This is a genomic window from Staphylococcus warneri, assembly GCF_900636385.1.
Taxonomy (GTDB): Bacteria; Bacillota; Bacilli; order Staphylococcales; family Staphylococcaceae; genus Staphylococcus; species Staphylococcus warneri.
This window is the reverse complement of sequence record NZ_LR134269.1, coordinates 1441783-1499453: the sequence shown is the minus strand read 5'-3', so window position 1 is coordinate 1499453 and position 57671 is coordinate 1441783. Positions and strand designations below refer to the sequence as shown.

At 31.6% G+C, this 57671-nt stretch carries 54 protein-coding genes and 3 pseudogenes (2 of these 57 only partly in view); 47 read left to right on the top strand and 10 right to left on the bottom strand.

Annotated elements, in window-relative coordinates:
• A protein-coding gene (rny, locus tag EL082_RS07245) for a ribonuclease Y (protein WP_015365062.1) crosses the window boundary here: on the top strand, positions 1-1143 show its 3' portion. The gene continues 417 nt to the left of window position 1, outside the view; the window shows 1143 of its 1560 coding nt (coding positions 418-1560); its start codon lies off the left edge, out of view; it ends in the stop codon at positions 1141-1143.
• A 121-nt stretch (positions 1144-1264) separates the two neighbouring features.
• Here rny and EL082_RS07240 read toward each other — a convergent pair whose 3' ends face one another.
• Positions 1265-1480 carry a hypothetical protein gene (locus EL082_RS07240; RefSeq protein WP_002467042.1) on the bottom strand — a complete coding sequence of 72 codons (216 nt, stop codon included), beginning with the start codon at positions 1478-1480 and terminating at the stop codon, positions 1265-1267.
• A 162-nt stretch (positions 1481-1642) separates the two neighbouring features.
• Between EL082_RS07240 and EL082_RS07235 the strand changes: the two genes are divergently transcribed.
• From EL082_RS07235 to hfq, 17 genes are all read left to right on the top strand, one after another.
• Positions 1643-2434 (top strand): TIGR00282 family metallophosphoesterase, encoded by a 792-nt coding sequence (locus EL082_RS07235; protein ID WP_103286310.1) that lies wholly within the window; start codon positions 1643-1645, stop codon positions 2432-2434.
• A gap of 143 nt (positions 2435-2577) precedes the next feature.
• Positions 2578-4338, top strand: coding sequence for a 2-oxoacid:acceptor oxidoreductase subunit alpha (locus tag EL082_RS07230; protein ID WP_103286309.1), 1761 nt, complete (start codon positions 2578-2580; stop codon positions 4336-4338).
• Entirely contained in the window at positions 4339-5205 is an 867-nt protein-coding gene (locus tag EL082_RS07225; protein WP_002451251.1) for a 2-oxoacid:ferredoxin oxidoreductase subunit beta, read from the top strand. It abuts the gene before it with no gap.
• Positions 5206-5443: 238 nt separating this feature from the next.
• Positions 5444-6067, top strand: a complete 624-nt coding sequence (locus EL082_RS07220) for a poly-gamma-glutamate hydrolase family protein (protein WP_015365059.1) — start codon at positions 5444-5446, stop codon at positions 6065-6067.
• A gap of 56 nt (positions 6068-6123) precedes the next feature.
• Positions 6124-6420: a thiamine-binding protein gene (locus EL082_RS07215; RefSeq protein ID WP_002465478.1), complete on the top strand. Its 297-nt coding sequence runs from the start codon at positions 6124-6126 to the stop codon at positions 6418-6420.
• Between the two features lie 363 nt (positions 6421-6783).
• Entirely contained in the window at positions 6784-8328 is a 1545-nt protein-coding gene (miaB, locus tag EL082_RS07210) for a tRNA (N6-isopentenyl adenosine(37)-C2)-methylthiotransferase MiaB (protein ID WP_002465480.1), read from the top strand.
• A 2-nt stretch (positions 8329-8330) separates the two neighbouring features.
• The gene (locus EL082_RS07205) at positions 8331-8696 is read left to right on the top strand and encodes a YlbF/YmcA family competence regulator (protein ID WP_015365058.1); all 366 of its coding nucleotides are present in this window, start codon (positions 8331-8333) and stop codon (positions 8694-8696) included.
• Between the two features lie 21 nt (positions 8697-8717).
• Positions 8718-9209, top strand: coding sequence for an energy coupling factor transporter S component ThiW (thiW, locus tag EL082_RS07200; protein ID WP_002465647.1), 492 nt, complete (start codon positions 8718-8720; stop codon positions 9207-9209).
• A 203-nt stretch (positions 9210-9412) separates the two neighbouring features.
• A complete protein-coding gene (gene mutS / locus EL082_RS07195; RefSeq protein WP_002465652.1) occupies positions 9413-12028 on the top strand; it encodes a DNA mismatch repair protein MutS in 2616 nt (871 codons plus the stop codon).
• 11 nt (positions 12029-12039) lie between these two features.
• Positions 12040-13989, top strand: a complete 1950-nt coding sequence (mutL, locus tag EL082_RS07190) for a DNA mismatch repair endonuclease MutL (protein ID WP_002465649.1) — start codon at positions 12040-12042, stop codon at positions 13987-13989.
• Positions 13990-14003: 14 nt separating this feature from the next.
• Positions 14004-14537: a glycerol-3-phosphate responsive antiterminator gene (locus tag EL082_RS07185; protein ID WP_002465650.1), complete on the top strand. Its 534-nt coding sequence runs from the start codon at positions 14004-14006 to the stop codon at positions 14535-14537.
• A 269-nt stretch (positions 14538-14806) separates the two neighbouring features.
• Entirely contained in the window at positions 14807-15625 is an 819-nt protein-coding gene (locus tag EL082_RS07180) for an MIP/aquaporin family protein (RefSeq protein WP_002465653.1), read from the top strand.
• 143 nt (positions 15626-15768) lie between these two features.
• Entirely contained in the window at positions 15769-17268 is a 1500-nt protein-coding gene (gene glpK / locus EL082_RS07175; RefSeq protein ID WP_002465648.1) for a glycerol kinase GlpK, read from the top strand.
• Between the two features lie 172 nt (positions 17269-17440).
• On the top strand, positions 17441-19114 hold the full coding sequence (locus EL082_RS07170; RefSeq protein ID WP_015365055.1) for a glycerol-3-phosphate dehydrogenase/oxidase: 1674 nt from the start codon (positions 17441-17443) through the stop codon (positions 19112-19114).
• 242 nt (positions 19115-19356) lie between these two features.
• Complete coding sequence (locus EL082_RS07165; RefSeq protein WP_015365054.1) at positions 19357-20292, top strand: alpha/beta hydrolase; 936 nt, start codon at positions 19357-19359, stop codon at positions 20290-20292.
• A gap of 1 nt (position 20293) precedes the next feature.
• Complete coding sequence (gene miaA, locus EL082_RS07160; RefSeq protein ID WP_019235885.1) at positions 20294-21292, top strand: tRNA (adenosine(37)-N6)-dimethylallyltransferase MiaA; 999 nt, start codon at positions 20294-20296, stop codon at positions 21290-21292.
• Positions 21246-21482: an RNA chaperone Hfq gene (hfq, locus tag EL082_RS07155; protein WP_002451265.1), complete on the top strand. Its 237-nt coding sequence runs from the start codon at positions 21246-21248 to the stop codon at positions 21480-21482. The genes miaA and hfq overlap by 47 nt, the downstream gene beginning before the upstream one ends.
• A gap of 222 nt (positions 21483-21704) precedes the next feature.
• Here hfq and EL082_RS07150 read toward each other — a convergent pair whose 3' ends face one another.
• Positions 21705-22181 (bottom strand): glutathione peroxidase, encoded by a 477-nt coding sequence (locus EL082_RS07150; RefSeq protein WP_002451266.1) that lies wholly within the window; start codon positions 22179-22181, stop codon positions 21705-21707.
• Positions 22182-22290: 109 nt separating this feature from the next.
• On the opposite strand from EL082_RS07150, the gene hflX reads away from it, so the two are divergent.
• From hflX to EL082_RS07115, 6 genes and pseudogenes are all read left to right on the top strand, one after another.
• Complete coding sequence (hflX, locus tag EL082_RS07145) at positions 22291-23532, top strand: GTPase HflX (protein ID WP_002466639.1); 1242 nt, start codon at positions 22291-22293, stop codon at positions 23530-23532.
• Positions 23533-23548: 16 nt separating this feature from the next.
• Positions 23549-24787, top strand: coding sequence for a methionine gamma-lyase family protein (locus EL082_RS07140; protein ID WP_002466636.1), 1239 nt, complete (start codon positions 23549-23551; stop codon positions 24785-24787).
• A gap of 377 nt (positions 24788-25164) precedes the next feature.
• The gene (locus EL082_RS07135) at positions 25165-25530 is read left to right on the top strand and encodes a MerR family transcriptional regulator (protein WP_015365050.1); all 366 of its coding nucleotides are present in this window, start codon (positions 25165-25167) and stop codon (positions 25528-25530) included.
• A 19-nt stretch (positions 25531-25549) separates the two neighbouring features.
• Positions 25550-26890: a type I glutamate--ammonia ligase gene (glnA, locus tag EL082_RS07130; RefSeq protein WP_049415188.1), complete on the top strand. Its 1341-nt coding sequence runs from the start codon at positions 25550-25552 to the stop codon at positions 26888-26890.
• Between the two features lie 657 nt (positions 26891-27547).
• A pseudogene (locus EL082_RS07125) lies at positions 27548-28531 on the top strand (minor capsid protein); the annotation flags it as partial.
• Between the two features lie 276 nt (positions 28532-28807).
• Complete coding sequence (locus EL082_RS07115; protein WP_002467194.1) at positions 28808-29167, top strand: capsid assembly scaffolding protein Gp46 family protein; 360 nt, start codon at positions 28808-28810, stop codon at positions 29165-29167.
• Positions 29168-29236: 69 nt separating this feature from the next.
• Here the strand turns inward: EL082_RS07115 and EL082_RS07110 are convergent, their stop codons facing one another.
• The gene (locus EL082_RS07110) at positions 29237-30262 is read right to left on the bottom strand and encodes a threonine aldolase family protein (RefSeq protein WP_002467192.1); all 1026 of its coding nucleotides are present in this window, start codon (positions 30260-30262) and stop codon (positions 29237-29239) included.
• Between the two features lie 228 nt (positions 30263-30490).
• Here EL082_RS07110 and EL082_RS07105 point away from each other — a divergent pair, with 228 nt between their 5' ends.
• The 6 genes from EL082_RS07105 (at position 30491) to EL082_RS07080 (ending at position 35670) form a co-directional block, all read left to right on the top strand.
• Positions 30491-30694, top strand: coding sequence for a hypothetical protein (locus EL082_RS07105; RefSeq protein ID WP_015365046.1), 204 nt, complete (start codon positions 30491-30493; stop codon positions 30692-30694).
• A 30-nt stretch (positions 30695-30724) separates the two neighbouring features.
• On the top strand, positions 30725-32206 hold the full coding sequence (gene cls, locus EL082_RS07100; RefSeq protein WP_015365045.1) for a cardiolipin synthase: 1482 nt from the start codon (positions 30725-30727) through the stop codon (positions 32204-32206).
• A 160-nt stretch (positions 32207-32366) separates the two neighbouring features.
• Positions 32367-33239 carry an ABC transporter ATP-binding protein gene (locus tag EL082_RS07095; RefSeq protein WP_049415185.1) on the top strand — a complete coding sequence of 291 codons (873 nt, stop codon included), beginning with the start codon at positions 32367-32369 and terminating at the stop codon, positions 33237-33239.
• Positions 33239-33970, top strand: a complete 732-nt coding sequence (locus EL082_RS07090; RefSeq protein ID WP_015365043.1) for an ABC transporter permease — start codon at positions 33239-33241, stop codon at positions 33968-33970. The genes EL082_RS07095 and EL082_RS07090 overlap by 1 nt, the downstream gene beginning before the upstream one ends.
• A gap of 255 nt (positions 33971-34225) precedes the next feature.
• Positions 34226-35071 (top strand): sensor histidine kinase, encoded by an 846-nt coding sequence (locus EL082_RS07085; RefSeq protein WP_002466739.1) that lies wholly within the window; start codon positions 34226-34228, stop codon positions 35069-35071.
• A gap of 5 nt (positions 35072-35076) precedes the next feature.
• Entirely contained in the window at positions 35077-35670 is a 594-nt protein-coding gene (locus EL082_RS07080; protein ID WP_246849774.1) for a response regulator transcription factor, read from the top strand.
• Here EL082_RS07080 and EL082_RS11915 read toward each other — a convergent pair whose 3' ends face one another.
• Both EL082_RS11915 and EL082_RS07075 read right to left on the bottom strand, forming a co-directional pair.
• Positions 35671-35835 carry a hypothetical protein gene (locus EL082_RS11915; RefSeq protein ID WP_002451285.1) on the bottom strand — a complete coding sequence of 55 codons (165 nt, stop codon included), beginning with the start codon at positions 35833-35835 and terminating at the stop codon, positions 35671-35673.
• A gap of 192 nt (positions 35836-36027) precedes the next feature.
• A complete protein-coding gene (locus tag EL082_RS07075) occupies positions 36028-36210 on the bottom strand; it encodes a hypothetical protein (protein ID WP_002466352.1) in 183 nt (60 codons plus the stop codon).
• A 133-nt stretch (positions 36211-36343) separates the two neighbouring features.
• On the opposite strand from EL082_RS07075, the gene nucI reads away from it, so the two are divergent.
• Positions 36344-36874 carry a thermonuclease NucI gene (nucI, locus tag EL082_RS07070; RefSeq protein ID WP_002466364.1) on the top strand — a complete coding sequence of 177 codons (531 nt, stop codon included), beginning with the start codon at positions 36344-36346 and terminating at the stop codon, positions 36872-36874.
• Between the two features lie 71 nt (positions 36875-36945).
• Here the strand turns inward: nucI and EL082_RS07065 are convergent, their stop codons facing one another.
• Positions 36946-37806, bottom strand: a complete 861-nt coding sequence (locus EL082_RS07065; protein ID WP_015365040.1) for a hypothetical protein — start codon at positions 37804-37806, stop codon at positions 36946-36948.
• 379 nt (positions 37807-38185) lie between these two features.
• On the opposite strand from EL082_RS07065, the gene EL082_RS07060 reads away from it, so the two are divergent.
• The gene (locus tag EL082_RS07060; RefSeq protein ID WP_002466355.1) at positions 38186-38785 is read left to right on the top strand and encodes a hypothetical protein; all 600 of its coding nucleotides are present in this window, start codon (positions 38186-38188) and stop codon (positions 38783-38785) included.
• 56 nt (positions 38786-38841) lie between these two features.
• Here EL082_RS07060 and EL082_RS07055 read toward each other — a convergent pair whose 3' ends face one another.
• On the bottom strand, positions 38842-40209 hold the full coding sequence (locus tag EL082_RS07055; RefSeq protein ID WP_002466363.1) for an aspartate kinase: 1368 nt from the start codon (positions 40207-40209) through the stop codon (positions 38842-38844).
• Positions 40210-40396: 187 nt separating this feature from the next.
• Between EL082_RS07055 and EL082_RS07050 the strand changes: the two are divergent.
• The 4 genes and pseudogenes from EL082_RS07050 to EL082_RS07035 all read left to right on the top strand — a co-directional run bounded on the left by EL082_RS07050 (position 40397) and on the right by EL082_RS07035 (position 44512).
• A pseudogene (locus tag EL082_RS07050) lies at positions 40397-41674 on the top strand (homoserine dehydrogenase).
• A gap of 5 nt (positions 41675-41679) precedes the next feature.
• Positions 41680-42739, top strand: a pseudogene (thrC, locus tag EL082_RS07045) (threonine synthase).
• A gap of 1 nt (position 42740) precedes the next feature.
• Positions 42741-43655 (top strand): homoserine kinase, encoded by a 915-nt coding sequence (gene thrB, locus EL082_RS07040; protein WP_126474886.1) that lies wholly within the window; start codon positions 42741-42743, stop codon positions 43653-43655.
• A gap of 53 nt (positions 43656-43708) precedes the next feature.
• The gene (locus EL082_RS07035; RefSeq protein WP_002466348.1) at positions 43709-44512 is read left to right on the top strand and encodes a Cof-type HAD-IIB family hydrolase; all 804 of its coding nucleotides are present in this window, start codon (positions 43709-43711) and stop codon (positions 44510-44512) included.
• Between the two features lie 98 nt (positions 44513-44610).
• Here the strand turns inward: EL082_RS07035 and EL082_RS07030 are convergent, their stop codons facing one another.
• Both EL082_RS07030 and EL082_RS07025 read right to left on the bottom strand, forming a co-directional pair.
• Positions 44611-44925: a hypothetical protein gene (locus tag EL082_RS07030; protein ID WP_002466361.1), complete on the bottom strand. Its 315-nt coding sequence runs from the start codon at positions 44923-44925 to the stop codon at positions 44611-44613.
• Positions 44926-45115: 190 nt separating this feature from the next.
• Entirely contained in the window at positions 45116-46567 is a 1452-nt protein-coding gene (locus EL082_RS07025; RefSeq protein WP_002466366.1) for an amino acid permease, read from the bottom strand.
• A 206-nt stretch (positions 46568-46773) separates the two neighbouring features.
• On the opposite strand from EL082_RS07025, the gene EL082_RS07020 reads away from it, so the two are divergent.
• From EL082_RS07020 to EL082_RS07000, 5 genes are all read left to right on the top strand, one after another.
• On the top strand, positions 46774-48291 hold the full coding sequence (locus EL082_RS07020; protein ID WP_002466353.1) for a catalase: 1518 nt from the start codon (positions 46774-46776) through the stop codon (positions 48289-48291).
• Positions 48292-48369: 78 nt separating this feature from the next.
• A complete protein-coding gene (rpmG, locus tag EL082_RS07015) occupies positions 48370-48519 on the top strand; it encodes a 50S ribosomal protein L33 (RefSeq protein WP_001831295.1) in 150 nt (49 codons plus the stop codon).
• Positions 48520-48714: 195 nt separating this feature from the next.
• Positions 48715-48984, top strand: a complete 270-nt coding sequence (gene rpsN / locus EL082_RS07010) for a 30S ribosomal protein S14 (protein WP_002451298.1) — start codon at positions 48715-48717, stop codon at positions 48982-48984.
• A 156-nt stretch (positions 48985-49140) separates the two neighbouring features.
• The gene (gene guaC, locus EL082_RS07005; protein WP_015365036.1) at positions 49141-50118 is read left to right on the top strand and encodes a GMP reductase; all 978 of its coding nucleotides are present in this window, start codon (positions 49141-49143) and stop codon (positions 50116-50118) included.
• A 13-nt stretch (positions 50119-50131) separates the two neighbouring features.
• On the top strand, positions 50132-51157 hold the full coding sequence (locus tag EL082_RS07000; protein ID WP_019235890.1) for a CAP domain-containing protein: 1026 nt from the start codon (positions 50132-50134) through the stop codon (positions 51155-51157).
• 192 nt (positions 51158-51349) lie between these two features.
• On the opposite strand, the gene lexA is transcribed toward EL082_RS07000, so the two are convergent.
• Positions 51350-51973, bottom strand: coding sequence for a transcriptional repressor LexA (gene lexA, locus EL082_RS06995; RefSeq protein ID WP_002466354.1), 624 nt, complete (start codon positions 51971-51973; stop codon positions 51350-51352).
• A gap of 142 nt (positions 51974-52115) precedes the next feature.
• Here lexA and sosA point away from each other — a divergent pair, with 142 nt between their 5' ends.
• The 6 genes from sosA to sbcD form a co-directional block, all read left to right on the top strand.
• A complete protein-coding gene (gene sosA / locus EL082_RS06990; RefSeq protein ID WP_002466360.1) occupies positions 52116-52349 on the top strand; it encodes a DNA damage-induced cell division inhibitor SosA in 234 nt (77 codons plus the stop codon).
• A gap of 185 nt (positions 52350-52534) precedes the next feature.
• Positions 52535-52771, top strand: coding sequence for a DUF896 domain-containing protein (locus EL082_RS06985; protein ID WP_015365034.1), 237 nt, complete (start codon positions 52535-52537; stop codon positions 52769-52771).
• Positions 52772-52904: 133 nt separating this feature from the next.
• Complete coding sequence (gene tkt, locus EL082_RS06980) at positions 52905-54893, top strand: transketolase (RefSeq protein ID WP_002466358.1); 1989 nt, start codon at positions 52905-52907, stop codon at positions 54891-54893.
• Positions 54894-55109: 216 nt separating this feature from the next.
• The gene (locus tag EL082_RS06975; RefSeq protein WP_015365032.1) at positions 55110-55352 is read left to right on the top strand and encodes a YneF family protein; all 243 of its coding nucleotides are present in this window, start codon (positions 55110-55112) and stop codon (positions 55350-55352) included.
• A gap of 708 nt (positions 55353-56060) precedes the next feature.
• Positions 56061-56528 carry a CcdC family protein gene (locus tag EL082_RS06965; RefSeq protein ID WP_002465848.1) on the top strand — a complete coding sequence of 156 codons (468 nt, stop codon included), beginning with the start codon at positions 56061-56063 and terminating at the stop codon, positions 56526-56528.
• 107 nt (positions 56529-56635) lie between these two features.
• A protein-coding gene (sbcD, locus tag EL082_RS06960; RefSeq protein WP_002465846.1) for an exonuclease subunit SbcD crosses the window boundary here: on the top strand, positions 56636-57671 show its 5' portion. The gene runs 89 nt beyond the window's last position; only the first 1036 of its 1125 coding nucleotides appear in the window; the start codon lies at positions 56636-56638; the stop codon falls past the right edge of the window.

Below are 57671 nucleotides of genomic sequence, written 5' to 3'. Positions count from 1 at the left end.
GAACAAGAATTAGAACGCATCTCCGGTCTCACTCAAGAAGAAGCTGTAAAAGAGCAACTTCAACGAGTTGAAGAAGAACTGTCACAAGATATTGCAATACTTGTTAAGGAAAAAGAAAGAGAAGCTAAAGAAAAAGTAGATAAAACCGCAAAAGAATTGTTAGCTACTACGGTACAAAGATTAGCAGCAGATCATACAACTGAGTCAACTGTTTCAGTTGTAAACTTGCCAAATGATGAAATGAAAGGTCGAATAATCGGACGTGAAGGAAGAAATATTCGAACACTTGAAACACTTACGGGAATCGATTTAATTATCGATGATACACCAGAAGCTGTCATTTTATCTGGTTTTGATCCTATCAGAAGAGAAATCGCTAGAACAGCTTTAGTTAACCTAGTTTCAGATGGAAGAATCCACCCTGGACGCATTGAAGATATGGTCGAAAAAGCTAGAAAAGAAGTAGACGATATCATTAGAGACGCTGGTGAACAAGCAACATTCGAAATAAATGTTCATAACATGCATCCTGACTTAGTTAAAATACTTGGCCGTTTAAATTATCGTACAAGTTATGGACAGAATGTGCTTAAACATTCAATTGAGGTAGCACATCTATCAGGAATGTTAGCAGCAGAATTAGGTGAAGATGTTACCTTAGCGAAACGTGCTGGCTTACTTCATGACGTAGGTAAAGCAATTGACCATGAAGTTGAAGGCAGTCACGTTGAAATAGGTGTTGAATTGGCGAAAAAATATGGTGAAAATGAAACAATCATTAATGCTATTCATTCTCATCATGGTGATGTTGAACCAACATCTATTATCTCAATTTTAGTTGCAGCAGCTGATGCATTATCAGCAGCTCGTCCTGGCGCTCGTAAAGAAACATTAGAAAATTATATTCGTCGTTTAGAGCGTTTAGAAGCACTTTCTGAAAGTTATGATGGTGTTGAAAAAGCATTCGCAATTCAAGCAGGAAGAGAAATCCGTGTGGTCGTATCTCCTGAAGAAATAGATGATTTAAAATCATACCGATTGGCTAGAGATATTAAAACTCAAATTGAGGATGAATTACAATATCCAGGTCATATCAAAGTGACAGTTGTTCGAGAGACTAGAGCAGTAGAATATGCTAAATAATTTCTTACCCCTAATCATCGTATTGATGATTAGGGGCTTTTAATATAAAGAAAAAAGTGCTTATTGATTTGATGAAAATCAATAAGCACTGATATTTGTATTGTGTTAATATTAAAATTGTTTATTTTAATTGTAAATCTGTTTTTTTCAATTCTTGGATAATTTCAGCTGTGTCATAACAGTTAGTAGCAATGTTAGCGTATCTTTCAGCTAAGCGATATGCGTTGATATATAATTTTAAGCTATCTTTTGCGATATCTTCCACATCTTCTGATTTAGATGGGTTAGAACTTACTACTAATTCTGCAAATTTTTCAGGATCGATATTAATAGACATTTATTATTTACAACTCCTAAACTTTTGATAAACATATATTAACATAATATATGTTGATAAAAAAGCAAAGACAGTTAATACTCAAATAAATAATTTTCAAAGAGTACTTTAAATAAAGTTATCTATCTATTAAACTTATTTGTATGAGAGGATGAACATGGCATGAGAATATTATTTATAGGAGATATCGTTGGTAAGATTGGTAGAAATGCAATCTCAACATATTTACCCAAGTTAAAACAAGAATATCGTCCTACCGTTTCCATCGTAAATGCAGAAAATGCAGCACATGGTAAAGGACTGACTGAAAAAATATATAAGCAATTGCTTCGTGAAGGCGTTGATTTTATGACTATGGGCAATCATACATACGGTCAACGTGAGATTTATGAATTTATCGATGAAGCTAAAAGAATGGTCAGACCAGCTAACTTCCCGAGTGAAGCACCTGGTGTTGGTATGCGAATTATTCAAATCAATGATATTAAATTAGCGATTATTGATTTACAAGGTAGAGCTTTTATGCAAGATATAGATGATCCATTTAAAAAAGCTGATGAACTTGTTAAAGAAGCGCAAAAGGTGACGCCTTATATCTTTGTAGACTTTCATGCTGAAACAACATCGGAAAAAAATGCTATGGGATGGTATTTAGATGGTCGAGTCAGTGCAGTAGTAGGTACACATACTCATATCCAAACATCAGATAATCGTATTTTACCTAGTGGCACTGGATATATTACTGATGTAGGTATGACTGGATTTTACGATGGCATATTAGGTATTAATAGAGATGAAGTAATTGAACGATTTATTACAAGTTTACCTCAACGTCATGTAGTGCCTGACAATGGTCGAAGTGTGTTATCAGGTGTTATCATTGATATTGATAAAAATGGTAAAACGACAAACATTGAAAGAATACTGATTAATGACGATAATCCTATGAAATGATAGTAAAAGACATGTGACATTACAGTTACAATTAGTTATCGTCCATTAGTATGAATTTAAAAACACGCCACTGTTTACATAGTAATACAGTGGTTCTTTTTGTTATCATTTAATATGAATTAAAACCACAGGAGGCTTATGATATGAAATCACAAATATCATGGAAAGTGGGCGGACAACAAGGTGAAGGTATTGAATCAACTGGTGAAATCTTTGCGACGGCAATGAATAGAAAAGGTTATTTCTTATATGGCTATAGACACTTTTCAAGTCGTATCAAAGGCGGACACACAAACAATAAAATTCGTGTGTCTACATCTCCAGTACATGCGATAAGTGATGATTTAGATATTTTAATAGCATTTGACCAAGAGACTATTGAAGTTAATCATCATGAGATGCGTGAAGATAGTATTATTATCGCCGATTCAAAAGCGAAACCAGTTAAACCTGAAAATTGTCAGGCACAACTTATAGATTTACCGTTTACAAGTACTGCAAAAGAATTAGGTACTGCATTAATGAAAAATATGGTGGCAATCGGTGCTACATCAGCATTAATGCATTTAGATACATCTACGTTTGAAGATTTAATTACTAATATGTTCACTAAAAAAGGTGACAAAGTAGTTGAAATGAATATTCAAGCATTAAATCAAGGATATCAGCTAATGAAAGAACAATTAACCGATATCAATGGTGACTTTGAATTACAGGAAAGTAATGAAGCACCACATCTTTATATGATTGGTAATGATGCTATTGGATTAGGTGCTATTTCAGCAGGTTCAAGATTTATGGCTGCCTATCCTATTACACCAGCATCTGAGATTATGGAGTACATGATTGCTAATTTACCTAAAGTGGGCGGAACAGTTGTTCAAACAGAAGATGAAATAGCAGCTGCAACGATGTCCATTGGTGCAAATTATGCAGGCGTTAGAGGTTTTACAGCTAGTGCAGGTCCAGGATTATCATTAATGATGGAATCAATAGGCTTATCAGGTATGACTGAAACGCCATTTGTTGTGATTAATACACAACGTGGTGGTCCATCAACTGGTTTACCTACAAAACAAGAACAAGCAGACTTAATGCAAATGATATACGGTACACATGGCGATATTCCTAAAATCGTTGTTGCGCCAACAGATGCAGAAGATGCATTTTATTTAACCATGGAAGCATTTAACTTAGCAGAAGAATACCAATGTACTGTAATTATATTAAGCGATTTACAGTTATCATTAGGTAAACAAACTGTTAAAAATCTAGATTATAATAGAATTCAAATTAAACGCGGAGAACTCATTCAATCTGATATAGAACGAGAAGAAGATGACAAAACATACTTCCGAAGATATGCATTAACAGGAAGCGGTATTTCACCTAGACCTATTCCAGGTACTAAAGGCGGCATTCATCACATTACCGGTGTTGAACATAATGAAGAAGGTAAGACAAGTGAAGCTGCTGCAAATCGTCAACAACAAATGGATAAACGTATGAGAAAAACGAAAAATCTTCTAATAGAAAATCCAGTAGAACTTACTGAAAATCATGAACAAGCAGATATTTTATATATTGGATTTATTTCTAGTAAAGGGGCAATTCAAGAAGGTGCACAACGTTTAAATAATCAAAATGTTGCTGTTAATACGTTACAAATTAGACAACTGCATCCTTTCCCTACAGAAACGATCCAAAATGCAATTGATAAAGCTCAAAAAGTAATTATTGCAGAACATAACTATCAAGGGCAATTAGCAAGTATTATTAAAATGAACGTTAATAGTCAAGATAAATTGGTGAATCAAACGAAATATGATGGCACACCATTCTTACCACATGAAATTGAAGATAAAGGTTTAGAAGTTGCCAAAGAATTAAAGGAGTTGGTCTAATTGGCTACATTTAAAGATTTTAGAAATAATGTTAAGCCAAACTGGTGTCCTGGGTGTGGCGATTTCTCTGTTCAAGCTGCTATACAAAAAGCAGCAGCAAATGTAGGACTAGAACCTGAGGAAGTTGCACTCATTACAGGAATTGGTTGTTCAGGTAGATTATCTGGTTACATTAATGCATATGGGGTCCATGCGATACACGGTCGTGCATTACCACTTGCACAAGGTGTAAAAATGGCTAATAAAGATTTAACTGTCATCGCTTCTGGTGGAGATGGTGATGGATATGCTATTGGCATGGGACATACAATTCATGCTTTACGTAGAAATATGAATATGACCTATATTGTTATGGATAATCAAATTTATGGTTTAACTAAAGGACAAACATCACCTTCATCAGCTGTAGGCTTTGTTACAAAATCAACGCCAAAAGGAAATATTGAGAAAAATGTAGCACCTTTAGAATTAGCGTTATCATCTGGTGCAACGTTTGTAGCTCAAGGTTTTTCAAGTGATATCAAAGCACTAACGAAATTAATTGAAGATGCAATCAACCATGACGGCTTTTCATTTGTGAATGTATTTTCACCTTGTGTGACTTATAATAAAATTAATACGTATGACTGGTTTAAAGAAAACTTAATTAGTATTGACGATATTGAAAATTATGATCCAACTAATAAACAACTAGCCATTCAAACTGTGTTGGAACACGAATCACTAGTTAAAGGTATTGTTTATCAAGATACTGAGACACCTTCATATGAGTCACAAATTGAAGAAATGGAAGGCGAAGCATTAGCTAAAAAAGACATTCACATTTCTGAAGAAACATTTAATGATTTAACTAAACAATTTGTATAACTTTGATTATTTAGCCTGGGGCATAAAAGATGTCTCAGGCTAATTATATTTTTGACTTATACATTTAAAGTTTGAAATCATAAGAAATATTTAACTAACTACATATCCAATTTTATAATTTGAAAAGGGCATTTTCGTTTTTATAAATTTGTTAGTATTATAATGATTTTGTAAATTAGCATTAAATATATAATGTTTGTGGAATAGAATAGTAAAGATCAACTGAGGAGGTTTAGGTATGGATAAATATAGTACGATGAATGAATTACAAAAATATACTAATGAAGATAAAGATTGGCATATCGAATCCATAGATAATCATCATGATGTTACTATTCTAGCTATTCATGGCGGTGGTATCGAACCTGCAACTAGCGAATTAGCATTAGTCACTGCGCAAACCAATGATTATAATTTTTTTACTTTTAAAGGGGATAGAAGTAAAGGTAATAATGAATTACATGTGACATCTATACACTACGATAATGATACGGCTTGTCAATTGACTCAAAAAAGTAAAAGAGCTATTTCAATACATGGATGTACTGGACATGAATCAGTCGCTTACATCGGTGGGAAAGATGAAGCGTTAATTGAACTTATCACATCAGAACTTGATAAAATTGGTGTGAATGTGGAGCATGCGCCTTCTACAATGTCTGGTAAGCAAAAAGAGAATATTGTGAATCAAACTCGTATTAAGGGTGGCGTTCAACTTGAATTAACGAAATCTTTAAGAAAGCAATTTTTTAAAGATGGAAAAATTGGTCGGAAAAGTAGAGAAGAGAAAAGCAATTGGGATGATTTTTTATATGATTTTGCTAATGCACTTGCAACAGCACTTGATAAAGTGGAAAATTAGATAAGAATGTAAATAAGCATATAAAACGATATATAATATAAATTGAGGTGCAAAAAATGATCGATACATTGATGAGTATTCAAATTATACCTAAAACACCAAACAATGAAGATGTTATTCCTTATGTGGATGAAGCAATTAAAATCATTGACCAATCTGGATTACATTACCGTGTTGGTCCTCTCGAGACAACAGTCCAAGGAGACATGAATGAATGTCTAATTTTAATACAAAAATTAAATCAACGAATGGTTGAACTAGAGTGTCCAAGTACAATAAGTCAAGTTAAGTTTTATCATGTCCCTGAAGGTATTGAAATAGAAACATTAACAGGAAAATATGATGCAGAGTAAAATTAAAATGATTTACTGCAATTCCTAACGAATTATAAAATTTATAGAAATAATAGTGGACAAATAAGGCAAAACCAAAAGCTTTACTGTTTTGAGTGGCAAATGATGGTATTCCAATCGGATAATAATTAGTTATATGTACAAAGCATAAATTCATTTCAATTATGTTTATTGTAGCTAACAAATTTTTAATGTAGTCAGAAAGAAAGCTTTTCTTTCATATTATCCGTTTAGACAATGATGCTAGTAGCTTTGGTTTTAGCCTTTTTTTGTTTGAATGAATGGTGACGCTTTTTGCACTTTTGTATTAAATTTAATATAATGTAGAAATGATATATGGGCATATAGAAAGGATTTTTAATAGTGAATGAAGAGCAGAGAAAAGCTGGTACGATAGATATTTTAGCAGAACGTAATCGTAAAGAAGAAAAAGATTATAGCAAATATTTTGAACATGTGTATCAACCACCGAATTTAAAAGAAGCAAAAAAACGTGGAAAACAAGAAGTTGAGTACAATAGAGACTTTCAAATAGATGAAAAATATCGTGGCATGGGTAAAGAACGTACATTTTTAATTAAAACGTACGGTTGTCAAATGAATGCACATGATACTGAAGTGATGGCGGGGATTTTAGAAGCTTTAGGTTATAGTGCAACGACTGATATTAACACTGCTGATGTTATTTTAATCAACACTTGCGCAATTCGTGAGAATGCAGAAAATAAAGTGTTCAGTGAAATCGGTAACTTGAAACATTTAAAAAAGGAAAGACCAGATTGTTTAATTGGGGTATGCGGTTGCATGTCTCAAGAAGAATCAGTTGTAAACAAAATATTAAAATCATATCAAAATGTCGATATGATTTTCGGTACTCACAATATACATCGTCTACCAGAAATTTTAGAGGAAGCCTACTTATCAAAAGCAATGGTTGTAGAAGTATGGTCTAAAGAGGGAGATGTTATTGAAAATCTCCCTAAAGTTCGTGATGGTCATATTAAAGCATGGGTAAATATTATGTATGGTTGCGATAAATTCTGTACATATTGCATCGTACCATTTACGAGAGGTAAAGAACGTAGTCGTAGACCAGAAGACATTATTGATGAAGTAAGAGAATTGGCAAGAGAAGGGTATCAAGAAATTACATTATTAGGCCAAAATGTTAATTCTTATGGTAAAGACATTGAAGGACTTGACTATGGTTTAGGCGATTTACTAGAAGATATTTCTAAAATTGATATTCCAAGAGTAAGATTTACAACTAGTCATCCATGGGACTTTACAGATCGTATGATTGAAGTAATTGCTAATGGAGGTAATATTGTTCCGCATATTCATTTGCCAGTGCAGTCAGGAAATAATGCAGTATTAAAAATTATGGGTAGAAAATATACGAGAGAAAGTTATTTAGATTTAGTATCTCGTATAAAAGAAGCCATTCCCAATATTGCCTTAACGACAGATATTATTGTAGGTTACCCTAATGAAACTGAAGAACAATTTGAGGATACTTTAACATTATATGATGAAGTAGGATTTGAACATGCATATACTTATTTATATTCTCAAAGAGACGGTACACCTGCTGCTAAAATGAAAGACAATGTACCTACCGATGTTAAAAAAGAACGTCTACAACGCTTAAACAAAAAGGTCGGTGAGTACTCTCAAAAAGCTATGAGCCAATATGAAAATGAAATTGTTACAGTTTTATGTGAGGGCTCAAGTAAAAAAGATGATACTGTTTTAGCGGGATATACTTCAAAAAATAAATTAGTTAATTTTAAAGCACCAAAAGAAATGGTTGGTAAGTTAGTAGATGTTAAAATTGATGAAGCTAAACAATATTCTTTAAATGGTACTTTTATAGGAGAACATCAAAGAGAATTGGTGATGCAATAATAATGTATAATAAAAAACAAATACTTTCTAATGCGGATCAATTAGCACAGAAGATTAAAAATTTAGAAATGATTAAAGAATATCAATCAATTGAATCTCAAATTCATAATAATAAAGCGATTGAAAATAAAATGAATCAATTAAAAAAGCAACAAAAACAATCAGTTAACTTACAAAATTATGGTAAAGAAACGGCGTTTCATCAATCAGAGGATCAAATCCATCAATTAGAAAATGAAATCAATGAATTACCAATTGTTGAAGAATTTCGTGCGTCACAATATGAAGCTAATGATCTATTACAAATGATGATTAAAACGATGGAAAATCGCTTAAATGAGCATAATGAGAACTACCACGACAAATAAATTGGATAAGGAGACAATGCATTGAATATTAGAAAATTAACCATAACAGCGCTATTGATAGCGATTAATGTCATCTTAAGCAGTATCATTGTCATTCCGCTTGGTCCAATCAAAGCAGCACCTATGCAACACTTAGTTAATGTACTTTGTGCAGTTTTTGTAGGGCCTTGGTATGGATTAGCACAAGCTTTAATATCATCCATTTTACGCGTAACATTTGGTACAGGGAGTGTGTTTGCATTTCCAGGCAGTATGATTGGTGTATTCTTAGCTAGTTTATTTTATATGTATCGTAAGCATATCTTTATGGCTGCTGTTGGTGAAGTATTAGGAACAGGTATTATAGGAAGTTTGATTTGTATTCCATTAGCATGGGTACTTAACTTACAAAATTTCTTTGTAAAACCGCTTATGACTGCTTTCATTGTATCTAGTATTATAGGTGCAGCAATTAGTTATGTTATATTAATAATATTAAAACGACGAGGTCTCTTAGATCGTTTTCAAAAATGATGATTGAGTACGTATAGTCTAATGTGTAACTGTTATGTTTAAGCACATAGGACTGTGCGTATTTTTTTGGTTCATTTTAGATAATGGGCTAGATATGATTGTATATGTTAAAATAGATGAGTTAAATAGTACGTAAAAAATTACATAAAATGATTAAAATATTTAAAGAAAAAGACTATAAAATAAGGGTTGTGAAGAACTTTATGTCAAATGTGACACCAATGATGCAACAATATTTAAAAATCAAATCAGAATATGATGACTGCTTGTTATTCTTTAGACTTGGAGACTTTTATGAAATGTTCTTCGACGATGCTAAAGAAGCATCAAGAGTATTAGAAATTACTTTAACAAAAAGAGATGCCAAAAAAGATAATCCTATACCTATGTGTGGCGTTCCCTATCACTCAGCAGATAGTTATATAGAGACGCTAATTAATAACGGGTATAAAGTAGCGATTTGCGAACAGATGGAAGACCCAAAACAAACTAAAGGTATGGTTAAAAGAGAAGTTGTTCGAATCGTAACGCCAGGGACAGTTATGGATCAAGGCGGCGTGGATGAAAAGCAAAATAACTATATCTTGAGTTTTATTCAAACGCCACAAGAATATGCATTAAGTTATTGTGATATTTCAACAGGTGAATTAAAAACCACACATTTTGAAGATGAAGCTACATTATTAAATGAAATCACGACTATCAATCCTAATGAAATAGTCATTTGTGAACCTTTATCTGAAAATATGCAACGACAAATTAATATGATTACAGAAACCATTACAGTTCGAGATGAGATTTCAAGTCAATATTTTGAAGTGAATAACATTGAACATCAGCACATGCAACAATCAACGCAATTATTGTTAGATTATATACAACATACACAAAAAAGAGATTTATCACACTTGGAAGATGTACAACAATATGCTGCAATTGATTTTATGAAGATGGATTTCTATGCCAAAAGAAATTTAGAATTAACTGAAAGCATTAGATTAAAATCTAAAAAAGGCACGCTTTTATGGTTGATGGATGAAACGAAGACGCCGATGGGTGCAAGACGACTAAAACAGTGGATAGACCGTCCGTTAATATATAAACAACAAATTGAAGAACGATTAAATATCGTTGATGAGTTTATTAATCATTTTATCGAACGAGATACGTTGAGAAACTATTTAAATCAAGTGTATGACATAGAAAGACTAGTAGGTCGTGTAAGTTATGGAAATGTAAACGCACGTGATTTAATTCAACTTAAACATTCAATTAGTGAAATACCTAATATAAAGCATTTATTAAGTCAATTAGATAGTGATAAGATTACTCAATTTGATGCACTCGAACCGCTTGATGACTTACTCGAAGTTTTAGAAAATAGCTTGGTTGAAGAACCACCTATTTCAGTCAAAGATGGTGGCCTATTTAAATCCGGATTTAATCAACAATTAGATGAATATTTAGAAGCATCACGTAACGGTAAATCTTGGCTCGCTGAATTACAAGCGAAAGAAAGAGAACGTACTGGTATTAAATCTCTGAAAATAAGCTTTAATAAAGTATTTGGTTACTTTATCGAGATTACTCGTGCTAACTTGCAAGGCTTTGAACCAGCACAGTTTGGATATAATCGTAAACAAACATTATCTAATGCTGAGCGCTTTATAACAGATGAGTTAAAAGAAAAAGAAGATATTATATTAGGTGCTGAAGATAAAGCAATAGAGTTAGAATATCAATTATTTGTCAAATTAAGAGAACATATTAAAGAATATACTGAGAGACTTCAAAAACAGGCTAAAATCATATCGGAACTAGATTGTTTACAAAGTTTCGCCGAAATAGCTCAAAAATATAATTATGTTCGACCACATTTTAGTGATGATAAAACATTAAAATTAGAAAATTCTAGACATCCAGTTGTTGAACGTGTCATGGATTATAATGATTACGTACCTAATGATTGTGCGTTAGATAATGATACATTTATTTATCTGATAACGGGCCCTAATATGTCTGGTAAATCGACTTATATGAGACAAATTGCAATTATTAGTATAATGGCTCAAATGGGTGCTTATGTACCTTGTGAATCTGCGACATTACCAATATTTGATCAGATTTTCACTCGTATTGGTGCTGCAGACGATTTAGTTTCAGGTAAAAGTACATTTATGGTAGAAATGCTAGAGGCTCAAAAAGCATTAACCTATGCTACTGAGGATAGTTTGATTATTTTTGATGAGATAGGAAGAGGAACATCAACGTATGATGGTTTAGCGTTGGCACAAGCGATGATAGAGTATGTCGCACAAACATCACATGCTAAAACGCTATTCTCAACACACTATCATGAACTTACGACATTAGATCAACTATTACCATGTTTAAAAAATGTACACGTTGCTGCTAATGAATATAAAGGAGAGCTTATCTTCTTACACAAAGTTAAAGATGGTGCGGTGGATGATAGTTATGGTATTCAAGTAGCAAAACTTGCAGATTTACCTGATGAAGTCATTCAAAGAGCGCAAGTTATTTTGAATGATTTTGAACAAAAATCTGATAGTCCTGAACCTCAGATTGTTCAATCTGAATCATATCAAATTGAAGAAGCTAAGGCACCTAATAAAAAGGCACATCAAAACAAGTATGAAGAGAAAGAAACGCCATTCGAACAAGCGTCATTTAACTTATTTGAATCGGAACCTCAACAAAGTGAGGTTGAAGCACACATTAAGTCATTAAACTTATCAAATATGACACCAATTGAAGCATTGGTAAAATTAAGTGAATTACAAAATCAATTAAAATAGAGGTGTTGTAAATGGGAAAAATTAAAGAACTACAAACCTCCTTAGCTAATAAAATTGCAGCTGGCGAAGTAGTCGAAAGACCTAGTTCGGTTGTTAAAGAATTACTGGAAAATGCCATTGATGCCCAATCAACTGAAATAAATATTGAAGTAGAACAATCTGGTGTTGCATCGATACGCGTAGTAGACAATGGTACAGGAATAGAAGCTGATGATTTAAGTTTGGTATTTCATCGTCACGCGACAAGTAAATTAGATGCAGATGATGATTTATTTCATATTAGAACATTAGGTTTTCGTGGTGAAGCATTAGCCAGTATCTCTTCAGTATCGAAAGTAACGTTACGTACCTGTACAGATAATGAAAATGGACATGAAATATATGCTGAGAATGGTGAAATTATTAACCAAAAACCAGCTAAAGCGAAAAAAGGTACGGATATCCTTGTAGAATCATTATTTTATAACACACCGGCCAGATTAAAATATATTAAAAGTCTGTATACAGAACTAGGGAAAATAACTGATATTGTAAATCGCATGGCAATGAGTCACCCAGATATAAGGATATCTCTTGTTTCTGATGGCAAGACACTACTCAAAACGAATGGTTCTGGGAAAACAAATGAAGTAATGGCAGAAATTTATGGTATGAAAGTGGCAAAAGATCTTGTACATATCACAGGTGATACAAGTGATTACCATTTAGAAGGATATGTAGCTAGACCTGAACATTCTAGAAGTAATAAACATTATATCTCTATATTTATCAATGGTAGATATATTAAAAATTTCGTTTTGAATAAAGCTATTGTAGAAGGTTATCATACGTTACTAACAATTGGTCGATATCCTATTTGTTATATCAATATTCAAATGGATCCTATTTTAGTAGACGTCAACGTGCATCCAACTAAACTAGAAGTGAGATTATCTAAAGAAGAACAACTATATGATTTGATAGTAGAAAAAATACGAGAAGCATTTAAAGATAAAATTCTTATTCCAAAAAATGATTTAGATACTCATCCAAAGAAAAATAAAGTACTCAATAGTTTTGAGCAACAAAAGTTAGACTTTGAACGTAAACAAATTGAAGACCCAAATCGTTCACATTTATCTGAAGATGAAAAACAAGATGAATTAAGTGGATCGGCATTTGAAAAAGATAATAATCAAAATATTTCACAAGTGAATGAAGACAATGAAAGTACTTTGTTTAATGACTCTCAATATATTAAACGTAATCATAATGATCATTACTTCAATAATCAAAAAGATATTTTAAATGAATTAGATAATCAAAATGAGACACTAGAACAAGAAGAAGATCGAAATGAAAATGACATTAAAGGGGCGGTGAGTGCGTCAACACGACGACGTGTACCATATATGGAAGTTGTCGGACAAGTTCATGGCACATATATCATTGCTCAAAATGAAAATGGCATGTTTATGATTGATCAGCACGCTGCTCAAGAACGCATCAAATACGAATATTTTAGAGAAAAAATTGGCGAAGTAACAAATGAAGTTCAAAACTTGTTAATTCCAATGACATTTCATTTCTCAAAAGATGAACAATTCATTATCGATCAGTATCAAGAGGAATTAGACAGAGTTGGCGTACACCTTGAACATTTCGGAGGACATGATTATATTGTTAATAGTTATCCAGTTTGGTTTCCAAAAGCAGAAGCGGAAGAAATCATCAAAGATATGATAGAACTCGTATTAGAAAATAAAAAAATTGATGTGAAAAAAATGCGTGAAGATGCAGCAATAATGATGTCTTGTAAAAAGTCGATTAAAGCTAATCATTATCTTAAAAATAATGAGATGGCAGATTTAATTGATCAATTGCGTGAAATGGAAGATCCATTTACATGCCCGCACGGAAGACCCATTATCATTAACTTTTCGAATTACGAATTAGAAAAATTATTTAAACGTGTAATGTAGAGAGGAGCAATCATTTGAAAGAAAATATACTCCCAGCAATTAGAAATATGAAAGACTTAGATAAGCTAATTAAAACCGAATATAAATCATGTGTACTGTTGGATATGCATATCGGTCATCTTAAAAGTATATTAGATCTGTTAAAAAATAAAGGTATTGAATGTTATATCCATATTGATTTGATCAAAGGTTTAAGTCATGACGAATATTCTTGTGAATATATTATTCAACAGTATAAACCTAAAGGCATTGTTTCAACTAAGACTAAAGTGATTAAAAAAGCAAAGTCACTAAATACTTTAACTATCTTTAGAGTGTTTATTATTGATAGTCAAGCTTTGAGCCGAAGTATTGAATTAATACAAAAGGTACAACCAGATTTCGTTGAAGTTCTACCAGGCATCGCACATAAGGCAGTAAGATGTATTCAAGAAGAGACAAATACATCTGTAATTGCAGGTGGATTGATTAGTGAAGTATCTGAAGTAGAAGAGGCCATTAATAATGGTGCAGAATATATTACAACAAGTAATCAAAAATTATGGTAACAATGAAATAGCAACTTTTATTATGTAAAGGAATCAGTCGAACTTATGAGTCGCTGATTCCTTTTTATATATCAAAAATGAGTTGAGTAATGAGGATTGAAATGAAATAATTTTGACAAATTTATAACAAAAATATTGACAACGCTTACAACATAACTGTAATATATAACCAAGTTATTAAAAGTTAATATTAGAACAGAGAAGGGGAGATTTCTGCAGCTTTATAACGTTGTAGGGGTCTCCCTATCTATTTTGGGAGGAATAGTTATATGAATGCTTATTTAGCAGAGTTTTTAGGTACGGCCATCCTTATACTTTTTGGTGGCGGCGTTTGTGCTAACGTTAATTTAAAACGTAGTGCTGGTAATAACGCTGACTGGATTGTTATCGCTACAGGATGGGGTTTAGCCGTTGCAATGGGTGCATTTGCAGTTGGTAAATTTTCAGGTGCACATTTAAATCCAGCAGTTACTATCGCGTTAGCAATGGATGGTGGATTTAGTTGGGCACAAGTTCCAGGATACATCGTTTGCCAAATGCTTGGAGGTATCGTAGGTGGTGCTCTAGTATGGTTAATGTATTTACCACATTGGAAAGCAACAGAAGATCAAGCAACAAAATTAGGCGTGTTCTCAACAGCCCCTGCAATTAAAAATTATTTCGCAAACTTTTTAAGTGAGATTATTGGTACAACAGCTTTAACATTAGGTATTTTATTCATCGGTGTAAATAAAATCGCCGATGGTTTAAATCCATTAATTGTTGGTGCTTTAATTATTGCAATCGGGTTAAGTTTAGGTGGTACAACAGGTTATGCAATCAACCCTGCTCGTGACTTAGGTCCACGTATCGCACATGCCATTTTACCGATTGCTGGTAAAGGTGGTTCAAACTGGTCATATGCTATTGTACCTGTTTTAGGTCCAATCTCTGGTGGTATGTTAGGTGCAGTCATTTATGAAGTATTTTATAAACAAACATTTAATGTAAGTTGTGTAGTTGGTATTATTTTAGTTATCATTACATTAGTATTAGGTGTGGTTTTAAATAGAACTTCTAAAAGTAACGATATTGAATCAATCTATTAATCAAGATAAGAAATATCTTATTTTTAGCATGTGATATTAAAAAATTGCATATAAATTAACATGATGTGTTGATATATGATATAAGTAATTATCATTAAAATACTTTAAATAATATTGAAGACATCAAAAGGAGTCAAATACCTATGGAAAAATACATTTTATCAATAGACCAAGGAACAACTAGTTCAAGAGCTATTTTATTCAATAAAGATGGCGAAATTAAAGGTGTAGCACAAAGAGAATTTAAACAACACTTCCCACAATCAGGTTGGGTAGAGCATGATGCGAATGAAATTTGGACTTCAGTGTTATCTGTTATGGCAGAAGTAATGAACGAACATAACATTAGAGCAGAACAAATCGAAGGTATTGGTATTACAAACCAACGTGAGACAACAGTTGTTTGGGATAAAAATACTGGTCGACCAATTTACCATGCAATTGTTTGGCAATCTCGTCAAACTCAAAGTATTTGCCAAGAATTGAAAGATCAAGGTCATGAAGCATTATTCCGTGACAAAACCGGTTTATTATTAGACCCATATTTTGCAGGAACAAAAGTCAAATGGATTTTAGATAATGTTGATGGTGCACGTGAAAAAGCTGATAATGGCGATTTACTATTTGGAACAATTGATTCTTGGTTAGTATGGAAATTATCTGGTAAAGAAGCACATATCACAGACTATACAAACGCAAGTCGTACATTAATGTTCAATATCCATGACTTAAAATGGGATAAAGAATTATTAGATATTTTAGAAGTACCTGAAAGTATGCTACCTGAAGTTAAACCTTCAAGTGAAGTTTATGCACATACAGTTGATTATCATTTCTTTGGTCAAAACGTACCAATTGCAGGTATCGCTGGTGACCAACAAGCTGCCTTATTTGGTCAAGCATGTTTCGACAAAGGTGACGTGAAAAATACTTATGGTACTGGTGGATTCATGTTAATGAACACTGGTGAAGAAGCAGTTAAATCTGACAGCGGATTATTAACTACTATCGCATATGGTATTGATGGTAAAGTAAACTACGCTTTAGAAGGTTCTATCTTTGTTTCAGGTTCAGCTATTCAGTGGTTACGTGATGGATTAAGAATGATTAATTCAGCACCACAAACTGAAAACTATGCGACTAGAGTAGACTCAACTGAAGGTGTATACGTTGTACCAGCATTTGTTGGATTAGGAACACCTTACTGGGATTCTGAAGCTAGAGGCGCTATCTTTGGATTAACTCGTGGTACTGAAAAAGAACACTTCATTCGTGCAACATTAGAATCACTATGTTATCAAACTCGCGATGTAATGGAAGCAATGTCTAAAGATTCAGGTATCGAAGTTCAAAACTTACGAGTTGATGGTGGCGCAGTTAAAAATAACTTTATCATGCAATTCCAAGCAGATATTGTTAATACACCTGTAGAAAGACCTGAAATTCAAGAAACAACGGCACTTGGTGCTGCATACTTAGCAGGTTTAGCAGTTGGATTCTGGGAAAGTAAAGATGACATTGCTAACAGATGGAAACTTGAAGAAGAATTTGAACCAAAAATGGAAGAAGAACAACGTACTAAGCTTTATAAAGGTTGGAAAAAGGCTGTAGAAGCTACACAAGTATTTAAATTAGAAGATTAGTCTTTGGCAAATTAATAAATTGTAAGCATGAGATAGACTAGATTTTCTTATTTATGTTATACTTGAAACAAGTTAATAAGGAAATCGAGAAATGAGAGATTTATTCGTACAATTAAATGGTAATTGTGGGATAAGTCTCTCTTTTTTTATACTAAATAGGAGGCGTTGAATTATGGGTTTATCAACACTAAAAAGGGATCACATTAAGAGAAATTTAAAGAATGAAGAATATGACGTTGTTATTATTGGTGGCGGAATTACAGGTGCAGGTATTGCATTAGATGCTAGTAATCGTGGCATGAAAGTTGCTTTAGTAGAAATGCAAGACTTCGCTCAAGGGACTAGTTCACGTTCTACAAAATTAGTACATGGTGGGTTACGTTATTTAAAACAACTACAAGTAGGCGTTGTAGCTGAAACTGGTAAAGAACGTGCAATTGTTTATGAAAATGGTCCACATGTAACAACACCAGAATGGATGTTATTACCTATGCATAAAGGTGGTACATTTGGTAAATTTACAACTGCCATTGGTTTAACAATGTATGATCGTTTAGCAGGTGTTAAAAAATCTGAACGTAAAAAAATGCTTTCTAAACAAGATACAATTAATAAAGAGCCTTTAGTGAAGCAAGATGGATTAAAAGGTGGCGGTTATTACGTTGAATACCGTACAGATGATGCAAGATTAACTATTGAAGTGATGAAAAAAGCAGCTGAAAAAGGTGCTGAAATCATTAACTATACAAAATCAGAACACTTTACTTACGATTCAAATAAAAAAGTAAATGGTATTGAAGTAGTAGATATGATTGATAATGAAACATATCCTATCAAAGCTAAAAAAGTAATCAATGCATCAGGACCTTGGGTAGATGAAGTAAGAAGCGGTGACTATGCACGTAATAACAAACAATTACGTTTGACAAAAGGTGTTCACGTGGTTATCGATCAATCTAAATTCCCATTACAACAAGCAGTTTACTTTGATACAGAAAAAGATGGTCGAATGATTTTTGCGATTCCTAGAGAAGGGAAAGCATATGTAGGTACTACAGATACTTTCTATGATAATGAAAAAGCAACACCATTAACAACGCAAGAAGATAGAGATTATTTAATAGATGCGATTAATTACATGTTCCCAACAGTTGATGTAAAAGATGAAGACATCGAATCAACATGGGCTGGTGTACGTCCATTAATTTTAGAAGAAGGTAAAGACCCTTCAGAAATCTCTCGTAAAGACGAAGTATGGGAAGGCGAGTCTGGCTTATTAACAATCGCGGGTGGTAAATTAACAGGATACCGTCATATGGCGTTAGAAATTGTTGATTTATTAGCTAAACGTCTAAAAAAAGAATATGGTTTAACATTCAAACCATGTGCGACTAAAGAATTGAAAATTTCTGGTGGTGACGTTGGTGGTAGTAAAAACTTTGACCACTTTGTTAAACAAAAAGTAGACGCTGCTAAAGGTTTTGGTATTGATGAAGATGTAGCATACCGTTTAGCAAGTAAATACGGTTCAAATGTTGATGATTTATTCAACATTGCTCAAACTGCGCAATACCATACTAGTAAATTACCATTAGAAATCTATGTAGAATTAATTTATGGTATCCAACAAGAAATGGTATTTAAACCAACTGACTTCCTTGTACGTAGATCAGGTAAATTATACTTCAATATTGATGATGTATTACAATATAAAGATGCAGTTATCGATGTATTAGCAGATATGCTTCAATATAGTGAAGGTCAAAAACAAGCTTATACTGATGAAGTGAATAAAGCGATTGATGAAGCACAATCTGGTAACAACCAACCAGCAGTTAAAGAATAATTAAAATTAATTTTAAACTACTAACATTGAGTTTTTTATCTCAATGTTAGTAGTTTTTTTTATATGAAATGTTATATTTGTCATACATGCTTATGAGCCAAAAAATATATCTGAATGTGAATTGTTAACTCAATATGCATACAATTTGATTCCGATGTTATCAAAAGGTATATTGAATATAATATGTATGTTTATATTAATAAACATGATTAATGAAGATAAGAAGTTTTGGGGGTATATGCGTGAGTCAAAGTCAATTCAACATTACAGTCAAAGATGGAACAATGATTGAAGTGAAAATAGATAAAGCTAATAATGAAACGATTGGTATTGTCCATCTTTTTCATGGTATGGCTGAACATATGGATCGATATAATGAGTTAGTTAAAGCATTAAATTTACAAGGATATGATGTGCTCAGACATAATCATAGAGGTCACGGTAAAAATATAGATGAAAATGAAAGAGGCCACTTCAATGATATGACACAGGTTGTTGACGATGCATACGAAATAGTAGAAACCATTTATGATAGCCATTTTGAACTACCTTATATTGTGTTAGGTCATTCAATGGGGTCAATCATTGCAAGACTATTTGTAAAACAATACCCTCAATTTGCAAATGGTCTCATATTAACAGGCACAGGTATGTTTCCTAAATGGAAAGGCATACCCACTATGGTTTTATTGAAATTAATCACTATTATTTTAGGTAAAAGACGTCGAGTTAAATGGGTTAACCAATTAATGAATAAATCATTTACTAAAAAGATTGATCAACCTCAAACAGAAAGTGACTGGCTATCTACCAAAAGAGAAGAAGTGAACAAATTTATCGATGATGAATATTGTGGATTCAGAGTATCTAACCAACTGATTTATCAAACAGTTAAATATATGATGGACACTGCCAATGTTAAATCATTAAAGCAGATGAATCACAATCTACCTATACTATTAATTTCAGGCAAAGATGATCCCTTTGGAGAATATGGTAAAGGTGTTAAAAAACTAGGTAAGATTTATAAAAAAGCAGGAATCAAACACATAACTGTGCAATTATATAAAAATAAACGCCATGAAATATTATTTGAAGATGATTATTTAACAACTTGGCAACATATGTTTGAATGGATTAAAAAGCAAATATTAAAGAAAAATAAAGTGAGTGAATAAGATGAGTAATACAGATAAGCCATTTCTAGTTGTAATTGTAGGACCAACGGCGTCTGGAAAAACAGAATTAAGCATAGAATTAGCAAAACGATGTAATGGAGAAATTATTAGTGGCGACTCTATGCAAGTATATAAACAAATGGATATTGGTACTGCTAAAGTTATAAAAGAAGAAATGGACGGTATTCCCCATCATATGATTGATATATTGAATCCTGATGACACATTTTCTGCTTATGATTTCAAACAACGAGCAGAAAAGTGTATCAATGATATTATTCAAAGAGGTAAGACACCGATTGTTGCTGGTGGAACTGGATTATATATTCAATCTTTACTTTATAATTATCAATTTGAAGATGAAACCGTTTCAGAAGAGAAAATGAAAGAGGTTAAATCTAAATTAAATGAATTGGCGAATTTAAATAATAATGAATTACATGAATATCTTAATTCATTTGATCCTGAATCAGCTGACAATATACACCCTAATAACAGAAAAAGAGTATTGAGAGCGATAGAATATTATTTAAAAACAAAAAAACTTTTAAGTTATCGCAAGAAAGTTCAACAATTCACTGAAAATTATGATACATTATTAGTAGGGATTGAAATGTCGCGTGAAACATTATATGAAAAAATAAATAAACGTGTTGATATTATGTTGAGCCACGGATTATTTAATGAAGTGCAACACTTAGTTGAACAAGGCTATGAGTCAAGTCAAAGTATGCAAGCAATTGGGTATAAAGAATTAATACCTGTTGTAAAAGGGAATATGGATTTACAGTCAGCTATTGATAAGTTAAAACAGAATTCGCGAAAGTACGCGAAACGTCAATTGACTTGGTTTAAGAATAAAATGAACGTTCACTGGTTAGATAGAGAAAATATGTCACTTCAAATGATGTTAGATGAGATTACACCCCAAATAAATAAAAGGAGTACTGAACATGATTGCAAACGAAAACATCCAAGATCAAGCACTAGAGAACTTTAAATCAGAAAAAACAGAAGTCACTGTGTTCTTTCTAAATGGTTTCCAAATGAAAGGAACAATTGAAGATTTCGACAGCCAAGTGATTCGTTTAGTTTCACAAGGAAAACAACATCTGATTTACAAACATGCGATCAGCACTTTCATGATTGATGATGAAAACGAATCAGCATCAGAAACATCTGAAGAATAAGACATAATTGAAGTGCAGTAAAGCACAAATCAAAATGAACGTCGCAATAGTTACATAGAAGAGAAAAAGATTTATTGGTTCTAATTAGTGCTTTATCGTATTAAAGATTGTAATTCAAAAAAGCTTCATTTAAAGTAAGCATTCGCGTTTATCTTGTCGCCTTTGCTCATCACTTTAAATGAAGCTTTTTCATGTTAAATTTATTAGTTCAAGTTTGATATTTTATAGAAGTTTTTCGATTTCATTTTCTAATTGTGCAGGTTTCTTCTGCGGAGAAAAACGTTTAACTACATTACCATCACGATCTATTAAAAACTTAGTGAAGTTCCACTTAATTTTTTCATTAAACATTCCTTGTTGTGCATCAGTAAGGAAGCGGAATAACGGATGTTGATGTTCTCCTTTAACATCAATTTTTTGATGGATAGGGAATGTTACACCGTAATTTAATTTACAGTTTTGAGCAGCTTCTTCACCCGATCCAGGTTCTTGACCACCAAATTGATTACAAGGAAAGCCTAAAATAATAAATTTTTGATCTTTATATTTTTCATAAAGCTTTTGTAACCCTTCAAATTGTGGTGTGAAACCACATTCACTTGCAGTATTTACGATTAACATCACATAATCTTTATAATCTTCTAACTTATATGTTTCTCCTGTATTCTTTTCAACAACGAAGTCATATATATTTTCCATAAGATCACCCTTTCGAATTAATTACAATTTAACATAATATTGACGAATAGTCTTTATATTGGCACTATGATAAAATATTTAAGAACTAAAATAAAAGGAGATGTATATCATGGCACAGCTATCAACACATGATACAAAGAAAAAATTAGAAACGGCTGTACTAATCGGTGTACATGCTCAAAACGATAATGAATTTAATTTTGAATCTACTATGGAAGAATTAGAAGCGCTCTCAGAGACATGCCAATTAAATGTTAAAGGTCAAATCACTCAAAACCGTGAACAAGTTGATCACAAATACTATGTTGGTAAAGGTAAAATTGAAGAAATTCAAGCTTTTATAGAATTCCATGATATAGATGTCGTTGTGACTAATGATGAATTAACGACAGCTCAATCTAAAACATTAAATGGCAATTTGGGCATAAAAATTATCGATAGAACGCAGCTAATCCTTGAAATTTTTGCTTTAAGAGCAAAAAGTAGAGAAGGTAAGCTACAAGTAGAATTAGCACAATTAGACTATTTATTACCACGATTACAGGGACATGGTCGTAGTTTATCAAGACTTGGTGGTGGCATTGGTACACGTGGTCCAGGTGAGACGAAGCTAGAAATGGATCGTCGACATATCCGTACAAGAATGAATGAAATCAAGCATCAATTACAAACTGTTGTTGAGCACAGAGACAGATACCGTAGTAAACGTGAACAGAATCAAGTCTTTCAAATTGCATTAGTAGGATACACTAATGCTGGTAAATCATCATGGTTTAATGTGTTAGCCAATGAAACAACATATGAACAAAATCAATTGTTTGCAACATTAGATCCTAAAACTCGGCAGATACAAATCAATGAAGGATTTAATTTAATTATTTCGGATACAGTTGGATTTATTCAAAAATTACCTACAACGCTAGTAGCTGCATTTAAATCAACTTTAGAAGAAGCTAAAGGTGCAGATTTACTTTTACATGTGGTAGATGCAAGTCATCCGGAGTATCGCTCTCAATATGATACTGTCAATCAACTTATTAAGCAGCTAGATATGAATCAAATTCCACAATCAGTGATTTTTAATAAAAAGGATCAATGTCCAAGTAATATGGACTTACCAGTTTCTGAACAACCTTATGTATTTGTTTCAAGTAGAGATGAATCAGATAAAGATAAAGTGAAAAATTTATTAATCAATCAAATTAAGCATAGTTTAACGTATTACGAGGAGACAGTACCAAGTTCGGATGCAGATCGACTTTATTTCTTAAAACAACATACACTCGTCAGTGAACTCAATTTCAATGAAAAAGACGAGTCTTATGAAATTAAAGGATATAAAAAAATATAAAAAGGAAGTTAGCAAGATGACAGATATGAGAAGTCTTATTGAAGATGTAGAATCTACATTGACACCGTACTTTAAAGATATTGAACGCATTGCTTTGATTAATCAAGAAAAGGTATTAGATGCGTTTCATGCAGTTAAAGCTACAGAAAGTGATTTATTAGGAACAACTGGCTATGGATATGATGATTTTGGACGTGATCATTTAGAAGAAATTTATGCAAGAACATTTAAAGCAGAAGATGCCATTGTAAGACCACAAATTATTTCTGGAACACATGCCATTACCTTGGCTTTACAAAGTAATTTGAAATACGGTGATGAATTATTATATATCACGGGTAGTCCATACGATACATTATTAGAAGTTATCGGAGTAAACGGCAATGGCATTGAGAGTTTAAAGGAACATGGTGTTTCATATAATGAAGTAGCATTAGCAGAGGGTAAAATTGATATACCTAGCGTTCTAAATGCAATTAATGATCGAACTAAAGTCGTTGCTATCCAACGTTCCAAAGGTTATGATCAACGACCTTCAATACCTGTTGATGAAATTAAAGAAGCGATTTCGGCAATTAAAGCACAATATCCGAATGTCATTATCTTTGTCGATAATTGTTATGGAGAATTTGTTGAAGAACAAGAACCTACAGAAGTTGGCGCTGATATAATTGCAGGTTCACTCATTAAAAATCCTGGTGGTGGATTAGCTAAAATAGGCGGCTATATCGCTGGTAATAAGGATTTAATTGAGCGTTGTGGTTATAGATTAACTGCACCAGGTATTGGTAAAGAAGCAGGCGCATCTTTAAATTCACTACAAGAAATGTATCAAGGATTTTTCCTAGCACCTCACGTCGTCAGCCAAAGTTTAAAGGGGGCTTTATTTACGAGTCTGTTACTTGAAAAATTAAATATGACTACAACACCTAAGTATAACGTTAAACGTACAGACCTAATCCAAACTGTGACATTTGAAACAAAAGAACAAATGATATCATTTTGTCAAAGTATCCAACATGCATCACCAATCAATGCACATTTTAGCCCAGAGCCGAGTTATATGCCAGGCTATGAAGATGACGTTATTATGGCTGCGGGTACTTTCATTCAAGGTTCATCAATTGAATTGTCTGCTGATGGTCCTATACGTGAACCATATGAAGCATATGTTCAAGGTGGTTTAACATATGAACATGTTAAATTAGCTGTTACACGTGCAGTCACTCAATTAAAAGAACAAGGACTTGTTTAATTTGATATTAGGAGAGGGACAGAAATCATAAAGAACCACTAATCTTATATGTAGTGGTTCTTACGCATTAGCCACAGCTAATGTGTACATTAAAATAGAAATACATGAGTGAAACACATGCATAAGAAATACTAATTTCTAAAGAAAAAGTATTTCTTTATTGTTGTCCCACCATGTTTCAGTTTTTTTATCAGAAAATTTTAAAATTTATTCAGAAATTTTTGTGAATGTTGTTACGTGGTGGTATTTCAATGCTTCTAAAATGCTGTCATATCAATGGTTTCACTTATCATGTCAGAAAACCTAACATATTTTTGTAATCTGAGCTAAACTATGCTAAATTAAGTACAAGTTCAAAAGTGGAGGAGATGTTAGCGATGTCTAATGATTCTATTAGAAGAAACATGGCTGTATTCTCCATGAGTGTAGTCAGTAAATTAACAGAATTAAGTCCAAGACAAATTCGTTATTATGAGACACATGAACTTGTTAAGCCGGAAAGAACTGAGGGAAATAAGAGATTATTTTCACTGAATGATTTGGAAAGATTATTAGAAATTAAATCTTTAATTGAAAAAGGCTTTAATATTAAAGGTATTAAACAAATTATTCATAATCAAGAGAATCACTTATCATCAGACGAACATGAAACTAGAAAGAAAATGATTGTAGATGCAACTCAAAAACCATACGGTGAAACATTGCCGATAAATCGAGGAGATTTATCCCGATTTATAAAATAAAATTTGGAGGATTTCAAGTATGCCAAAACGTAGTTTTACAAAAGACGATATTCGTAAGTTTGCTGAAGAAGAAAACGTGAGATATTTAAGATTACAATTCACTGATATTTTAGGAACAATTAAAAATGTTGAAGTACCAGTAAGTCAATTAGAAAAAGTTTTAGATAACGAAATGATGTTTGACGGATCATCAATCGAAGGTTTCGTACGTATTGAAGAATCAGATATGTACTTACACCCTGACTTAGATACTTGGGTTATCTTCCCATGGACAGCTGGTCAAGGTAAAGTTGCACGTCTAATCTGTGACGTATTCAAAACAGATGGTACACCATTCGAAGGTGACCCTCGTGCAAACTTAAAACGCATCTTAAGAGAAATGGAAGATTTAGGTTTCACAGACTTCAACTTAGGGCCTGAACCAGAATTCTTCTTATTCAAATTAGATGACAAAGCTGAACCTACATTAGAATTAAATGATGATGGTGGATACTTCGACTTAGCACCTACGGATTTAGGTGAAAACTGCCGTCGTGACATCGTTCTTGAATTAGAGGACATGGGCTTTGATATTGAAGCAAGTCACCATGAGGTTGCGCCAGGTCAACACGAAATCGACTTTAAATATGCAGATGCAGTAACAGCGTGTGATAACATCCAAACATTCAAATTGGTAGTTAAAACAATCGCTCGTAAACATAACTTGCATGCAACATTTATGCCAAAACCATTATTTGGTGTAAACGGAAGCGGAATGCACTTCAACGTATCATTATTTAAAGGTAAAGAAAATGCATTCTATGATCCAAATGGCGAAATGGAATTAACTGATACAGCATACCAATTCACTGCAGGTATTCTTAAAAATGCACGTGGATTCACAGCAGTATGTAACCCATTAGTAAACTCTTATAAACGTTTAGTACCAGGTTACGAAGCACCATGTTATATTGCATGGAGTGGTAAAAACCGTTCACCATTAGTACGTGTACCATCATCAAGAGGTTTATCTACTCGTGTTGAAGTACGTTCAGTTGACCCAGCAGCTAACCCATACATGGCACTAGCAGCAATCTTAGAAGCTGGATTAGACGGTATCAAAAACAAATTAGAAGTTCCTAAACCAGTAAACCAAAACATTTATGAAATGAATCGTGAAGAACGTGAAGCTGTTGGTATCCAAGATTTACCATCAACTTTATACACTGCGTTAAAATCAATGCGTGAAAATCCAACAATCAAAAAAGCGTTAGGTAATCATATCTATAACCAATTCATCAATTCAAAATCAATTGAATGGGATTATTACAGAACTCAAGTTTCTGAATGGGAACGCGAGCAATATATGAAACAATACTAAAACGCTAAACAACATTGGGGAATGTCGTTATATCAAGGGCTAGAGTAATTTTGCTTTAGCTCTTTTTTGTTTGATGGGGTGGACAATACAAGTTATGTAGAATTGTGTTTAGATTGTTGTCCACTTATTGTCCACCTCTCTCGTTAAAAATGAAATCAAAGAATTTTTAATGAACTTAAGACAATTAACTTTTACTATAAATATCAATGAGGCAAGAAATAAAAAGTTAGTATGACTCAATTATTGTCTTAGTGAACGAAATAATAATTTAAAAATAAGAACACAAAAATAGATTGATAATAGATATCAAGTAATTAATATAAAATAAAAGAAAGGTAGACATTAATTATATATAAACCGATGTCATGGTAAATAATTATGAAAGTAACGATTACAGTACGGAAAACGACAAAACAAGAGAAATTAGATTTTTTAAAAGGGGCACTTCTCTTAATTGGAATTATACTTTTAATAAAATATTTAATTTAGTTTGAATAAGCTATATGATCATTGAACTATTTGGAAATGGTTTAATTTAAATTTTGCCATAAGTGAATACTGTATTTATCCCAAGACGTATCTAACTAGATGCGTCTTTTCAAATGTAAAAAGCGATAAGGTCTTAAAGACATCATACAAAACGAAACCTTTCCTCATGTAATGACTAAATTAGAACGTGTGACGAGTCATGTCGTTATTCGTGGACGTCATCCAAATGAATTCGTATCTGAATTAAAAAAACAATTCAACTCAACTACTTATAACGCCAGTCGATTGTTAGTCACTGAATCAGCACGTGTTCAAGCAGAATCACAAAAGTTAACTTATCTTAAAGAACTTGGTGAAGATGGCGAATATAAATATGTGGCCAAAATAGATAAGAAAACATCTAAACTATGTCACTCATTAAATGGTAAAGTATTTAAAGTTAAAGATATGATTCCAGGTGTAAATGCGCCACCTATGCATCCATGGTGTAGAAGTACCACAGTGCCACATGTAGGTAATTGGCGAGAGAAATTCTTTAAAGAGCGTAAAGGTAAATATCAAGTAGAAGATGATACAACCAAAGATGAATTACAACAAGCTAAAGTATTAGGAAAGAAAATATATATTACTGATCAAGCAATTGATAAGGTCAGATATGTTGATATACCAACACATACCAAAGAAGAAAATCAATTTATACAAGAACAACATAAAGCCTTACTTAAAGAGGCCAAAGAAAACAATGATAGCAATGAAGTAGCTTATTTATTAAAAGATGGTAAAGTTACAAAAGTATATGGTGATCAAGATAGTGTATCCTTTGTACCAGGGGAAAAAGCAACAGAATTGTTATTTAACAGTAAACCTAATTCAATTATTATGTTACATAACCATCCTGGACAATCAGGATTTTCATTAAATGATTTAGGTTTATACATAAAGCAAAATTCTGTGCAAACTATCACTATTGTAACTAATAAAAGTCAAGTTAAATATATTACAAAAACAAATAAATATATTAGTAGCGTTGCCGTTGATTTATTGACTAAACATTTTTATAATAAAAATGAAAGATTAATAAAAGAAAAGGAAATCGAAAATTATCTTAAGGATTTACATCAAATAAAGATGATTAATTACAATGTGAGGTGATTTAAATGTACACTTATCAACTTGATGGTAGCTGTTCAATCAATGAAATGATTGATGATTTAAAAGAAAACGTTAAAAAAGAATCCAGTGAAGCTAAAATAAAATCATCTGATTAAAGCATCCTTTTTACACAAATAAATAGAAAGTGGTGCTATTTTTATACACTTTTTTAACCTTCCATTGTGAAGGTTATTTTTTATTGTCCAAAACGTGCTGATGACATTTAAAAGCAAGTATGGAATAACAGTCGACAGACTATAAACGGAGGTATATCTCATGGAGAATAATCAAAGTAATATTACTGAAGAACCTAAGAACAATGAGGAATTAAACAACAGTGATGAACAATCACAACAAACTGAGAAAACATTTTCTCAAGAAGAAGTATCGCAATTGATTAAAGAGCGTATAGCTAGAGAACGTAAAAAGTCAGATGAACGTATTAAAGATGCCGTTCAAGAAGCTGAGAAATTAGCCAAGATGAATCGTGATCAGAAGAATCAATATGAACTTGAAAAAGTTCTGAAAGAAAATCAAGAACTCAAAGCAGAAAAAGCTTTGAATCAAATGAAAGATGAAACACGATCAATGCTTAAAGAAGCTAGTGTGGACAATGTTGATGACCAAGTAGTCTAAAAAATGTCTTCCGTGAATATATAATAAAAGCACCACTCTCTTAAAGAATGATGCTTTCAAAATGCTTATCTATATCAATTCTAATAATTGATTAATATTTTCTTCAGGTGTAGCCCAACTTGTCGCAAATCTAACTACTCGATGTTGATCATCATATTTTTCCCAAACGGCAAATTTTACTTTTTGTTTTAATTCATTAATTTTATCGTTACTTAAAATGAAGAATTGTTGGTTAGTAGGTGAATCAAAATATAGTCGGTATCCTTTTTTAAGGAAACCTTCTTTCATTTTATTGGCCATTTCAATCGCATGGCGGCTAATTTTGAAATATAAATCATCTGTAAATAATTCAAGAAATTGTATGCCGGTTAATCGTCCTTTAGCTAAAAGGGCGCCATGATGTTTAATACGTGTCGTAAAATGTTTGGGTTCGTTCTGCTTCGTAAATACAACTGCTTCTCCGCACAAAGCACCGATTTTAGTTCCACCAATATAAAAAATATCACAATAATTCGCAACGTCTTCGATAGTCATATCTGAATGATCACTCATTAAACCATAACCTAAGCGCGCACCGTCCATAAAAAGGGGTAGATTATGTTTTCGGCAAACGTTAGATAGTGCTTCTAATTCACTTTTTGAATATAATGTACCGTATTCAGTAGGATGGGAAATGTATACCATACCAGGAAAGACCATATGATCACGTTTAAAATCACTATTAAAGGTTTCAATATAATCTTCAACACCGTTGGCAGTGATTTTTCCTTCTGATGAAGGGATTGTCAGTACTTTATGTCCACTATATTCAATTGCGCCGCCTTCATGTACTGCAACATGACCAGTTTCGGCTGAGATAACACCTTCATAGCTTTCTAACATGGAGTTAATCACGACTTGATTTGTTTGCGTACCTCCTACTAAAAAACGAATCGTTGCATCAGGACATTTGATTTTATGTTTAATTTGTTGGATAGCTTGATCAGTAAATTGATCAAATCCATATCCTGGAGCTTGAATTCGATTTGTTTCAATTAAACGTTGTAAAACTTTTTCATGTGCACCTTCTAAATAGTCATTTTCAAAAGATAACATTTACTTTCCCTCCAATATTACAATGAATTACTTTCCTTAATTAGTTAGATTATTCTGATAACTAAGATGGATGAATATATTATATCTTACTTTAAATATATTTCAAATATATTCCGAGCAATATAATGTCGAAATATATTTAATTCCTTTTGTCGCTTTCGCTATTTATTGAATTATTTTTAGAAAAGCCGTATCATTTAATCAATAAAAAGAAAAGGGGATTAGAACATGGAACAAATTACATTTAAGACTTTTACAGAAAGTAGTTTAGAAAAATTAGAAAGTACTTTAAATGAATTTTTAAAATCAGAAGAAGGGGCAAATTATCGTTTGTTAAATGTTACAATTAAACAGACTGAAGAACAAAAGTTTCCAAATATTGAGGAAGATTTCACTGCTTTTGTGACTTTAGTCAAAAATGAGTCAAATTAAAAGATAATATGTCGTTAGGAGTATATGTTTATGGAATTAAAGTTTTCTCATGATTTGGGTATGCTTTTTACAATATTACTTGCAATAGGTTTTGTAATTAATGTTGTTTTAGCATTTATTATTATATTTTTGGAGAGAAATCGACGTAGTGCAAGCTCAACATGGGCATGGTTATTTGTACTATTTGTATTACCTTTAATTGGTTTTATCCTTTATTTATTCTTTGGTCGTACAGTGTCTAAACGTAAACTAGATAAAAATAATGGTAAAGAATTAGATGCATTTAATGAACTTATAGATAGACAAATTAAGGAATTTGATGAACACCAATATGGTACGGATAATCAATTAGTAGCGAAACACCATGACCTAGTACGAATGTTACTTATGAACCAAGATGGTTTTATTACTGAAAATAACCAACTTGATGTTTTTACAGATGGTCATGAATTGTATGATCAAATGTTAGAAGATATTCGAAATGCTAAAGATTATATTCATTTAGAATACTTTGGCTTCGAATTGGATGGCTTAGGTAAACGTATCATCAAAGCATTAGAGGAAAAACTGAAAGAAGGTTTAGAAGTCAAACTATTATATGACGATGTTGGTTCTAAAAAAGTTGGTAGGGCTAATTTTAAACACTTTAATGAATTAGGCGGAGAAGTTGAGGCATTTTTTGCTTCTAAATTACCAATTATCAATTTTAGAATGAACAACCGTAACCACCGTAAAATTGTAGTTATTGATGGACAAGTTGGCTATATAGGTGGCTTCAACGTCGGTGATGATTATCTTGGTTTAGGTAAATTAGGTTATTGGAGAGATACACATTTTAGAATTGCTGGAGACGCAGTTGATGGTTTACAAACTCGATTTATGATGGATTGGAACTCTCAAGCACATAGACCTCAATTTGAATATAACGATAAGTATTTTCCGAAAAAACATGTGCAAGATGGACATGTACCTATGCAAATTGTGGCAAGTAGTCCAGCAGAAGATTGGCATCAAATTGAATTTGGTTATACTAAAATGATTATGAAAGCGAAAAAGTCGATTTATATACAAACGCCTTATTTTATTCCAGATAATTCATATATCAATGCTTTGAAAATGGCAGCAGCGACTGGTATTGAGGTACATTTAATGATTCCTTGTAAGCCAGACCATCCATTTGTTTATTGGGCAACATTTGCGAATGCGGCACAATTATTAGAAAGTGGTGTCCATATTTATACATATGAAAATGGATTCCTACATTCTAAAGTATGTTTAATTGATGATGAGGTCGTGTCAGTCGGTTCAGCAAACATGGACTATAGAAGTTTTGAATTAAACTTTGAGGTTAATGCATTTGTATATGATAAAGAGATAGCTAAAAAAATCAAACAAGCTTATAAAGAAGATATAGAAAAATCAAAAGAGTTAACAGTAGAAAGTTATAGAAATCGTTCATTAACAATTAAAATTAAAGAAGATTTAGCTAAGTTAATCTCGCCAATATTATAATATAAAAATTCTGTCACTAAATGTGGCAGATTTTTTATTTATTATAATAATATTATGTCAACTATATGACAAATGTCATATCTAAATAATGACAAACGCTACTATTTTGAGTTATACAAAATTGATATTCTGTATTCAACTCAAAAAAGAGGTGGTACAAATGATAAAAATAAATCATTTAAGTAAACAATTTAACAATGTCAATGTACTTGAAAATATTAACTTAAATATAGAAGATGGTATTTGCACAGCACTCATTGGCAAAAATGGGGCAGGAAAATCAACATTAATCGATATTATTATTGGTAATAAAGCAATAGATTTTGGTGAAATCATTGATGAAAATAGTTTAATTAATAGAAAACATATGGCTGTTTTATATCAAAAAACACATTTTCCAAAATTAGTAAAAGTAAAAGAGTTATTTAATTTATATTGTAGTTTATATCAAGAGCATATTTCTAAAGAGGATTTTATGAATATCACTAACTTTGACGAACAATTGTTTAATCAATGGGCTTCAAAGCTTTCTGGTGGTCAACAAAGAATTTTAGATTTTGCCTTAACAGTTACTGGTAAACCAAAGTTGCTTGTATTAGATGAGTCAACTACCGCAATGGATATTGAAACGAGAGAACATTTTTGGAAAATAATCAATCGATTTAAAAGTGAAGGTATGACCATCTTATATACCACACATTATATAGAGGAAGTAGAAAGAATGGCAGATCAAATTGCTTTATTAGAAAATGGTCATATTAAAATTAAGGGAGATATAAATAAAATAAAGTCATTAGAAAAAACATCCTACATATATATTCCGCTTAAATATAAAGATGAAGTTCAAAAACTGGCTGTTAATTTTATATTCAAAAAATTAGAACAAAAGTTCGAAATTAAAACAAAACAAGTCAAGGACATATTAATAGAAATGATGAATCAGAATATTGATTTAAATGAAATTGAAATATATAAATCATCTCTATTAGAAGTGCTATTTAATAAGTCGAATATCAGTGAGGAGGAAATATAATGCTAATGTCTTATTTTACAATCGAATTTAAAGTCCTACTTAGAAAAAGATTATATTTAATCATGTCCATATGTTTACCACTATTTTTTTATCTTTTATTCACTTCTATATTAGATTTGCCTAAGTCTGAAAGAATAATATTTTATAAGGAATATATGTATAGTATGGTAGTATTTAGTTGTATGAACTTTTGTTTGATTTCATTTCCTGTTGATATGATTGAAGAAAGAACAAATGGGTGGTTTAAGCATCTTATGACCACACCTCTTAATATAACGTCATATTATTTGGTAAAAGTTAGTAAGACTACTTTTCAGTTTTTATTAGCTATTGTATTAATATTTGTAGTAGCACACTTTTATAATAACGTAAATATGGAAATGATACAGTGGATAAAATCTGCAGTTATATTATGGATAGGTGCTAGTTTGTTGTTAACATTAGGTTTAATTATTGCTCAATTTAACGATACTCAAAAAGCAAGCAGTATTGCTAACTTAATAGGTATAGGATTAGCGATTTTAGGAGGTTTATGGTTCCCAACTAACACATTCCCTGATTGGTTGCAAACTATTTCTAAATTAACACCTACTTATCATCTTAAACAATTGGCTTATCGTTTAAGTAAAGGTGATGGTATAGATTTTACTTCTTTTGGAATAATATTTTTTTATAGCGTGATATTTTTAATGATCGCATTATTGATTAATAAACAGAAAGCAGTGGATTAATATGACAAATGTATCCATTTGGACAAAAATTGGAACCAGAATAACACCTTTAATTTATTTGATTTTTCCGATATTAAACCTAATCGATTATAGTATTGAGAGACCCAAATGGGAATATTTTCTAATTGTAATCATTTTTGCAATTGATTATATCACAATTGTTTTTACTATAATCACGTGAGTGATAAAACACTGTATATAATGTTTCTGATTCACTATATATTATTAGATTATTTTGTTATATGTAAACAACCAATGAATGCATTATTTTATTTCTTTAGTGCATTTGCTATTCCTTTCATGTTGAAAAAAGGATTTAAGTCTAAATATTTTATTACATTTGTTATTGCGATTATAGTAACACTAGGAATCACGTTTATTATTATAAATGATGCAACATTACCTTTATCAATTTATTTTGTGGTCATATTTTTAATGTGTGTAGGGAATATTTATGCTTTAGAAGAGCGTAAAATGAAAGAAAAACTTACAGAACAGAATAAATACATTAATATTCTAATAGCGGAACAAGAACGATCACGTATAGGACAAGATTTGCATGATACGTTAGGTCACGTTTTTGCAAGTTTAACCTTAAAATCAGAGCTAGCTATGAAACTGATTGATCAACAACCAGCTAAAGCTAGAGATGAAATAGAATCTATCAATGAACTATCAAAAGACACGTTAAAAAAAGTGAGAAATATAATAGAAAATCTTCAAACGCCTTCATTTCAAGAAGAAGTTAAAGCAGTATCGACAATTTTAAAAGATGCTCAAATTGATTTTGCTTTTTCTAACACACAAATAGTAGCATCTTTAAATCCAGCAAAGCAGGCTTTGGTATCCATGATTTTAAAAGAGGCGATAAACAATATTATTAAACATGCTAATGCAACTACAGTTAAAATTAATGTGAGTGATTATCAAAAATATATTATGTTAACTATCCAAGATAACGGTATAGGAATGAATAATAAAGATAAAGAAAAGTTGAGTAGTATTCGGAATAGAGTGAATTATTTAAATGGAGAACTAAATATTGAAAATCACAATGGAACTAAACTAACAATCTGTGTACCTAGAGGTGAAATGATGTGATTACAATGATTATAGCTGAAGATCAACATATGCTTAGAAAAGCTATGGTACAACTTATCGAATTAAATGATGATTTGAAGGTAATAGCAGATGTAGGAAATGGTAATGAGGCATTAGAGTTAATAAAAACATATGAACCTGATATTGCAATTCTAGATATAGAAATGCCAGGTATGACTGGTATTGAAATCTTAGCAGAATCTAAAGCGTTAAAATTACAGACCAAAATTATCGTTGTTACAACTTTTAAAAGACCAGGATATTTTGAAAAAGCTGTAGCAAATGATGTAGATGCATATGTTTTAAAAGAGCGATCCATAGATGAATTAGTAAATACTATTCAGAAGGTAGTTAAAGGGAAGAAAGAATATATTGATAGCTTGATGACATCATTAATTACGTACACCAATCCATTAACGCACAAAGAACAAGTTGTCTTACGAGAAATCGGTAATGGATTAAGTAGTAAGGATATTGCAGATAAATTATATTTATCTAATGGAACAATACGTAATTATACATCATCTATTATTGATAAACTTGAAGCTGAAAATCGTTTTGACGCTTGGAAAATTGCCACAAATAATGGTTGGATATAATTAGCTTGGTTGTTTATCAACATGTTCTGAAAGTAATTTTAAAATTTCAATTGCTTTATAAGTTGGTGTTTCAATGCTTAATGTATGATCAAATGTATGATTTTGGGGTGTTTTAACTTTATAAGTAATTTCATAGCTATCAATGATGCAATCTATAATTTCCATAATTTCCCCCTCCTAAAAATTTTATTGAATTAATTGTTTTATTAATTTTTATATACCACAAATTTTACAAATTATTCCTCTAATATTCACATAAATGTTACAAAATAAATATTTTTTTGAAATTAAAAAAGGCCATTGAATTTGATTTCAATGGCACGCTTTGTTTAATATTGATATTTAAAAAAATATTGTCTATCGCTTTCTTTTATCCATGAAATTGGTGATTAAATAAACGATAAAACCTACTAAAATTCCTAAAAATAATGCAACTACGGCAGAAACTATAGTTGGGAATTTAAATACAACTTGCATTACAATACCTATTATAACTGCCACAATGACTGCTATAAGTGTGACTCTATTCTCACTAGACATATTGTTAATTCACTCCTATCATTGATTATTATATCATGGTCATGCTTGTTTAAAAATTTTTATTTAGTATTGACGCTATGATTATTATTCATTATCATTAGTCAGGATAAATAAGTAAGAATGGGTGACATCAATGAAATCGAAAAAGTCTTTATCAACACTTGTGTTGGTCATTATAGTTGTTTGTGTATTATTGTTTCAATTTATTAATCATACTGGACCATTTAGTGGATCTAAATCTGAAAATACTAATACAGAATTAAAAGGAAAGGAAAAAGTTCATATTGATAGAGTAGTTGACGGGGATACGTTTGTAGCAAAACAGGGCAACAAAAATATTAAAGTGCGTTTAATTGGTGTTGATACGCCTGAAACAGTTAAACCGAACACACCTGTTCAACCTTATGGTAAAGAGGCTTCGAACTATAGTAAGAAAACTTTAACTAATAAAGACGTGTATCTTGAATATGATAAAGAAAAAAATGATAGATATGGTAGAACTTTAGCCTATGTATGGTTAGATAAAGATCATATGTATAATAAAGAACTCGTTGAAAAAGGTTTAGCAAGAGAGAAGTACTTTGCGCCAAACGGTAAATATAGAGATGTATTTAAAAAGGCTCAAAATGAAGCTAAGAAAAATAAAGTCAATATTTGGAGTTAATATGTAATAAGAAGGCCGATACAATTATGGATATCTTTTCATAATTGTATCGGCCTTTTATCATATAATTTTTAATTAAATTGTTGTGTAATTTGTTCAACTTGATCTTTAGTTAATGGATGTTTAGATAAACTTACTGCGTCATTAATCACTTTTTCAAGTGATGATTTAGTTGAAACTGTGTCTACATATTTGTCGCTTTCTTCAGAACCTTCGATAATATTGACAGTTCCATCATTAAAATAAACCACACCGATACTTTGAATTTTGAAATTGAACTGTGACTCGATTTGGTCTTTTAATGCTTTAGCGTTATTAGCAGCTTGTTGGTAAGGATCATAATCATAAAATTCATATATTACTCGATTATCTTGAAGCATTTCAATGAATGTATAGACACCTTCACGAGTAGTATTGAATTGTTTATGATATTGTTCACTAATATAATGTCCAACAATTTTATCTCTATTTAGAGGTTGTTGGTCTAAATTAATGTGCTTATCAGGCACATCAAAGTGGTAGAAAGTTTTTTGATTCCAATGTTTAACATCAACATTGATTAAACCTACATCAGTAACAATAATAAAATCAAATGATCTTACATAATCAAATAATGGATGTTTTGTGGCAAGGTTACTCGTTGCTATGATGTTATATACCTTTAACTGACCACTTTCCACAAATTTATCTAAGATACCTCGTAAATCACGTTTTGCATTTTTGAATGCATGTGGGCTAATGCCTTTGTTGGTACTTAACATTTGATTTTTTAAAGAAAGATTTTCCTCACTTAAAGCTGAATTTTTCGCTACGATTTGATTTTTTGCATATTCTTCAGTTTCAACTCTACTTTTTAAATACTGTTGATTCAAGAAAAATGCGATAATCAAAACAATGATGATAATTATTAGAATTATCGATAAAGTTGACATAATTTTCACCCGAATCCATTTAGATTTAAACAGTAATACATATGTATGACAATGATATGAAATATTAATTTTTATGAAAAAGAAAATAATATATATAATCAAAATCACACAATTGATAACTCAATATTGATTATAAACTTACATTTAATGATGTTCAATCTATTGTAAGTGAAATTAAGAATATTATTTGAAAATTTAACGTTATAGACACTTTTAATAAATAACCATTGGAGTATCCACCAATTAAGATGAAATAATAAAAAATTATCAGTATATTAAATATAATTTTTACTAATTGTTCACAAATAATCAATTGAAAAAGATGTAGCTAGAGGGTATAATATAGGTTATGAAAGCGTTTACTAAGAAGGTGGTGTACATGTATATGGAAGAGCATTCAAATACTCAAACTTTAGTTGAAGCATTAATTCAATCATCATCACAGTCTTTCAAGTTTCATGGCGTTGTAGCAATGCAGTTATTTTTAAGTGATGACCTTGAACTACCTTCAAAAGTAGATATTTGTGTAGAACGTAAAAAATTAATAGATATTGTCAAAGCTATACCAAAACATTTTGATGTTCGTTTTTTTAATAAAGCTGGTGAATGTTCAGAAAGTCATAACATGTCATTAAAAGAAATTACACATGCAAATGTGTATGATGAAGAGCAACAAATTATGGAGATATTTGTATATGATGTTGTGAATGATGAGTGGATATTTAGGTTGAATTCTCAAATTCGTTTACCTAAGAATAATATTTATTTCCATTCATTAAATTATGATGTGGATTATATTAAACCTGAAATCGTATTGATGTATGATTTATTAGATAACCAAAACTATCATCAATTCTCTAATTATAAAAAAGTAATTGATTCATTGAGTTACTATCAATTTTTCATTCTTAAACTTGTTGTGGGTGAAAAAAGAATTAAAGAAGCTATTTTAAATAATAAAAAGATATTAGAAGCTTAAAAGCAACTTTCTAAAGAACTAGATTTTGTTCTACTTAGAAAGTTGCTTTTTTTAAATTAATCTTTTATACAGATACCGTGATAACAGAATTCATAAGTTGCTTTTACGGCTTTTTCTGCATCTTCTAGTTTGATACCAAACATCATTGAAATTTCAGATGCCCCTTGGTTAATCATTTTTAAATTAATATTAGATTCAGCAAGTGCATGGGTAATTTTACTAGCAGTACCAATAACTCTATTCATCCCTTCACCAACAATCATTAAAATTGCTAGATCGTGATCAATACTTAACTCATCTACGTCACAATATTTTTGTATATCATTTAACACTCGACTTTCTACATCTCTGATTTGATCAGAGCGCATGACGAGACTGATATTATCTATACCAGAAGGCATATGGTCAAATGAAATATTATAATCTTCAAGAACACCTAAAATCTTTCTTGTGAAACCAACTTGTCTATTCATCAAGTATTTTTTGATATTTATAACAGTAAAATCTTTATCACAACTAATACCACTAATTACATTTTTAGAATTAATTTCTCGATCATGTACGATAAAAGTGCCTTTATCTTGAGGACGATTTGTATTTTTAATAACTACAGGGATGCGGTCTTTATGTAAAGGTTGTAGCGCCTCATCATGAAATACACTAAAACCGGCGTATGAAAGTTCTCGCATTTCTCTATAAGTAATTTCTTCGATGATTTCAGGATTTTTAATAATGTTGGGGTTAGCTTTGAATATACCAGATACATCTGTAAAGTTTTCATATAGCGATGCTCTAACACCTCTAGCAATGATAGCACCCGTAATATCTGAGCCACCTCTAGGGAAAGTAACTATAAAATGATGTTTGGAAACGCCAAAGAATCCCGGAATAATTAATTTTTCTTTATAATTATTTAATTTATATATTTGTTCATAGGCAGAATCTAAAATTTGAGCTTGTTTAGGTAAATCAGTGACTAAAATACCTGCATCTTTCGGTGAAATATATTTAGTAGGAATACCTTGGCTATTGTTATAAGCTGCGATGAGTTGTGCATTAAAGTCTTCACCGCATGACACAATAGCATCATAAAGACGTGCAGGTTTATCTTTAAGTTCATATATATATTTTTCCAAAGTTTCATCAATCGTAGTAAGAATATCACGTTCCATATCTAATTCTTCAACAATATCTGCATATCTTTGAACAATTTCTTGTTTTTTATGCTGATAGTCAATGTTATTGATGACTTTTTCGTATAAACGAATGAGCAAGTCTGTTGTTTTAATATCATCACTGAAACGTTTTCCCGGAGCAGAAACGATAATAATCTTACGTTCTGGATCATCATTAACAATTTTTAAAACTTTTTTAATTTGCTTGGCGTTAGAGACTGAACTGCCTCCAAATTTAGCTACTTTCATAATAAAACAACCTTTCTAAAAAATCAGAAAATTTTATTTAGTTTTTCGGTAGAGCATGGTACTATAAAGTTATATTTTCATTATTGTGAACTTTACAAAAATTAAGAATAATTCTATACTATACCATCATATGGTATTTTTCAACGATACATTTGTTTTTCTCAAGTGAACAAGGAGGTACAGCGACATGAAGGAATTAAATATAGCATTACTTGGTTTAGGTACTGTAGGATCAGGTGTTGTCAAAATAATTGAAGAGAATAGACAACAAATTAAAGATACACTTAATAAAGATATTGTTATCAAGCATATACTTGTTCGTGACAAATCAAAGAAACGTCCATTAAATATTAGTCAATATCACCTAACTGAAGATGTGAATGAAATTTTAAATGATGACACTATTGATATTGTTGTGGAAGTTATGGGAGGCATTGAACCTACAGTTGATTGGTTACGTAGTGCTTTAAAGAATAAAAAGCATGTCATTACTGCGAATAAAGATTTATTAGCAGTACATTTAAAATTACTTGAAGATTTGGCAGAAGCTAACGGTGTTGCTTTAAAATTTGAAGCAAGTGTTGCAGGTGGTATACCAATTGTAAATGCAATTAATAATGGTTTAAATGCCAATAATATATCTAAATTTATGGGGATTTAAATGGAACATCAAACTTCATTCTTTCTAAAATGACTCAAGATCAAACAACTTTCGAAGATGCACTTGAGGAAGCTAAGCGTCTAGGTTTTGCAGAAGCTGATCCAACAGATGATGTAGATGGTATAGACGCCGCTAGAAAAGTAGTTATAACATCATACCTATCATTTAACCAAGTGATTAAACTTAATGACGTTCAATTAACAGGCATTAGAAATACGACACTAAGTGATATCAATGCTGCAAAAGCATTAGGATATAAAATTAAATTGATTGGTAAGGGAACTTATAATAATGGAAAGGTCAATGCATCAGTAGAACCTACGTTAATCGATGAAAAGCATCAACTTGCAGCAGTAGAAAATGAGTATAATGCCATTTATGTCATTGGTGATGCTGTAGGCGATACCAATGTTTATGGTAAAGGTGCCGGTAGTTTAGCTACAGGAAGTGCTGTTGTGAGTGATTTATTGAATGTGGCTTTATTCTTTGAATCAAATTTACATACGCTACCACCTCATTTTGAATTGAAAACTGAAGAAACTAGAGAAATGATGGATAATGAAGAAGCCGTTCTCGTTCAAGAAAAGTTGAACTTTATGTTGTGCTTAAGTCTCAAGAGCAATCTGAAGAAAAGTTAGAAAAAGAACTTAAATCACATTTACCATTCCATAAATCATTAAAAGTGACTAAGCGTGATGCAGATACATACGCATTAGTAATTTTAGGATTAGATCATTCACCTGAACAATTATTAAATAACGCAGGATTTGATGTTAATAAGTTTATCCAGTAGAAGGGGTTTAATACTTATGAAAAGATGGCAAGGTTTAGTTAAAGAATTTGAATCATATTTACCTGTAAATGACCAAACACCTAAATTAACGTTGAATGAAGGGAATACACCGTTAATTTATTGTGAAAATATGTCAGAAATGCTTGGAATCGAACTATACGTAAAATATGAAGGTGCGAATCCAACAGGTTCTTTTAAAGATAGAGGCATGGTTATGGCCGTAACTAAAGCAAAAGAGCAGGGTAAAAAAGTTGTTATTTGTGCGTCAACAGGAAATACATCAGCATCAGCAGCGGCATATGCAGCTAGAGCAGGGTTGAAAGCAATAGTAGTCATTCCTGAAGGGAAAATAGCTTTAGGTAAATTATCGCAAGCAGTAATGTATGGTGCTGAAATCGTATCCATTGAAGGAAACTTGATGAAGCTTTAGAAATTGTGAAAGAGATTGCAAAGAATGGCGACATTGAATTGGTGAATTCGGTTAATCCATTTAGAATTGAAGGGCAGAAAACAGGCGCTTTTGAGTTAGTAGAACAACTAGATGGTGAAGCTCCAGATATTTGGCGATTCCAGTTGGTAATGCAGGTAACATAACTGCATATTGGAAAGGTTTCAAAGAATATCATGAGAAAAAAGGTAGTCAATTACCACAATTATTTGGTTTCCAAGCAGAAGGTGCATCACCAATCGTTCAAAATAAAGTCATTAAAAATCCAGAAACTGTTGCTACTGCTATTCGTATTGGAAATCCTGCGAGTTGGGAGAAAGTGACTAATGCACTTAAAGAATCAAATGGATTAATTGATAGTGTAACTGATGAAGAAATTTTAGAAGCTTATCAAATGATGACATCTAAGGAAGGGGTTTTCAGTGAGCCCGCTAGTAATGCATCTATTGCAGGTTTAATTAAATTAAAACGTGCTGGTCGCTTACCACAAGGAAAAAAAGTAGTAGCTGTTTTAACAGGAAACGGTTTGAAAGACCCAGACACAGCTATTTCTTTATTAGATAATCCAATACAACCACTTCCTAATGACAAAGAAAGCATTATTAAGTATATTAAAGGAGCTTTATAATATGGAAGCTATGTTAAAGTTGAAAATTCCCGCTTCTACTGCAAATTTAGGTGTTGGATTTGATTCGATTGGTATGGCATTAAATAAATATCTTCATATGAACATCAAAGCAATTCAGGGTGATAATTGGGAATTTAACTACTTTAATGAAGAATTAGAGAGCTTACAAAGGATAAATCTAATTATATTTATCAGGTCGCCTCAAAAAGTTGCTTATAAATATAATGTTGAGTTACCAGCGTTAAGTATTGATATGAGAAGTGATATACCTTTAGCAAGAGGTTTAGGTTCTTCAGCTTCAGCGTTAGTTGGTGCACTTTATATCGCTAACTATTTCGGAAATATTCAATTATCCCAGTATGAATTACTTCAACTAGCAACTGAGTTTGAAGGTCATCCAGATAATGTAGCACCTACAATTTATGGCGGGTTAATTTCTGGTTATTATAATCCAGATACTAAAGTGACAGATGTAGCACGCATTGATGTGCCTAAAGTAGATATTATACTAACTATTCCACCATATGAACTTAAAACTGAAGATTCTCGTCAAGCATTACCAGATACTTTTTCACATTCTAATGCAGTACGTAATAGTGCAATTAGTAATACTATGATATGTGCGTTAATACAACACAAATATGAATTAGCTGGAAAAATGATGGAACAAGATGGCTTTCATGAACCTTATCGTCAACATTTAATTCCAGAATTTGCATCCATTAGACAAATTTCTAAAGCACACCATGCTTATGCGACTGTCATTAGTGGTGCTGGCCCTACAGTATTAACAATGAGCCCCCGTGAACATAGTGGTGAAATAGTAAGAACTTTAAAGAAAGATATGTCACATTGTATCTCAGAATTAGTGACTATCAATGAAGTTGGTGTCATTGAAGAAGTAGTGTACCAGTGAGCTTGTTTTGATGTAAAATATAGATAAGTCATTGAAAGGAGATTCGAAATAACATGAGTAAATATAAAGTAATCGTAATGGATATGGATGACACACTAATGAATAGTGAGAATCAAGTATCTCCAGAAACACAATCTTATCTTATTGATATTCAAGACAAAGGATATAAAGTTGTTTTAGCTTCAGGAAGACCAACTGAAGGGATGTTACCTGTAGCAAGAACATTAAAATTAAATGAACATGAAAGTTTTATTATTAGTTATAACGGTGGTAAAACAATTAATATGACTACAGAAGAAGTAGAAGTAAGTCAAAGCGTATCTAAAGAAAATTTTGACGCGATTGTAGATTATTGCCGTGAAAAAGGCTTTTTAGTCTTAACTTATGACGAAGGTTACATTATTTATGATGGCGATCATGAATACATGAATATTGAATCAGAATTAACTGGTCTACCGATGAAACGTGTGGAAGATATTAAATCTTATATTACACATAGTGTGCCAAAAGTTATGGGCGTCGATTATGTAGGTAATATTACTGAAGCGCGTATCGACTTGAATGGTTTCTTTAATGAGGAAATTGATGTAACTACAAGTAAACCATTCTTTTTAGAATTTATGGCGAGAGATGTTTCAAAGGGTAATGCAATTACAGCATTATGTAAAAAACTAGATATTTCACTTGAAGAAGTGATTGCATTTGGTGATAGTTTAAATGATCAATCCATGTTAGAGGTTGTTGGTCATGCTGTCGCTATGGGCAATGCAAGTGACGAATTAAAAAATATTGCGGATGAAGTAACTTTAGATAATAATTCTAATGGCATTCCACATGCTTTAAAACGTCTTTTATAATTAAATAGACTTAGGTATCTTGATGGTAACGCGATAACATATTTACTAACATGTTATCGATGTATACCAAGGACAAGTTACCTAAGTCTTTTTTTAGATTATTTTGCTGTGTGTGTCCAATCGTTTTTCCCTTTATAGCGTTTAACATGTGCATAAACTTGATCCGCTGCATAATCCAGATTCGTATAAACAGTTATAGTAAATGCTGATTGGTTTGCTTGAAACTTTTCTTCTAAAAATACTTCTTTCAGATGTGTAAATAAGTTATTCATTTGGTCGTGATTTAAACTTGGATATTCTCTTAAAGTATTTTTAACGAGTTGACCATTTTTTTCTTCTAAAGATTGCACGACGATAACAAAACGTTCGTCACTTTTAATCACATCATCGAACAAATTTGTTTGACCAATCATTGAAACCACCTCTAAGCCATTTTTCTTAACTTTATTATACATGATAATTTGTTTGCAGAAAATAAACTTTAATTATAAAACAATAGTAATTTATTAATTGTTGCGCGTTCATTTTGACAAAATAAAATACACCTTTCAATTAAAATTAGTTAAACAAATCAATCGAAAGGTGTAATTCTATTTATAACGGTTAATTATTTTTGAAAATATGAGAACTTAAATCCATTTCTTCAAGTTTGACAAACTTCGTTTTCTTAATCATTTTATGCACAAAGAAGATAATTGCTAGGATTAGAATAGGCGTAAAGTTTCTAATAACACTAATCCAATCACCTGAAGCAATACTTCCGAATGAACTACCAAATAATAAGAATAATAATGTAGCAATTACGACTATAGGTCCGAATGGATAAAATGGTGCTTTATAAGGTAATAATTCGTTAGCATCTTTACCTTGTTTTTTAATAGCACGACGCACTCTAATTTGTGCCCATATACTAGAACCCCAAATGATGATAACCATCGAACCAATAATATTTAATAAATTAAATACAGCATTAGAATTAAAATTAGCATATATTACTACAGCTACTACTAATAAATAAGTTGTTAGAATTGATCTAATCGGTAATTTAGTAGTTTTATTTAATTTGTTGAAAAATTGTGGTGCTTGTTTATCAACGCTTAATGAATAAAGCATTCTGCTTGTTGTATAAATACCTGAGTTCGCTGCTGATAATAGTGAAGTTAAAATAACTGCATTAATGACTGAGGCAGCAAAAGCAATACCTATACGGTCAAATACGATTGTAAATGGACTTTGAGTAACAGATTGACTTTCATTTAATAGTAATGGATCAGTATATGGGATGATTGCAGCGATGACAGCTATAGATAATACATAGAATAATAAAATTCTCCAAAATACTTGTTTGATCGCTCTAGGCATTGATTTGCTTGGATCACTTGATTCTCCAGCTGTGACTGCAACTACTTCTGTACCACCAACAGAAAAGCCAGCAACTAATAAAACACTTAAAATACCTGAGATACCACCTACAAAAGGTGCTTGTCCCTTAGTATAATTTTCAAATCCATAAGAATGTCCGCCTAAAATACCAAAAATCATCAAAATACCAAAAACTATAAATACAATAATTGTGACTACTTTAATGAGTGATAACCAAAATTCTGTTTCACCAAAAGCTTTTACAGAGAAGATATTTAGTAGTAAAAGTAGCGTAATAAATATCAAACTCCAAGCTAAGGGACTAAAGAAATTAAAAGCATGCCAAAACTTTAATACATTTGCGGCAACGATGACGTCTACACTTGTTACAAGTGTCCACATTCCCCAATATAACCATCCCATGGTAAAACCAAGTGATGGATCAACAAATCGAGTAGAGTAAGAACTAAATGAACCAGATACTGGATAGAAAGTAGCTAATTCACCAATAGACGCCATTAAGAAATAAAGCATGATACCTATTAAGAGGTAAGCAAGGATAGCGCCACCAGGACCAGCTTCAGAAATGACACTTCCTGTAGCCACAAATAAACCAGTTCCAATTGCGCCACCTATAGCAATCATGGTTATGTGTCTGGAGGTTAAACCTCTTTTCATATTATTATCTTCCATATACTGTCTCCCATCTATTTTAAATATATCCATCATTTTAATTCTTTTAGACCTACTATTCAATAGTAATTTAGCACTTTAAAGTAAAATTTAAAAATTTTCTGATAATTCGGTTGAGATAAGGGGTTTAAGTTTCATTAAAAGAGGGGATACTTTATAATGGATACTATATTATAATAATTCTAATTTGTGTGGAGGGAAATTTGATGTCTAAACAAGACGGTAAGTTAACAGGTTTATTCGGCGCACCCGTGTCAGATAGAGAAAATAGTATGACTGCTGGTCCAAGAGGTCCACTTTTAATGCAGGATATTTACTTCTTAGAGCAAATGTCACATTTTGATCGTGAAGTGATTCCTGAAAGACGTATGCATGCTAAAGGTTCCGGTGCATTTGGAACATTTACCGTAACTAATGATATTACTCAGTATACAAGTGCTAAAATGTTCTCGGAAGTCGGTAAACAAACTGAAATGTTCGCGAGATTTTCTACTGTATCTGGTGAAAGAGGTGCAGCAGATGCTGAGAGAGATATTCGTGGATTTGCATTAAAATTTTATACTGAAGATGGAAACTGGGATTTAGTTGGTAATAATACGCCCGTATTCTTCTTTAGAGACCCTAAATTATTCGTAAGCTTAAATAGAGCTGTTAAAAGAGATCCAAGAACGAATATGAGAAGTGCACAAAATAACTGGGACTTCTGGACAGGATTACCAGAAGCATTACACCAAGTGACAATTTTAATGTCAGATAGAGGTATTCCAAAAGATTTACGACATATGCATGGATTCGGTTCACACACATATTCTATGTACAATGATAAAGGTGAACGCGTATGGGTTAAATATCATTTCAGAACACAACAAGGCATTGAAAATTTAACAGATGAAGAAGCGGCTAACGTGATTGCTACGGATCGTGATTCTTCACAAAGAGATTTATTTAATGCGATTGAAAATGGTGATTATCCTAAATGGAAAATGTATATTCAAGTAATGACAGAAGAACAAGCTAGAAATCATAAAGATAACCCATTTGATTTAACAAAAGTTTGGTATCATGGTGATTATCCATTAATTGAAGTTGGAGAATTTGAATTAAACCGCAATCCTAATAACTATTTCCAAGATGTTGAACAAGCTGCTTTTGCACCTACAAACATCGTTCCTGGTTTAGACTATTCACCAGATAAAATGTTACAAGGTCGTTTATTCTCTTATGGTGATGCGCAACGTTATAGATTAGGAGTTAACCATTGGCAAATACCAGTTAACCAACCTAAAGGTGTAGGTATTGAAAATTTATGTCCATTTAGTCGTGATGGCCAAATGCGTATTTTAGATGATAACCAAGGTGGCGGACCTCATTATTATCCAAATAATCAAGGTGTTTATGATTCCCAACCTGAATTTAAAAAGCCGCCATTCCCAGCTGATGGTGATGGTTATGAATATAATCAACGTCAAGATGATGATAATTACTTTGAACAACCAGGTAAGTTATTTAGATTACAATCTGATGAAGCGAAAGAGAGAATCTTTACTAATACAGCCAATGCGATGGATGGTGTAACAGAGGATGTTAAAAGACGACATATTCGCCATTGCTATAAAGCAGATCCAGATTATGGTAAAGGTGTTGCTAAAGCATTAGGTATTGATATTAATTCAATCGATTTAGAAGGTGAGCAAGACGAAACTTATGAGAATTTTAAAAATTAAAAGTTAAGATTGCGCACTGAAGATTTATATGATAGAATTTTAAATCGTAAGTATTCCTAACTAGAAAGGGTGTTGAACGTGCGCGTAAATATCACATTAGCATGCACAGAATGTGGCGATCGTAACTATATCACTACTAAAAATAAAAGAAATAATCCTGAGCGTATTGAAATGAAAAAATATTGCCCAAGATTAAACAAATATACGTTACATCGTGAAACTAAATAATCACTTATCTTTCAAATATGACAATTTGAAATGCGAAAAGATCTTTTTCTTAATCGAAAAAGGTCTTTTTTTGTGCTTAATCATGAAAATTAACATTTTATTTAGCTAGGGAAATTTCACGTTTGCAAAAATCATAATACGTGTTATTATATAAAACGTAATAATTACGATTTATAAAAAAGAGAGGTAAAAGAAATGGCTAAAAAATCAAAAATTGCAAAAGAACAAAAGAGACAAGAATTAGTAGATAAATATTTTGAATTACGAAAAGAACTTAAAGCAAAAGGTGATTATGAAGCTTTAAGAAAATTACCACGTGATTCATCACCTACACGCTTAACACGTAGATGTAAAGTGACTGGACGACCAAGAGGTGTATTAAGAAAGTTCGAAATGTCACGTATTGCATTTAGAGAACATGCTCATAAAGGTCAAATACCTGGCGTGAAAAAATCAAGTTGGTAAAACTCGTACTAAAGTCCATTTACAAGAACAATAAAACAATGTAAAGTAAGTAAGGATAATATTTTCTGAATAAAGTAACTGATTTTAAATTGATTATTCGGATTTTAGCTATTTATCCCAAAATATATTGTTTTATAAAGGGGCTTTTAGATTAATATGAAAATATTTGATTATGAAGACATACAACTAATACCGAACAAATGTATTGTTGAAAGTAGATCTGAATGTGATACTTCAATTCAATTTGGACCACGTTCATTTAAACTTCCAGTTGTACCAGCTAACATGCAAACAGTTATGAATGAAGAATTAGCGCAATGGTTTGCAGAAAACGATTATTTTTATATCATGCATCGATTCAATGAAGCAGCTAGAATTCCGTTTATCAAAAAAATGCAAAGCAATCACTTATTTGCATCTATTTCAGTTGGTGTAAAAAAATCAGAATTTGAATTTATTGAACAACTCGCAAATGAACAATTAACACCAGAATATATAACAATTGATATTGCACATGGACATTCTGATTCTGTGATTAATATGATTAAACACATTAAAACATATTTACCTAATTCATTTGTTATAGCTGGTAACGTAGGTACACCTGAAGGCGTTAGAGAATTAGAAAATGCCGGTGCAGATGCAACGAAGGTAGGTATTGGACCAGGTCGTGTTTGTATAACTAAAATTAAAACAGGATTTGGTACAGGTGGTTGGCAATTAGCTGCACTTAATTTATGTAGTAAAGCAGCTAGAAAACCTATTATTGCCGATGGTGGTTTACGAACACACGGTGACATTGCTAAATCAATTCGTTTCGGTGCATCAATGGTTATGATTGGGTCACTTTTTGCAGCTCACGAAGAATCACCAGGAGAAACAGTTGAGCTAGAAGGTAAACGCTATAAAGAATATTTTGGTAGTGCTTCTGAATTCCAAAAGGGCGAACATAAAAACGTTGAAGGCAAAAAGATGTTTGTAGAACATAAAGGGTCATTGAAAGATACTTTAAGAGAAATGCAACAAGATTTACAAAGCTCTATTTCTTATGCGGGTGGAAAAGATTTAAAATCACTACGCACTGTAGATTATGTCATTGTTAGAAATTCAATTTTTAACGGAGATAGAGACTAGTATCTTATGGTAGGTGACTACAATTAAAAAGTTTCTCGTATTTTTTGTCGCATGTTTATGTTTAGTCATTTTTCTGCCATTGAATGAATGGAAACCACTAGAAAAAGTTCAATTAGAAGTTAGACAACAGATAGATCATTGGGCATTTGGAGATTCTAATGAAGAAGATATAAGTTTGGATGTTCCGAATAAACAAGAATTTGCCATAAATAATATTCAAATGAATATGTCAAAAAAAGAAGTGGAAGATAAATTAGGTAAAGCACGACGCATCACTTCTAATGAATATGGCACACATTGGTATACGTATTACGATGATGATTATAACCAATTCGTTATGATTAGTTATATTAAAGATAGAGTAAACGGTATGTACACTAATCAAAACTTAATCTCTTCGCAATCTAAAATAAAATATGCGACCCCTAAAAATAAGGTGAGAGATCGTTTAGGTAAACCTATTGATGAAATGAAAAAAGGGAATAAGCGGTTTGAAATACAAAACGATGAATATGACGTCTTTCACAAAAAGCATATATATACTACTGTCTTCTATGATAAACATGAACAGAATGGTGTCACAGCGTTATATCAAGTAAGTGATGAAATGGAAAATAGACTTCAAGAGCAATATGGTGCACCTTCTAAATCCTTGGAAAAAAGCTTTGAATTACAAGATTTTGATATTGTTAATGCAGAGAGAAAACAAAGACAATTATCAACGTTAAGTTATTCTAAATCCATTTCTAATACTGCTAGAAAGCATAGCAAAGATATGGTGGAAAATAATTATTTTGATCATACAGATTTAAAGAGGAAATCACCATTTGATCGATTGAAAGCAGATCACCATGACTTTAATGCCGCAGGTGAGAATCTAGCCTATGGACAACAAAATAGTATATACGCTCACGAAGGACTAATGAATTCATTAGGGCACAGAAAAAATATACTAAATGATAGCTTCTCAACTTTAGGCGTCGGCGTTGATTTTAATGATCAACGACAACCATATTGGACCGAAAATTATACTGGTTAATCGTTTAAAACAATATATGTTGGGGTACTAATTAGTTGTAAGGAAGTAGATAGAATGTCAACTAAATCAAAACAACAACCTGATATCTTAGAAAAAGTAAAAGAAGTTTTGAACAAGAATCAAAATAAAAAGGATTAGGCATGATGCCTAATCCTTTTTATATATATAGGGGGTTATGAGGATAAAATATGATTACATTTCTCTATATAAACCGATTACTTTTCCAACTACAATAACATTTTCTAAATAAATTGGATCCATCGTACTATTTTCGGGTTGCAATCTATAACGGTTCTTTTCTTTATAAAATCTTTTAACTGTCGCTTCATCGTCTTCTGTCATCGCAACAATAATATCGCCATTTTCTGCGATTGTTTGACTACGAACGATAACTTTATCGCCATCAAGAATACCCGCTTCAATCATACTGTCTCCAACAACATTTAAAATAAAAATATCGCTATTATGTGTGGAAGTTAAATGTTCAGGCAATGGAAAATATTCTTCAATATTTTCAACAGCAGTAATTGGAATACCTGCAGTTACTTTACCGATTACAGGAACATGAATTGTTTCTTCCATACTAATATTATCATTTAATTGTTCGCTAACAATTTCAATTGCTCTAGGTTTAGTAGGGTCACGTTTAATATAGCCTTTTTCTTCTAATCTTGATAAGTGACCATGAACAGTTGAACTTGAAGCCAATCCTACTGCTTCACCAATTTCTCGAACACTTGGTGGATACCCTTTTGATTGAACAATCTGCTTAATGTAATCATATATTTCACTTTGTCTTTTCGTTAATTCTCTCATATATAGGCACTCCCTAGTTTTATTTAAGTTTATTATAGCATCTCTAATAGTAAATAACAAACGTTTGTTCGTTAAAGTGTTGACATGGAACATCTGTTCTGTTAAATTATAAATACAAACAAACGTTCTAGGAGTGAGATTCATGTTAACAAAACAAACAAAGACATTTTTAACATATATAGCAGTATTTTTAGTATCTTGCCTTATCTTTTTAGTATTCTTCTTAAGTGTTAATCAAAGCGCACATTCAGAACAAACGTACGAAATGACAGATCATGAAATTCATCAGAATGCTAACCAAAATGAACATCAAACACCTAATAATAACGGGAACAGCGAACATAAATCTGGGTCTATGTTCGCATTAGCCCACTAAACACTAAAATAGAATAAAAAAGTAAAAGTGAGCGTAACGATTTGGTTATGCTCATTTTTTTGTTATATTCTATGGAAGGTTTATAAACGCTATATTATTATAAGAATATAAAAATATATGATATAAGGTTAGAAATTAACTATGGATATAATTGAACAATAATTGATATGAAAGTAGGAATTTGAATGTCTAAAAATGATTTAAATATTGATAGAATTAATGAATTAGCTAAAAAGAAGAAAGAACAAGGTTTAACCAACGAAGAAGCCAAAGAGCAATCTAAGTTGAGAAAACAATATCTTGATTCATTTAGAGAAGGGTTCAAAAAGCAATTAGAAAACACTAAAGTGATAGATCCAGAGGGTACTGATGTTACTCCTGAAAAATTAAAGAAAATTCAACAGAATAAGAAAGAAAAATAAGCGTGAAATTTTATCATTTTAGATTTATTTTAATAGAAAAACTGAGGGATTTTTCAGATTTTTCTTTATGAATTTATATTAAAATAAGTTATAATTAATTTGAGGTATTATTTGAAGAAGGGAAGAAAATATAATGTTTAATAAAGAAGATCAATTAGCAATCGATACGATTCGTGCTTTAAGTATCGATACAATAGAAAAAGCCAATTCAGGTCACCCTGGTTTACCAATGGGTGCAGCACCAATGGCATACACACTATGGACAAGACACCTAAATTTTAATCCCCAATCTAAAGATTATTTTAACAGAGATAGATTTGTATTATCTGCTGGACATGGCTCGGCGTTATTATATAGCTTATTACATGTATCTGGTAGCTTAGAAATGGATGAACTAAAACAATTTAGACAATGGGATTCTAAAACACCAGGTCATCCAGAATTCAGACATACTGATGGTGTAGAAGTAACAACGGGTCCACTAGGTCAAGGTTTTGCAATGTCTGTAGGTATGGCATTAGCAGAAAGTCATTTAGCAGGTAAATTTAATAAAGAAAATTACAATGTAGTTGATCATTATACGTATGTACTTGCGTCAGATGGCGACTTAATGGAAGGTATTTCACATGAGGCAGCTTCATTTGCCGGCCATAACCAATTAGACAAATTAATCGTTTTATATGATTCAAATGATATTTCATTAGATGGTGATTTAGACAAAGCATTTTCTGAAAAAACACAATCACGTTTTGAATCATATGGATGGAATTACATCTTAGTTAAAGATGGCAATGACTTAGAAGAAATAGATAACGCAATTAATAAAGCTAAATCTCAACAAGGACCAACTATTATTGAAGTTAAAACAGTCATTGGATTTGGATCTCCAAACAAATCAGGTACTAACGGTGTACATGGTGCGCCATTAGGTGAAGATGAACGTAAATTAACATTAGAAGCATACGGTTTAGATCCTGAAAAACGTTTTAATGTACCGCAAGAAGTGTACGATATTTTCAACTCTACAATGTTGAAACGTGCTAATGAGCATGAAGAAAATTGGAAAAATAAAGTTGAAGAATATAGTAAAGCTTATCCAGAATTAGCTGAAGAGTTCAAATTAGCAATAAGTGGTAAATTACCACAAAACTATGAAAAAGAACTACCTAAATTTGATGCAGATCATAATGCAGCATCACGTGCTGACTCAGGTGAAGTTATTCAAGCGTTAAGTAAGCACGTGCCATCATTCTTTGGTGGATCTGCAGACTTAGCTGGTTCAAACAAATCAAATGTTAAAGATGCTAAAGATTACGATAAAGATAATCGTGACGGTAAAAATATTTGGTTTGGTGTTCGTGAATTTGGTATGGGAGCAGCCGTTAATGGTATGGCAGCTCACGGTGGTTTACATCCATATGGAGCAACTTTCTTTGTTTTCAGTGATTACTTAAAACCTGCATTACGTTTATCAGCAATTATGGGCTTAAATTCAACATTTGTATTTACTCATGATTCAATTGCAGTAGGTGAAGATGGTCCTACGCATGAACCAATTGAACAATTAGCTGGATTACGTGCAATTCCTAACATGAATGTGATTCGTCCTGCAGATGGTAACGAAACAAGAGTTGCTTGGGAAGTTGCTCTAGAATCTGAAAGTACACCTACATCATTAGTACTTACACGTCAAAACTTACCAACTTTAGATGTTCCAGAAGAAACAGTAGAAGAAGGCGTGCGTAAAGGTGCTTATGTAGTTTATGAATCTAAAGAATCTCCTGAATATTTATTATTAGCAACTGGTTCTGAAGTAAGTTTAGCGGTTGAAGCAGCTAAAGATTTAGACGCACAAGGTAAAGGCGTTAGAGTTGTTTCTATGCCAAACTGGTTCGCATTCGAACAACAATCAGAAGACTACAAAGAATCTGTGATTCCTTCAAACATAACTAAACGTGTTGCTATTGAAATGGCATCAACATTAGGTTGGCATAAATATGTTGGTACTCAAGGTAAAGTGATTGGTATCGATGGATTTGGTGCAAGTGCTCCTGGCGACTTAGTTGTTGAAAAATATGGATTTACAAAAGAAAATGTTTTAAATCAAATTCGTGAATTTTAATTCATTGTTGATTTAAATATATTGCTGTAGCCTGAGACATTTAATTTATGTCCCAGGCTTCGTTTTTAAATAATAAAATAATTTATAAAGTACGTTTAATAAAATTAGAAAATTTGTTATGATTTTTGATGTGCATTATTTTAAGTCTTAAATTTGTCTTGAAATAAATATTTGAATCTAGTAAAATTCATTAGGATAAAGAAAGTGGGTGAAACAATGGCAACATGGTTAGCAATTATCTTAATTGTAATAGCATTAATCGCAGGTTTAGTTGGTGGTTTCTTCTTAGCTAGAAAATATATGATGGACTATTTGAAAAAAAACCCACCTATTAATGAAGAAATGCTACGTATGATGATGATGCAAATGGGTCAAAAACCTTCTCAAAAGAAAATCAATCAAATGATGACTATGATGAACAAAAACATGGACCAAGGTATGAAAGGTCAAAAGAAATAATATAAAAAGGGATTAAGGCAGTTATAAATTTCTGTCTTAATCCTTTTTATTTTTAGTTATGATTGTTCTATTAAATAAAATAACCAAATGTTCAGTTAAAATTGAAATGTATTTATAATATTGAAAGGATTAGAAGAATTATTAAGTCTATCGTTAAGGCATCCAACATTAATCGTTAAGTTTAATGTGAGGTGTTTATTTTGAATTTAGAACCAGATAGTATCAAATTAGGTATCGCGTCATTTTTATCAGTAATAATTGTTTCAATTATTGGTAATCGGCTAAAAGTGCATGTAGTGTTACAATTATTATTAACAGTTATCATAATGGTTCTATTATTATTCTTTTTCTGGAGGCTAGGATATTTAATTTACTATAAATGATGTGTTTTGAGTGAAAATGAATAGTCATTTGAAATGTAGTTTGTATCAGTAAAGTTTAATCATTATTTTGAAACTATCTTTATGAATAACAGTAAAAATAGAACTAAAAATATAAGTTAACAAATGCGTAGTGTCTTCATTTTTATAAGGTTATAACGGTTCAATTATTGATAAGAAATCATAAATAAAATAAGGTGTTAAATTGATTGATATTGGGATACCTATTTATTAAATTAAAAGCTATGAAAATATATACGTTTAATGATATACTAACACGTGATTAAAAAAGAGTATTGTAGTTTAGAATATATGAGAAGGTGTAACAGTGGCATATTTAATATTTTCAATTGTATTTGCATTCTTGATGGGTGCAGTTGTTATTGTGATTCGTATGAAAGCACAAAATTTTCCAGTCAATGAAAAGAAAATTATTTTACCACCATTTTTCATGGCAACAGGTGCTTTAATGTATGTAATACCATATTTCAGATTGACGGGAACTGAGATACTAGAATCATTAGTCTTAGGTGTATTATTTTCTACAGTTTTAATTTGGACATCTCGTTTTGAAGTAAAAGGTAGTGAGATTTATATGAAACGATCAAAGGCGTTTCCAATTATTTTGATATCACTATTAGTTATACGTACTGTTATAAAAATATTCATTAGTAATGAAATTGATCCAGGAGAAATTGCTGGTATGTTTTTCTTATTAGCATTTTGTATGATAGTACCATGGAGATTAGCGATGTATTACAAGTACAAAAAAGTAAAAAAATCTATTGTTCATTAAATATATAAAAGCCACTTATCTACCTAGATGAGTGGCTTTTTGCTTGAAATATATATTGAAAAGTAATATGATTAATACGAACAAACGTTCTATTCGGAGGTATAAAGATGAAGGTAATCCATACAGCAGATTGGCATCTAGGTCGAATTTTAAATGGTAAACAACTACTCGAAGATCAAAGATATGTATTAGAACAATTTATAGATCGAATGAAAGAAGAAAAACCAGATATGATCGTTATTGCAGGAGATTTATACGATACTACATATCCTGGTAAAGAAACGATTAAATTATTTGAAGAGACGATTGCCACGTTAAATATTGATATGAAAATTCCAATTATTTTAATTAGTGGGAATCATGATGGAAAAGAACGTTTGAATTATGGTGCGAGTTGGTTCGAACATAGCGATTTATATATAAGAACTCAACTTGAAAGTATGACACAACCAATTCATATAAATGGCATCAATTTTTACACATTACCTTTTGCAACAGTTGCTGAAGTGCAACATTATTTTAAAGATGATTCAATTCAAACGCATCAACAAGCATTAGATAAGTGTATAAGTTCTATGTCAGAAACGCTACAACCTCATGAAATTAATATTTTGATTGGCCATTTAACTGTACAAGGTGGTAAGACTTCAGATTCAGAAAGGCCATTAACGATAGGTACTGTCGAAACAGTAGAAAGAAAATCATTTAATATTTTTGATTTTGTAATGTTAGGTCACTTACATCATCCATTTAGTATTAATGAGGACATTATTAAATACAGTGGCTCATTACTTCAATATTCTTTTTCAGAAGTTGGACAACCTAAAGGTTATCGAGTAGTTAAGTTTAATCATAAAAATGATATTCAAGATTATTTTGTTCCAATAGAACCAATGAGAAAATTAGAAATTGTCACAGGGGATTATGAAGACGTCATACAGGAAAAGGCAAACGTATCAAATAAGAATAATTATATCCATTTCAAATTAAGAAACATGGCTCATATTTCAGATCCGATTATTAATTTGAAACAAATCTATCCTAATACATTAGCATTAACAAACGAAACGTTTGAGTACCATGAAGCAATTCAACATATAGAAATCAAAAAAGAAGATGATCTTTCAATTATTAATCATTTTT

Excerpts from the sequence above, each read along its gene's own strand:
- EL082_RS07105 (WP_015365046.1), top strand. The coding sequence starts at position 30,491 with ATGGAACAAATTACATTTAAGACTTTTACAGAAAGTAGTTTAGAAAAA.
- tkt (WP_002466358.1), top strand. The coding sequence starts at position 52,905 with ATGTTTAATAAAGAAGATCAATTAGCAATCGATACGATTCGTGCTTTA.
- EL082_RS07215 (WP_002465478.1), top strand. The coding sequence starts at position 6,124 with ATGATCGATACATTGATGAGTATTCAAATTATACCTAAAACACCAAAC.
- EL082_RS07065 (WP_015365040.1), bottom strand. The coding sequence starts at position 37,806 with ATGTCAACTTTATCGATAATTCTAATAATTATCATCATTGTTTTGATT.
- EL082_RS07170 (WP_015365055.1), top strand. The coding sequence starts at position 17,441 with ATGGGTTTATCAACACTAAAAAGGGATCACATTAAGAGAAATTTAAAG.
- hfq (WP_002451265.1), top strand. The coding sequence starts at position 21,246 with ATGATTGCAAACGAAAACATCCAAGATCAAGCACTAGAGAACTTTAAA.
- EL082_RS07230 (WP_103286309.1), top strand. The coding sequence starts at position 2,578 with ATGAAATCACAAATATCATGGAAAGTGGGCGGACAACAAGGTGAAGGT.
- EL082_RS07090 (WP_015365043.1), top strand. The coding sequence starts at position 33,239 with ATGCTAATGTCTTATTTTACAATCGAATTTAAAGTCCTACTTAGAAAA.
- EL082_RS07080 (WP_246849774.1), top strand. The coding sequence starts at position 35,077 with ATGATTATAGCTGAAGATCAACATATGCTTAGAAAAGCTATGGTACAA.
- hflX (WP_002466639.1), top strand. The coding sequence starts at position 22,291 with ATGGCACAGCTATCAACACATGATACAAAGAAAAAATTAGAAACGGCT.
- EL082_RS07095 (WP_049415185.1), top strand. The coding sequence starts at position 32,367 with ATGATAAAAATAAATCATTTAAGTAAACAATTTAACAATGTCAATGTA.
- EL082_RS07055 (WP_002466363.1), bottom strand. The coding sequence starts at position 40,209 with ATGAAAGTAGCTAAATTTGGAGGCAGTTCAGTCTCTAACGCCAAGCAA.
- mutS (WP_002465652.1), top strand. The coding sequence starts at position 9,413 with ATGTCAAATGTGACACCAATGATGCAACAATATTTAAAAATCAAATCA.
- EL082_RS07110 (WP_002467192.1), bottom strand. The coding sequence starts at position 30,262 with ATGTTATCTTTTGAAAATGACTATTTAGAAGGTGCACATGAAAAAGTT.
- EL082_RS07135 (WP_015365050.1), top strand. The coding sequence starts at position 25,165 with ATGTCTAATGATTCTATTAGAAGAAACATGGCTGTATTCTCCATGAGT.
- lexA (WP_002466354.1), bottom strand. The coding sequence starts at position 51,973 with ATGAGAGAATTAACGAAAAGACAAAGTGAAATATATGATTACATTAAG.
- sosA (WP_002466360.1), top strand. The coding sequence starts at position 52,116 with ATGTTAACAAAACAAACAAAGACATTTTTAACATATATAGCAGTATTT.
- EL082_RS07020 (WP_002466353.1), top strand. The coding sequence starts at position 46,774 with ATGTCTAAACAAGACGGTAAGTTAACAGGTTTATTCGGCGCACCCGTG.
- EL082_RS07180 (WP_002465653.1), top strand. The coding sequence starts at position 14,807 with ATGAATGCTTATTTAGCAGAGTTTTTAGGTACGGCCATCCTTATACTT.
- EL082_RS07085 (WP_002466739.1), top strand. The coding sequence starts at position 34,226 with ATGAATGCATTATTTTATTTCTTTAGTGCATTTGCTATTCCTTTCATG.
- glpK (WP_002465648.1), top strand. The coding sequence starts at position 15,769 with ATGGAAAAATACATTTTATCAATAGACCAAGGAACAACTAGTTCAAGA.
- EL082_RS07235 (WP_103286310.1), top strand. The coding sequence starts at position 1,643 with ATGAGAATATTATTTATAGGAGATATCGTTGGTAAGATTGGTAGAAAT.
- EL082_RS07205 (WP_015365058.1), top strand. The coding sequence starts at position 8,331 with ATGTATAATAAAAAACAAATACTTTCTAATGCGGATCAATTAGCACAG.
- EL082_RS07075 (WP_002466352.1), bottom strand. The coding sequence starts at position 36,210 with ATGTCTAGTGAGAATAGAGTCACACTTATAGCAGTCATTGTGGCAGTT.
- EL082_RS07030 (WP_002466361.1), bottom strand. The coding sequence starts at position 44,925 with ATGATTGGTCAAACAAATTTGTTCGATGATGTGATTAAAAGTGACGAA.
- EL082_RS07115 (WP_002467194.1), top strand. The coding sequence starts at position 28,808 with ATGGAGAATAATCAAAGTAATATTACTGAAGAACCTAAGAACAATGAG.
- thrB (WP_126474886.1), top strand. The coding sequence starts at position 42,741 with ATGGAAGCTATGTTAAAGTTGAAAATTCCCGCTTCTACTGCAAATTTA.
- EL082_RS07150 (WP_002451266.1), bottom strand. The coding sequence starts at position 22,181 with ATGGAAAATATATATGACTTCGTTGTTGAAAAGAATACAGGAGAAACA.
- miaA (WP_019235885.1), top strand. The coding sequence starts at position 20,294 with ATGAGTAATACAGATAAGCCATTTCTAGTTGTAATTGTAGGACCAACG.
- rpsN (WP_002451298.1), top strand. The coding sequence starts at position 48,715 with ATGGCTAAAAAATCAAAAATTGCAAAAGAACAAAAGAGACAAGAATTA.
- glnA (WP_049415188.1), top strand. The coding sequence starts at position 25,550 with ATGCCAAAACGTAGTTTTACAAAAGACGATATTCGTAAGTTTGCTGAA.
- EL082_RS07140 (WP_002466636.1), top strand. The coding sequence starts at position 23,549 with ATGACAGATATGAGAAGTCTTATTGAAGATGTAGAATCTACATTGACA.
- cls (WP_015365045.1), top strand. The coding sequence starts at position 30,725 with ATGGAATTAAAGTTTTCTCATGATTTGGGTATGCTTTTTACAATATTA.
- EL082_RS07060 (WP_002466355.1), top strand. The coding sequence starts at position 38,186 with ATGTATATGGAAGAGCATTCAAATACTCAAACTTTAGTTGAAGCATTA.
- EL082_RS06975 (WP_015365032.1), top strand. The coding sequence starts at position 55,110 with ATGGCAACATGGTTAGCAATTATCTTAATTGTAATAGCATTAATCGCA.
- EL082_RS11915 (WP_002451285.1), bottom strand. The coding sequence starts at position 35,835 with ATGGAAATTATAGATTGCATCATTGATAGCTATGAAATTACTTATAAA.
- EL082_RS07025 (WP_002466366.1), bottom strand. The coding sequence starts at position 46,567 with ATGGAAGATAATAATATGAAAAGAGGTTTAACCTCCAGACACATAACC.
- EL082_RS07240 (WP_002467042.1), bottom strand. The coding sequence starts at position 1,480 with ATGTCTATTAATATCGATCCTGAAAAATTTGCAGAATTAGTAGTAAGT.
- guaC (WP_015365036.1), top strand. The coding sequence starts at position 49,141 with ATGAAAATATTTGATTATGAAGACATACAACTAATACCGAACAAATGT.
- mutL (WP_002465649.1), top strand. The coding sequence starts at position 12,040 with ATGGGAAAAATTAAAGAACTACAAACCTCCTTAGCTAATAAAATTGCA.
- EL082_RS07035 (WP_002466348.1), top strand. The coding sequence starts at position 43,709 with ATGAGTAAATATAAAGTAATCGTAATGGATATGGATGACACACTAATG.
- EL082_RS06985 (WP_015365034.1), top strand. The coding sequence starts at position 52,535 with ATGTCTAAAAATGATTTAAATATTGATAGAATTAATGAATTAGCTAAA.
- nucI (WP_002466364.1), top strand. The coding sequence starts at position 36,344 with ATGAAATCGAAAAAGTCTTTATCAACACTTGTGTTGGTCATTATAGTT.
- EL082_RS07220 (WP_015365059.1), top strand. The coding sequence starts at position 5,444 with ATGGATAAATATAGTACGATGAATGAATTACAAAAATATACTAATGAA.